General features: G+C 50.8%; 47 protein-coding genes (1 of these 47 cut by a window edge). 8 read left to right on the plus strand and 39 right to left on the minus strand.

Features of this window, described 5'->3' with window-relative positions; genetic code table 11:
* Nucleotides 1-33: 33 nt before the first annotated feature.
* From F7231_RS15055 to F7231_RS15075, 5 genes are all read right to left on the minus strand, one after another.
* Complete coding sequence (locus F7231_RS15055; RefSeq protein ID WP_229369974.1) at nucleotides 34-3,138, minus strand: SusC/RagA family TonB-linked outer membrane protein; 3,105 nt, start codon at nucleotides 3,136-3,138, stop codon at nucleotides 34-36.
* Nucleotides 3,139-4,067: 929 nt separating this feature from the next.
* Nucleotides 4,068-4,487, minus strand: coding sequence for an rRNA maturation RNase YbeY (ybeY, locus tag F7231_RS15060; protein WP_166692492.1), 420 nt, complete (start codon nucleotides 4,485-4,487; stop codon nucleotides 4,068-4,070).
* A gap of 94 nt (nucleotides 4,488-4,581) precedes the next feature.
* Nucleotides 4,582-6,957, minus strand: a complete 2,376-nt coding sequence (locus tag F7231_RS15065; protein ID WP_166692493.1) for a TonB-dependent receptor — start codon at nucleotides 6,955-6,957, stop codon at nucleotides 4,582-4,584.
* A gap of 335 nt (nucleotides 6,958-7,292) precedes the next feature.
* On the minus strand, nucleotides 7,293-8,213 hold the full coding sequence (locus F7231_RS15070) for a PfkB family carbohydrate kinase (RefSeq protein ID WP_166692494.1): 921 nt from the start codon (nucleotides 8,211-8,213) through the stop codon (nucleotides 7,293-7,295).
* Between the two features lie 178 nt (nucleotides 8,214-8,391).
* The gene (locus tag F7231_RS15075; RefSeq protein ID WP_166692495.1) at nucleotides 8,392-9,597 is read right to left on the minus strand and encodes a hypothetical protein; all 1,206 of its coding nucleotides are present in this window, start codon (nucleotides 9,595-9,597) and stop codon (nucleotides 8,392-8,394) included.
* Nucleotides 9,598-9,736: 139 nt separating this feature from the next.
* Here F7231_RS15075 and cysS point away from each other — a divergent pair, with 139 nt between their 5' ends.
* The 4 genes from cysS to F7231_RS15095 all read left to right on the plus strand — a co-directional run bounded on the left by cysS (nucleotide 9,737) and on the right by F7231_RS15095 (nucleotide 14,699).
* Nucleotides 9,737-11,227: a cysteine--tRNA ligase gene (cysS, locus tag F7231_RS15080; RefSeq protein WP_166692496.1), complete on the plus strand. Its 1,491-nt coding sequence runs from the start codon at nucleotides 9,737-9,739 to the stop codon at nucleotides 11,225-11,227.
* Nucleotides 11,228-11,349: 122 nt separating this feature from the next.
* Entirely contained in the window at nucleotides 11,350-12,540 is a 1,191-nt protein-coding gene (locus F7231_RS15085; RefSeq protein WP_166692497.1) for an MFS transporter, read from the plus strand.
* 124 nt (nucleotides 12,541-12,664) lie between these two features.
* On the plus strand, nucleotides 12,665-13,684 hold the full coding sequence (locus tag F7231_RS15090) for a M28 family peptidase (protein ID WP_166692498.1): 1,020 nt from the start codon (nucleotides 12,665-12,667) through the stop codon (nucleotides 13,682-13,684).
* 658 nt (nucleotides 13,685-14,342) lie between these two features.
* Entirely contained in the window at nucleotides 14,343-14,699 is a 357-nt protein-coding gene (locus F7231_RS15095) for a hypothetical protein (protein WP_310589327.1), read from the plus strand.
* A 105-nt stretch (nucleotides 14,700-14,804) separates the two neighbouring features.
* Here the strand turns inward: F7231_RS15095 and nadD are convergent, their stop codons facing one another.
* The 11 genes from nadD to F7231_RS15150 form a co-directional block, all read right to left on the minus strand.
* Nucleotides 14,805-15,392 (minus strand): nicotinate (nicotinamide) nucleotide adenylyltransferase, encoded by a 588-nt coding sequence (gene nadD / locus F7231_RS15100; protein WP_166692500.1) that lies wholly within the window; start codon nucleotides 15,390-15,392, stop codon nucleotides 14,805-14,807.
* A 106-nt stretch (nucleotides 15,393-15,498) separates the two neighbouring features.
* Nucleotides 15,499-16,098 (minus strand): guanylate kinase, encoded by a 600-nt coding sequence (gene gmk / locus F7231_RS15105; RefSeq protein WP_166692501.1) that lies wholly within the window; start codon nucleotides 16,096-16,098, stop codon nucleotides 15,499-15,501.
* A 117-nt stretch (nucleotides 16,099-16,215) separates the two neighbouring features.
* Entirely contained in the window at nucleotides 16,216-16,458 is a 243-nt protein-coding gene (locus F7231_RS15110; protein ID WP_085411383.1) for a hypothetical protein, read from the minus strand.
* 124 nt (nucleotides 16,459-16,582) lie between these two features.
* Nucleotides 16,583-17,200: a sigma-70 family RNA polymerase sigma factor gene (locus F7231_RS15115; protein ID WP_085411381.1), complete on the minus strand. Its 618-nt coding sequence runs from the start codon at nucleotides 17,198-17,200 to the stop codon at nucleotides 16,583-16,585.
* Between the two features lie 255 nt (nucleotides 17,201-17,455).
* Nucleotides 17,456-17,962, minus strand: a complete 507-nt coding sequence (locus F7231_RS15120; RefSeq protein ID WP_166692502.1) for a hypothetical protein — start codon at nucleotides 17,960-17,962, stop codon at nucleotides 17,456-17,458.
* 36 nt (nucleotides 17,963-17,998) lie between these two features.
* The gene (gene mreC / locus F7231_RS15125) at nucleotides 17,999-18,838 is read right to left on the minus strand and encodes a rod shape-determining protein MreC (RefSeq protein ID WP_085411378.1); all 840 of its coding nucleotides are present in this window, start codon (nucleotides 18,836-18,838) and stop codon (nucleotides 17,999-18,001) included.
* 164 nt (nucleotides 18,839-19,002) lie between these two features.
* Nucleotides 19,003-20,028 carry a rod shape-determining protein gene (locus F7231_RS15130; RefSeq protein WP_085411377.1) on the minus strand — a complete coding sequence of 342 codons (1,026 nt, stop codon included), beginning with the start codon at nucleotides 20,026-20,028 and terminating at the stop codon, nucleotides 19,003-19,005.
* Between the two features lie 193 nt (nucleotides 20,029-20,221).
* Nucleotides 20,222-20,404 (minus strand): BF3379 family histone-like protein, encoded by a 183-nt coding sequence (locus F7231_RS15135; RefSeq protein WP_085411376.1) that lies wholly within the window; start codon nucleotides 20,402-20,404, stop codon nucleotides 20,222-20,224.
* Between the two features lie 136 nt (nucleotides 20,405-20,540).
* Nucleotides 20,541-21,845 (minus strand): aminotransferase class I/II-fold pyridoxal phosphate-dependent enzyme, encoded by a 1,305-nt coding sequence (locus tag F7231_RS15140; protein ID WP_085411374.1) that lies wholly within the window; start codon nucleotides 21,843-21,845, stop codon nucleotides 20,541-20,543.
* Nucleotides 21,846-22,054: 209 nt separating this feature from the next.
* Entirely contained in the window at nucleotides 22,055-23,725 is a 1,671-nt protein-coding gene (locus F7231_RS15145) for an amidase (protein ID WP_166692503.1), read from the minus strand.
* Between the two features lie 50 nt (nucleotides 23,726-23,775).
* Nucleotides 23,776-24,363 carry a thioredoxin family protein gene (locus tag F7231_RS15150; protein WP_085411371.1) on the minus strand — a complete coding sequence of 196 codons (588 nt, stop codon included), beginning with the start codon at nucleotides 24,361-24,363 and terminating at the stop codon, nucleotides 23,776-23,778.
* Between the two features lie 167 nt (nucleotides 24,364-24,530).
* Between F7231_RS15150 and F7231_RS15155 the strand changes: the two genes are divergently transcribed.
* Nucleotides 24,531-26,546 (plus strand): sensor histidine kinase, encoded by a 2,016-nt coding sequence (locus F7231_RS15155; protein ID WP_229369976.1) that lies wholly within the window; start codon nucleotides 24,531-24,533, stop codon nucleotides 26,544-26,546.
* Nucleotides 26,547-26,600: 54 nt separating this feature from the next.
* Here the strand turns inward: F7231_RS15155 and F7231_RS15160 are convergent, their stop codons facing one another.
* Nucleotides 26,601-27,551: a DUF2279 domain-containing protein gene (locus F7231_RS15160; RefSeq protein ID WP_085411367.1), complete on the minus strand. Its 951-nt coding sequence runs from the start codon at nucleotides 27,549-27,551 to the stop codon at nucleotides 26,601-26,603.
* 407 nt (nucleotides 27,552-27,958) lie between these two features.
* Between F7231_RS15160 and F7231_RS15165 the strand changes: the two genes are divergently transcribed.
* Both F7231_RS15165 and F7231_RS15170 read left to right on the plus strand, forming a co-directional pair.
* The gene (locus tag F7231_RS15165) at nucleotides 27,959-28,414 is read left to right on the plus strand and encodes a (2Fe-2S)-binding protein (protein WP_085411366.1); all 456 of its coding nucleotides are present in this window, start codon (nucleotides 27,959-27,961) and stop codon (nucleotides 28,412-28,414) included.
* Between the two features lie 36 nt (nucleotides 28,415-28,450).
* Nucleotides 28,451-30,703 carry a xanthine dehydrogenase family protein molybdopterin-binding subunit gene (locus F7231_RS15170; protein WP_166692504.1) on the plus strand — a complete coding sequence of 751 codons (2,253 nt, stop codon included), beginning with the start codon at nucleotides 28,451-28,453 and terminating at the stop codon, nucleotides 30,701-30,703.
* A gap of 427 nt (nucleotides 30,704-31,130) precedes the next feature.
* On the opposite strand, the gene F7231_RS15175 is transcribed toward F7231_RS15170, so the two are convergent.
* The 20 genes from F7231_RS15175 to F7231_RS15270 all read right to left on the minus strand — a co-directional run bounded on the left by F7231_RS15175 (nucleotide 31,131) and on the right by F7231_RS15270 (nucleotide 54,405).
* Complete coding sequence (locus F7231_RS15175; protein WP_166692505.1) at nucleotides 31,131-32,108, minus strand: radical SAM protein; 978 nt, start codon at nucleotides 32,106-32,108, stop codon at nucleotides 31,131-31,133.
* 110 nt (nucleotides 32,109-32,218) lie between these two features.
* On the minus strand, nucleotides 32,219-33,061 hold the full coding sequence (gene accD / locus F7231_RS15180; protein ID WP_166692506.1) for an acetyl-CoA carboxylase, carboxyltransferase subunit beta: 843 nt from the start codon (nucleotides 33,059-33,061) through the stop codon (nucleotides 32,219-32,221).
* 181 nt (nucleotides 33,062-33,242) lie between these two features.
* Complete coding sequence (locus tag F7231_RS15185; protein ID WP_166692507.1) at nucleotides 33,243-33,941, minus strand: DNA alkylation repair protein; 699 nt, start codon at nucleotides 33,939-33,941, stop codon at nucleotides 33,243-33,245.
* Nucleotides 33,942-33,943: 2 nt separating this feature from the next.
* Nucleotides 33,944-35,374: a cell division protein FtsZ gene (ftsZ, locus tag F7231_RS15190; protein ID WP_310589198.1), complete on the minus strand. Its 1,431-nt coding sequence runs from the start codon at nucleotides 35,372-35,374 to the stop codon at nucleotides 33,944-33,946.
* Nucleotides 35,375-35,487: 113 nt separating this feature from the next.
* A complete protein-coding gene (gene ftsA / locus F7231_RS15195; protein ID WP_374757380.1) occupies nucleotides 35,488-36,903 on the minus strand; it encodes a cell division protein FtsA in 1,416 nt (471 codons plus the stop codon).
* Nucleotides 36,900-37,697, minus strand: a complete 798-nt coding sequence (locus tag F7231_RS15200) for a cell division protein FtsQ/DivIB (RefSeq protein WP_310589328.1) — start codon at nucleotides 37,695-37,697, stop codon at nucleotides 36,900-36,902. The genes ftsA and F7231_RS15200 overlap by 4 nt, the downstream gene beginning before the upstream one ends.
* Nucleotides 37,698-37,706: 9 nt before the next feature.
* Nucleotides 37,707-39,041, minus strand: coding sequence for a UDP-N-acetylmuramate--L-alanine ligase (gene murC, locus F7231_RS15205; protein WP_229370007.1), 1,335 nt, complete (start codon nucleotides 39,039-39,041; stop codon nucleotides 37,707-37,709).
* Between the two features lie 122 nt (nucleotides 39,042-39,163).
* Nucleotides 39,164-40,297, minus strand: coding sequence for an undecaprenyldiphospho-muramoylpentapeptide beta-N-acetylglucosaminyltransferase (murG, locus tag F7231_RS15210; protein WP_166692509.1), 1,134 nt, complete (start codon nucleotides 40,295-40,297; stop codon nucleotides 39,164-39,166).
* Nucleotides 40,298-40,392: 95 nt separating this feature from the next.
* The gene (locus F7231_RS15215) at nucleotides 40,393-41,517 is read right to left on the minus strand and encodes an FtsW/RodA/SpoVE family cell cycle protein (protein WP_085411352.1); all 1,125 of its coding nucleotides are present in this window, start codon (nucleotides 41,515-41,517) and stop codon (nucleotides 40,393-40,395) included.
* Between the two features lie 71 nt (nucleotides 41,518-41,588).
* Entirely contained in the window at nucleotides 41,589-42,941 is a 1,353-nt protein-coding gene (murD, locus tag F7231_RS15220) for a UDP-N-acetylmuramoyl-L-alanine--D-glutamate ligase (protein ID WP_166692510.1), read from the minus strand.
* Nucleotides 42,942-43,028: 87 nt separating this feature from the next.
* A complete protein-coding gene (gene mscL, locus F7231_RS15225; protein WP_085411349.1) occupies nucleotides 43,029-43,358 on the minus strand; it encodes a large-conductance mechanosensitive channel protein MscL in 330 nt (109 codons plus the stop codon).
* A gap of 94 nt (nucleotides 43,359-43,452) precedes the next feature.
* On the minus strand, nucleotides 43,453-44,424 hold the full coding sequence (locus tag F7231_RS15230) for a DUF3078 domain-containing protein (RefSeq protein WP_166692511.1): 972 nt from the start codon (nucleotides 44,422-44,424) through the stop codon (nucleotides 43,453-43,455).
* 58 nt (nucleotides 44,425-44,482) lie between these two features.
* Nucleotides 44,483-45,334: a mechanosensitive ion channel family protein gene (locus F7231_RS15235; RefSeq protein WP_166692512.1), complete on the minus strand. Its 852-nt coding sequence runs from the start codon at nucleotides 45,332-45,334 to the stop codon at nucleotides 44,483-44,485.
* Nucleotides 45,335-45,566: 232 nt separating this feature from the next.
* Entirely contained in the window at nucleotides 45,567-46,157 is a 591-nt protein-coding gene (locus F7231_RS15240; RefSeq protein WP_166692513.1) for an RNA polymerase sigma factor, read from the minus strand.
* Nucleotides 46,158-46,264: 107 nt separating this feature from the next.
* The gene (gene tsf / locus F7231_RS15245) at nucleotides 46,265-47,098 is read right to left on the minus strand and encodes a translation elongation factor Ts (RefSeq protein ID WP_166692514.1); all 834 of its coding nucleotides are present in this window, start codon (nucleotides 47,096-47,098) and stop codon (nucleotides 46,265-46,267) included.
* Between the two features lie 160 nt (nucleotides 47,099-47,258).
* Nucleotides 47,259-48,113, minus strand: coding sequence for a 30S ribosomal protein S2 (gene rpsB, locus F7231_RS15250; protein WP_085411341.1), 855 nt, complete (start codon nucleotides 48,111-48,113; stop codon nucleotides 47,259-47,261).
* Between the two features lie 156 nt (nucleotides 48,114-48,269).
* Entirely contained in the window at nucleotides 48,270-48,656 is a 387-nt protein-coding gene (gene rpsI, locus F7231_RS15255) for a 30S ribosomal protein S9 (protein WP_085411339.1), read from the minus strand.
* Nucleotides 48,657-48,659: 3 nt separating this feature from the next.
* The gene (gene rplM / locus F7231_RS15260; RefSeq protein ID WP_085411337.1) at nucleotides 48,660-49,103 is read right to left on the minus strand and encodes a 50S ribosomal protein L13; all 444 of its coding nucleotides are present in this window, start codon (nucleotides 49,101-49,103) and stop codon (nucleotides 48,660-48,662) included.
* A 317-nt stretch (nucleotides 49,104-49,420) separates the two neighbouring features.
* Nucleotides 49,421-50,890, minus strand: a complete 1,470-nt coding sequence (locus F7231_RS15265; RefSeq protein ID WP_166692515.1) for a DUF1501 domain-containing protein — start codon at nucleotides 50,888-50,890, stop codon at nucleotides 49,421-49,423.
* A 14-nt stretch (nucleotides 50,891-50,904) separates the two neighbouring features.
* Nucleotides 50,905-54,405: a DUF1553 domain-containing protein gene (locus F7231_RS15270; RefSeq protein ID WP_166692516.1), complete on the minus strand. Its 3,501-nt coding sequence runs from the start codon at nucleotides 54,403-54,405 to the stop codon at nucleotides 50,905-50,907.
* A gap of 200 nt (nucleotides 54,406-54,605) precedes the next feature.
* On the opposite strand from F7231_RS15270, the gene F7231_RS15275 reads away from it, so the two are divergent.
* Complete coding sequence (locus F7231_RS15275) at nucleotides 54,606-55,235, plus strand: FMN-binding negative transcriptional regulator (protein WP_085411333.1); 630 nt, start codon at nucleotides 54,606-54,608, stop codon at nucleotides 55,233-55,235.
* A gap of 93 nt (nucleotides 55,236-55,328) precedes the next feature.
* On the opposite strand, the gene rimO is transcribed toward F7231_RS15275, so the two are convergent.
* On the minus strand, nucleotides 55,329-56,669 hold the full coding sequence (gene rimO / locus F7231_RS15280) for a 30S ribosomal protein S12 methylthiotransferase RimO (RefSeq protein WP_166692517.1): 1,341 nt from the start codon (nucleotides 56,667-56,669) through the stop codon (nucleotides 55,329-55,331).
* 80 nt (nucleotides 56,670-56,749) lie between these two features.
* Nucleotides 56,750-57,671 carry the 3' portion of a helix-turn-helix domain-containing protein gene (locus F7231_RS15285; RefSeq protein ID WP_166692518.1) on the minus strand. Its footprint extends 587 nt past the window's final position, so only the last 922 of its 1,509 coding nucleotides appear in the window; its start codon lies beyond the right edge, outside the window; it ends in the stop codon at nucleotides 56,750-56,752.

A 57,671-nucleotide genomic window follows, 5' to 3' on the forward strand; every position in this document is an offset into this window, starting at 1 on the left:
AAAAAAGTATGCTTTTGAGTTCGTGAAAATCAGTTAGAATGTAAGCTGAAGGCCAGCCAGGATGGTACGTGCCTGAGGGTAGTTGGCGTAGTCGATACCACTCCGCAGCAGCGTACCATTGCGTGAGCCAATCTCCGGATCATAGCCCGTGTATTTTGTAATCGTCAGTAAGTTCTGGCTTGATACATACACCCGAACTTTGTTTACTGATCCATTGGTCAAACTGCCTAAGGCCTTGGCTGGAATCGAATAGCCGATAGACAGGTTCTTGATACGCATGTACGAGCCGTCTTCAATAAAGCGATCTGACGTCCGGCTGTTGTTGTTTGGGTCACCCGCCACAGCCCGTGGAATATTAGTCTCTGTGTTGGTTGGCGACCAGGCATTTAGAACGGCTGGTCCTGCGTTGAACAAGCGGAGCATACCTTCTGTAACAACCCGGGTACCGTTGTAAATTTTGTTGCCGTAAGTACCCTGCAGATACAAGGTAAAGTCGAAGTTCCGGTACGTTCCGCTAAAGTTGACCCCGTAGTTGAACTTCGGCAGGTAGCTGCCCAGGTACGTCCGGTCGTTGGCGTCAATTTTACCATCGCCATTCAGGTCTTTGAAGCGAATGTCGCCAGCCGAAGTGTTTTTGGCCGGGTTGTCCGCATCGCGTGAAGCGGGCCGGTTTTGAGCAGGCGAGCTGTATACTTGATCGATTGACTTGAAGATACCATCCACTACGTAGCCGTAGAATGACTGGATAGGCTGACCAACTTCGGTCTTGGTAATATCAGCCCCGCCGTAGTCAGCATTTGACCCTGCATAGATCGCTGAGGTTGGCGTAGCCAGACTTAACACCCGGTTGCGGGTGATGCCTACGTTGGCCGACAGATTCCAGCGGAATGCCCCTTTCGCGTAGTTGTAGCCTGCCTGGAATTCGTAGCCCCAGTTTTTCATGCTACCGATGTTAGCCACCGGGGCATTGCTGTAGCCGATTGAGTTCGGAATGGGTACGCCAAGGATGAGCCCGTCTGTGAAACGATTGTAGATTTCGGCCGTAAAGGTGATCTTGTTACTAAACAGACCAACATCAATTCCACCATTGACCATGTCGGTCGTTTCCCATTTCAGCTCCGTGTTGCCCAGAGAGTTGAAGTACGAGCCCAGGCTGTTTGCTGAGCCAAATGGATAGGCCGTCGCATCAGCTGATACAAGTGACTGCCAGGCATAGTTGCCAATTCCATTGAAGCCCGTCTTGCCATAGCTTGCCCGGAGTTTCAGTTCCGAAAGCTGAGGTACACCTTTCATGAACGACTCCTGATCAACACGCCAGCCTACAGATGCTGATGGGAAATTGCCCCATTTGTTGCCCGGAGCAAACAGCGACGAACCGTCCCGACGAATCGAGGCGCTGATCAGATATCTGCCGGCATAATCGTAGTTGACACGGCCGATGTACGAGATGAGGTCCGTTTCAGCACGCGTACTGGTGATGGCGGGGTTACTAACTCCTTGGATTACATCCAGATCGTTGTTTGGCCGGGTACCTGATCCGTTCATGCCCGTCGACAACACCTGTTGCGTTTCAGCAACGGCTAGTGCACTTACAGAATGCTTGCCGAAGCTTTTGTCGAACGAAAGCTGATTGGTGATCGTCTGCGCAATATTCGTGTTCCGCGACTGCGAGACCGTAGCCGAGCTACGCGTTGTGTACCCATCATTGTAGATTGGGTTGAACGTGCTGCCATTCGAGAAGCCTAAATCAACGCCATAGTTAAAGCGGTATTTCAGGAAGCTCGTCAGCCGAACGTCTGCATAGAGCGTGGCAAAAGCTTTTAGGAATTTAGTACGGGTTACATCCATGGAAGGAGCCCGTAGTGGGTTTTCCGGATCTGACCCATCGGCCGCTGTTGGCGCGCTAAAACCACCCACCTTAGTAGGGTCTGTGGTAGGCCAGTAAGGCATCATGCGAAGGGCATGCATCAACTGTGACCGATCGCCGTTGGTTTCATTGCGCTGACCGCTGTAGGCGGCTGTTAATGTCTGGCCGATCGACAGGAACTTGTTTACCTGGTGATCGGAGTTCAACCGCAGCGAGCCCCGCTCGAAATTGGTCCCCTGCATAATACCATCCTGTTTGAAATAACCACCCGAGGCGAAGAAGCGCGAAGCCGCGTTCCCGCCCGACAGGGAAACCTGATGCTGCACAATTGGGGCATCCCGGAAAAGCTCATTCTGCCAGTTCGTTTCCGTTTGGGCGAACGTTTGGGTAGCGCCGGCATAAATCGGCACGTTTAGGTTATTGAGCCGTGAAGGCAGCGCAATGCCTGCGTTAGACGTGAGCGCTTTAGCGTATTGAACATACTGGTCCCGGTTGAGCACGTCTATCTTGTGCGTTGTGCTCTGCAAGCCTGCGTACGAATCCAGCGAAATGCGAACCTTACTGTCACGGCTTCCTTTCTTGGTCGTGATCAGAACGACCCCGTTGGCGGCCCGTGACCCGTAAATAGCGGCCGAACTGGCGTCTTTCAACACTTCCAGCGACTCGATGTCATTCGTATTGAAGCTGTTCAGGTCGCCGGTTGGTACGCCGTCGATTACGTAGAGAGGACCAGAGCCGAAGCTGATCGACCCGACACCCCGAATTTGAACAATAGGTGAGCTACCCGGTCCGCCATTATTAATAACCGATACACCCGGTACGCGTCCCTGAAGTGCAGAAGCAAGGTTTGGTACAGGTAGGGCGGTTATTTCTTTCGGTGTTACTGTAGAAACCGCACCTGTCAGGGATGATCGTTTTTGGGTACCATAACCTACCACAACAACCTCATCCAGTGAACCGGCGTCTGCTACCAACGATATATTGATCGTTGCCTGCGTGCCGACTGTAACTTCTTGCTTTTTGTAACCAATGAAGCTAAACACGAGGATAGAGTTACCAGTAGGTACGTCTATCCGGTAAGCGCCACGGGCATCCGTTGTTGTTCCGCGTGCTGTTCCTCTGATCTGAATGCTTACGCCCACCAGAGGGCTTCCTGTTTCGTCGAGTACAGAACCTATTACGGTTTGATCGACCAGGCGGGCCCAGGTACTTGTCGTTAGGGCGTGAACGAGAATAAGCGTGTACAGTGCAATCCGTACTAGCCTACTCAAAGAAGCATGGATTTGTAATTGTTTTGACATAATTTTAAGGGTTTGTTGGTTTCACAACAGGCAAAAAAAGTCCCTGCATCCGATTTCAGATGTTCTGTCGCAGGAATAAAAGGGAGTTACTGAGTCAGTGATGTTGGCGCATTACTGGCTCTTTTTTTTATGCATATAGCATGTAATCGGGCATAGGCTAAAGCAGGGTTGGGTTTGGTAAAAAAGACTCGATTAAATCGGTTATTGCAGACCGTCAGGAAGTACACTCAATCTATAAAAGGGTAATGATTCTTCTCGGCTATGCTTGTCTAGAATAGAATAAACCTACTACTCTAATCAAGGCTGGTGCAGTCTATTCTACAAAAGGCTACCGTTAATGACAGGCAACTACTCATACTATGTGTCAAAATGACACTTTTTCAACTGTAAAAATGCTCAAACTTTACCGGGAGGCAGTCTTTGGCTGAAATCTGAAGCAAAAGCCTGTCTACTTAATAATGACAATTTTTAAAGTGAAAATACTATTTATATATGGATTGTCAAGGTGTTTTCCAGGTCTAGACGTATATCAGTCACTTTATCACATATATCAGTCATGTTATCACATATACAGCCCTCTTATGGCGTAGAATTACTGCATACGTCAACATTTTCGCCTGATCCAGCAGCCAGCAAAGGGGCTAAATAAAAGCGGAAAAGTCAGCTGATCAGGCTGACTTTATACCGTAAAATACTATATGTTCACAGGTTTATAGAACTCACGGCTTGTATAGCCTAAATGAGTTAATGCTAATTTAATTTATCGGGGCCCATATGTAAATGAATGGCCATAACAGACACAAATTTTGTCTCTAAAGGGAATAAATTCATTCACATTAAGATCGCTCTTTAATTGTCTGAAATTCCTCTACCCACGTATTCATTTGACAAGTTTCGGGCTAACAAAAAGCGGCTAACCATTCGTCTTCCTTGCTCCGCATCGCGGTCTGATCAGCTTCGGTTTTGTCACTATAGCCACAAAGGTGGAGCAGACCGTGGGCCAATACGCGGCGCATTTCCTGTTCGGGCGAGACGCCTAACTGGGCGGCATTGTCGGCTACACGGTCGACGCTGATAAAGATGTCGCCTTCGATTGGATCGTCTTCGAATTCGCGGTTGTCGAACGTGATGATATCGGTATAGTAATCGTGGTCGAGGTGTTCGCGGTTGACCTGCAATACATATTCATCCGAGCAGAATATATAGTTGAGGTCGCCCATGTCGTGCCCTTCGGCCTTAGCCTGCGTCGTGAGCCACTTTTTTGCCGCCAGCTTCTGTGGTAGCTTGTAATCGACGTCTTCGTTGAAAAAGCGAATCAAGGGAGTTTGCTGTTTGTCGTTTAAGGATTGAGGTTGCGCGGCTGACACACTAGTTCTACAGCACAACATCAATCCTCAAACTACAAACGCTATACTAAAATTTCACGCGTACACCGGCGAGTACGTTTCGGGTAGCTTGCGGGTAATAATAGTTGTACGAATCGAGGCGGCCTTCGCTGATGTATCCGTAGGTGTAGCCGTTTGAGACGTATCGTTCACTGAACAGGTTATTGACGAGCAGCGTGAACACGATCTCTTTCGCAAACGTCGGTTTAAGCGTATAAATAAACCGCAGGTCATTCACGAAATAGGCGTTGATTTTACGGCTGTCGCTGCTCGTGTTATCCAGAAACTGCTGACCCACATATTTTGATAACAAACCGATCTCCAGTCCTTTGGCGGCTGTCAGCAGTAGTTGTGAACCGGCAATAACGTTGGGCGAAAAGGCAATATCGGTTTGCGAAAACTGGCGCGACTCCTGACCTGCGTCTGAGTCGAAAAACTGTGTATAGTTTCGAATCTTATTTTGGCTAACCGTTGCGTTCACGTTCCAACGCAATGTCTTTGTCAGCAGTGTAGTAGCCTCAGCCTCAATACCGGCGCGGTAGCTGCTGGGTACGTTGATCCGGTTAAAGGCACCCACATCGTTGATGGCTCCGTTGAGCACCAACTGATTGCGATAATTCATGAAATAGCCATTCAGGCTTAAGGCCACGCGGTCGGTACGGGTTTTTACGCCGGCTTCCCAGTCATACAGCGTTTCAGCTAGCGGTCGGCTGCCGGGTGTCGACTGCGTATAGTCGTCGCGGTTAGGTTCTTTATTACCTACGCCAAACGACGCATAGGCCGACGTGCGGTCGTTGACGGTGTAGGTAACGCCCGCTTTTGGATTAAAGAAAGTTAGCGATGCTTCCTGTTGCACATTCCGCAATTGGCTGTTGAAACCAAGAAACGAGTAGTTGACCGAACGTACCTGCAAATCCAGGAAGGCGTTCAGCTTCGAAGTAAATTGGTAAAAAGCCTTGGCGTACACGTTAACGTCAGTCTTGGTAGCATCGTCTTCGTAATACCGGTAGGGCGTGGTGGGCACAAACTGACCCGAAATGACCTCGCCGAAATGCTTACCCTGATACTTGTTCAGGCCGCCACCGATGTTGGCCGTAAGCCGATTTTTAGTGTCATAATCAAACGAGAACACAGTGCCGTAAAAGTCATTATCGAGCCAACGCCGACGTACCAGATTTGAACGGCTGATCGTTGAATCGCGGATCACAACGTTGGGTAATCCGTACCGGCTCAGGCGGTCATTCTCTTTAAATTCTTCGTAATACCCCCGCCCTTTGGTGTAAAATAGCGATACGTTGGCTCGCCAGTTACGGCTCAGCTCTGTTGACGTAATTAACTGATACTGATCCTGCTGGTAATTATCGGTCTGGTTGGGGTACGTAAACTCATTATAGGTCCGGTTGGTGGCCAGCAGTTCCTCGGGTACGCCGTTCCAGGCCTGGTATGTCTTCTCCTGACCTGAGAAGACGTTCAGCCGCATAAAGCTTTTCTGATTGTAATAGCCGCCCGACAGATAAAACGATTTAAGGTCCGACGACGCCCGGTCGATGTAGCCGTCCGACGCGATCTTCGACAGCCGTGCATCCACCACAAAATGCCCCGACATCAAACCCGTTCCCGCCTGAACCGTAGCCCGGCGCGTGTTGAATGACCCGCCCGACAGGTTCACTTCGGCGTACGGATCTTTCTGGAGCGAATTGGTCTGCACGTTCACGCTGGCCCCAAACGCACCCGCCCCATTGGTCGACGTACCCACGCCCCGCTGAATCTGCACGCTGTTCACCGACGACGCAAAATCGGGCATATTCACCCAGTACGTCCCCTGCGACTCGGCGTCGTTGTACGGAATACCGTTGAGTGTCACATTTACCCGGGTGGCGTCGGAGCCACGAATACGGATACCCGTGTAACCTACTCCTGCGCCCGCATCGGAGGTAGTTACCACCGAAGGCGTGAAGTTGAGTAACAGCGGTAAATCCTGTCCCAGGTTGAGCTTGGTCAGGTCGCGCTTTGTTACGTCTGTATAGGCAATAGCCGATTTCTCACTAGCTCGCGTAGCCAGCACAACGACCTCATCCATAACTACTTCACTCTGCCGCAACTGGATAGAGAGTGGCTCGCTGGTTGGCAGGGTAACAGCCTGTTCGATCGCATTGTAGCCAACGAGCGAAGCACGTACCTGATACGTACCTGGCCGGAGATTGGTAAGCCGGAACGTACCCGAGGCATCAGTGTTGGTGCCTTTAAGCGATCCGTCGATAGTGATAGCGGCACCCGGAAGTGGGCTACCGTCGGCCTCCCGAACAGTGCCGGAGAGGATAAGAGATTGTGCCCAAACGGGCAATTGGAATACGCACCACAACAGTAGTGTGGCAGCAAAACGATAGGTCGTTGCGTTGGTCATCGAGACACAAACGGTTAACGATAAGGCGTAGGGGCCAAGCCTATCTTGAGTGAAAAATGGTTTGTAGTTTGATGTTTGTAGTTGCTTCGCCTGAGGCGGGGAGTCACTCTTTAGCAGCGCAACCACAAACCTCAAACCATAAACTACAAACTCGTTTACATTCCCTGCTGCGGCATTACCCGTGTACAGGTTCTATGGGTATAATCTCAGCCCGTTGTTATAAGGCACCCCTGAAAGATTAATGAGGCAAAGTTAATGCGAAAATGAGTTCAAAGTGCCAGTTCCCGAGTTCAAAGCGACTTTGAACTCGGGAACTGGCACTTTGAACTCATTTTTTACATCTCTACGCTGAACGCCGACAGTTTCACGAACTGATCAACGCGGTCTTGAATCTCCTCAGGCGAGAGGTTCAGGATGCGCTCGGCCCCGAATTTCTCGACGCAGAACGACGCCATGGCTGATCCATAAATGACGGCCCGCTTCATGTTATCGAACGAAATGTCGTCGGTTTTGGCAAGGTAGCCGATGAAGCCGCCTGCGAAGGTGTCGCCTGCACCGGTTGGGTCGAATACCGACTCCAATGGCAGGGCAGGAGCGGCAAAAATGCGGTCTTCCTGAAACAGCAGCGCACCATGTTCGCCTTTCTTGATGATTACCGTTTTAGGACCCATGCCCATGATGGTACGGGCAGCACGCACGAGCGAATAGTCGTTGGTGAGTTGACGGGCCTCTTCGTCGTTCAATACCAGCACGTCAACGTCCTGCAACAGGGTTTTCAGGTCGGCATTCGCAATCTCGATCCAGAGGTTCATCGTGTCGAGCACAATCAGCTTGGGGCGGTTGGCCATGCGCTTGATCACCAGGTGCTGAATGGCTGGTGCCGTATTGCCCAGCATCAGGTACGTGCAACCCTGGTATGACTCAGGAATGACGGGGTCGAAATTTTCCATCACGTTGAGCTGCACATCGACCGTGTCGCGCGAGTTCATGTCGTTATGGTACTTACCCGACCAGAAAAACGTTTTCTCGCCTTTACGAATCTCCAGCCCGTCCACGTTCACGCCATGACTCACCAGCGTGTCGATCATGGTTTGCGGAAAATCGTCGCCCACAACGGCAACCAAGTTATTTTCGTTGGTGAAGTACGACGCCGACAGGGTAATATAGGTGGCGGCACCGCCGATGATTTTGTCGGTCTTGCCGAAGGGGGTTTCCAGGGCGTCGAACGCGACCGAACCCACGGTGAGTAAACTCATGCTGTTTCTAGTGTCAATTGATGCCCGCAAAGGTAAGCGTGAGCGGGTTATGTAAGGTGAAGGCTACGTGTGATCAGTCTTGTTGCCCGTGTGGCTTTTGCTCTTTGCTTTACGCCTGTCGGAGACGCTTAATCGAAGAGACAGGCGAGAGCAATATAGTATAGGGCACCCCCCCTCACTAAATCACTTTATGCCGTTTGAACTCCTTTTCGCGGTCGAAGAGGAAGCGGTAGGTGATGTGGCGTTTGACGACTTTGCCCCCGAGCATTTTTGAGAAACGGATCATGCGCACGTTGAAATCGCCGATCCAGTTTAATTCCAGTTGGCTGAACTGGTGCTTCTTGCCGCCCCAGGCTTCGCGCGTCGGGTAGGCAATGGCAATGGCTGATTCAATGCCTTTCCCCTGGAAATCAGGTACCACGCCGAAAATGACGCCGAAGGCCTTGTTCGTTGGCTTGAACAGTTTGTGGTACAAAAATGTCAGCTTGCCGCGCAAATCCATCTTGCCGTTCACGTGCTTGAAGTACTGGTTTAGCTCGGGCAGCATGATGAAAAAAGCTACCGGTTGCCGCTCGGGTCCACTGCCGTGATAGCCGAACCAGACCAGATTTTCTTCCATCACCGGCTTCATTTTCTGCATCAGCACCAGCGCCTTCTCGGTGGTCATATCGGGCGTACCCAAAATTTTAGCCCAGGCTTTGGTGTAGATCTCGGCGAAATCGGCGGCGTATTGGGGCAGTTTATTTTTCTGAATATGCTCGAAGGTGTATTCTGGGTTATCCAGAATTGCCTTTGCCCGATCAAATACCTTCTGTTGCATGCCGTTCGCAATCAGCTCATCATAGGCAATGGGCAGGTAGAACGTATGCTGCTGGAAATAATCCTTAAACCCGTAATTCTCGAAAAACGGCACGTAATATGGCTTCGTGTAGGGCATGCCGTAGTTCGGTTCTTTGTCATAACCTTCGACAAGGAGGCCCCACCACCGGTCGCGATCGCCGAAATTAATTGGACCGTCCATGGCTTCCATGCCCCGTGCGGCCAGCCATTCGCGGCAGGTGTCGAGCAGTTTGAACGCAGCCGTTTGGTTGTCGATACACTCGAAAAAGCCCATTCCGCCCGTTGGTTGATCTTTTTCAGCCTTCAGCGTCTTCTGATTGATAAAAACCGCTACCCGTCCGATGGTCTCGCCCGCCTCGTTTTTCAAAACCCAACGCGTGCATTCGCCATCGTCGAACAATTTGTTGCGCTTTGGGTCGAACACGCTTTCCAGATCATCATCGAGTGGACGAATCCAGCAGGGGTCGTTTTTGTAGAGGCGGACCGGCAACTGGAGGAATTCGGTACGGAGGGCGGCGTTCTGGCCTACTTCGAGTAATTGCATGCTGTAAAAATAAGCGTAAACACAGAGCCACAGAGGGCATAGAGGAAATTGTGTACTGCATATCCGCTCTCTCTGTTCTCCGTGACTCTGTGTTTAATGACCCTCTTCGTAACTTCGTACCCTATTTACCGAATACAGCATGCAACCGCTCTCGCTCTATAATACGCTTTCCCGCCAGAAAGAATCGTTCGAACCCATCAGCGCGCCCAATGTGGGTCTCTACGTCTGTGGACCAACGGTCTATAATTACGTTCACCTCGGCAACCTGCGTACCTTCCTGACTTTCGATAATCTGTTTCGGTACCTGACGTTCATTGGCTATAAGGTTAGGTACGTTCGGAACATCACCGACGTGGGTCACCTCGTTGGCGATGGCGACGAAGGCGAAGACAAGATCGGACGGATGGCCAAGCTGGAGCAGATCGAGCCGATGGAGATCGTGCAGCGTTACACCAACGATTTCCACGATGTATTGCTTCAGTTCAACATGCGTCCGCCGAGTATCGAGCCAACAGCAACCGGGCACATGATCGAGCAGATCGAAGCCGTGAAACTGCTGATCGACAAAGGATTGGCTTATGAATCGAACGGGTCGGTGTATTTCGATATCGAGCAGTACAACAAGAACGGCGGCGACTACGGTAAACTGTCGGGCCGTATTCTGGACGACCTGCTCAACGAAACCCGCGAGCTTGACGGGCAGAGCGAAAAGCGGAACCCGCTGGATTTTGCGCTCTGGAAAAATGCCTCGCCCGAACACCTCATGCGCTGGCCATCACCCTGGGGCATTGGTTTTCCGGGTTGGCACCTTGAGTGTACCTGCATGAGTACCAAATATTTAGGCACGCAATTCGATATTCACGGCGGTGGTATGGACCTGAAATTCCCGCACCACGAATGCGAAATTGCGCAGGGAAATGGCCTGAACGACCGCGCCCCGGTTCGGTACTGGATGCACTCGAACATGCTGACGGTCAATGGCCAGAAGATGAGCAAATCGCTGGGTAATTCGTTCCTGCCGTCGCAGCTCTTCGCCGGTGATCACCCGCTGCTCGACCAGGCCTATTCGCCCATGACGGTCCGGTTCTTTATGTTGCAGTCGCACTACCGCAGCACGCTCGATTTCTCGAACGACGCCCTAAAAGCGGCTCAGAAAGGCTACAAACGGCTTGTGAATGGCTACCGGCTTATCAAGTCGATGACGTACCTGGCCGACGAAGGGGTGGAGGTAGATCTAAAACAGGGCGAAGAAATTGCCAAATACAAGCAGGCCCTTTTCGACGCTATGAACGATGACCTGAACACGGCCGTAACGATTGGTCATTTGTTCAGCCTGCTGAAAAAAGTGAACCAGCTCGACACGCGGCAGGTGTCGATGGGGCAACTAGGCGAAGAAGCGTTCAATCAGTTGAAAACGACATTCATCCAATTCTTCGAAGAGGTGCTAGGTTTACAGGAAGAAATAACGCGCGACCAGTCGGCTATGGTCGGTGGCATGCTCGATCTTTATCGTGAATACAAAACGCAACGCCTTTACGACAAAGTAGATCAAGTACGTACCTACTTCAAATCGCAGGGCCTCGTCATCCGCGACATGAAACACCGTATCGACTGGGCATACGAGGAGTAATGAAGTAGATCCGTAAATCCTGACGCTGATCTATTGCAGACGTCTAGTCGAAGGAGTAGACGTCTGCAATACATACAAGCGCAAAACTGCATAGCGCTTACATTGCCTTGTCCAAACGTACCTTGACTCAAGCACGTACTGAAACCCTGAGCAACGCCCACTTACTGGTTATCGTGCTGGCGCAGTTTGCCGGCACGTCGTTGTGGTTTGCGGGGAACGCCATTCTACCTAATCTACAACCGTTGCTGGGTACAACAGCGCTGAGTGGCTGGATCACTTCGGCGGTTCAACTGGGCTTCATTGCAGGTACGTTGGTCTACACCCTGTATCGAATCCCGGACACGTACCCAGCCCCGCGTGTTTTTTTGGTGTCGGTAATTGCAGCGGCGGTGTTCAACCTGCTTATTCTGCTATTGCCACTCCGGTCGGGATGGGTGCTACTGAGTCGGTTTGGAACGGGCTTCTTTCTGGCGGGCGTTTATCCCGTCGGTATGAAAATCGCGGCCGACTGGTTTAAACCGGTGCTTGGACGGGCTATGGGCTTTCTGGTTGGTGCGCTGGTACTAGGCACCGCCCTACCACACCTGATACGCGGTGTGGGCCAATCGTTACCGTATGAAACTGTGTTGCTTACCGTAAGCGCCTTGGCCGGAGCAGGTGGTGTGTTGCTGTTCTGGGCAATTCCGGCAGCGCCAGTGGTGCGTCGGTCGGGTACGTTTAGTCTGTCTGTTTTCCCGATGCTGTTTCGCCCCGGTCCATTGCGGGCAGGCATTATAGGTTATTTTGGGCATATGTGGGAGCTCTATGCACTCTGGGCTTTTCTGCCCGCCTTGCTTACCATTTATAGCCAGCTGCATCCGACGTTTTTCTTCAACAAATCTATCTGGGCGTTTTGGGGAATTGCTGCTGGTTTTTTGGGTTGTGCTGGTGGAGGGTTACTGGCACTTCGTTTTGGGAGCCGCCGGGTTGCCACTGCCAACCTGGCAATTTCTGGCCTATGTACCGCGTTGATTCCGCTGATGGTGTTCGTATCGCCGGTACTATTTATGGGCTTCCTGTTAATTTATGGCATCACCCTTGCCGGTGACTCGCCGCAGTTAACGACCATCGTCTCAACCAACGTACCTGACAGTATCCGCGGCAGTTTGTTAACGCTCGTAACCTGCATTGGCTTCTCTATCACAATCATTTCTATTCAGGCACTAGCGTGGTTATTGCCGTATACGGGTGGCTCCGTGTGGGCGTTTTGGCTACTGGCACCTGGCCCGGTGTTGGGCCTTTGGGGGCTGCTAAACAAGCGAACCACTGCCTAGTTGTTTTATAAAGCCATCTGTTTTGTAACACGATCGCCAGTTCTCACTCGTCGAACCACACAGAAGGCGTACTTTTGAGCGTTCTGATAACAAACTGATCCTGTTGGTTTGATAACTTTTACTCATGAAAAAAACCTTCCTGGCCCTTATGGCCTGTGCGCTGGTTACTGCAGCCTGCGACGATAAAAAAAGTAGTTCGTCGGAAACGACTCAGACCCAGACAAAAATGGCGGCTGCCCCAACTTTCTCTGGTGATTCGGCGTATGTATTTGTTGAAAAGCAACTTGCTATCGGGCCACGCGTGCCGAATACGCCTGCTCACGTGCGGGGTGGTGACTACATCGTAGCTACGCTTAAGTCGTATGGCGTAGAAGTTATTGAACAGCCGTTTTCCGTTAAAGGGTGGGATGGTATCACGGTCAATGGGCGTAACATCATCGGTGTGATCAACCCAAAAGCTGAGAAGCGACTTATATTCTCCTCACATTGGGACTCGCGCCGTTTTTCGGATCAGGACAGTCTGGAAGTAAATCATAAAAAACCGGTGCCTGCGGCTAACGATGGCGCAAGTGGCGTAGCCGTTTTGCTTGAAATGGCCAGAGTCATTCAGCAGGCTAAAGACAAACCTACTGTAGGTGTCGACCTCATTTTCTTCGATGCTGAAGATTGGGGAAATGGCGAGAAGGCCGTAGGTGACAAAGAGGCAGGCCATCCCGACATAGATTATGTTGGTTTCTGCCTTGGCTCGCGTTACTGGGCCAAAAATCCGCACAAACCGGGCTATACTGCTTATTATGGCGTGTTGCTTGATATGGTTGGAGCAAAAGGCGCCACGTTCCTCAAAGAGGGGTATTCCATGCAATTTGCTCCTAGTGTGGCGCAGACAATCTGGAGCACCGCTAGTCAACTGGGTTACAGCCAGTATTTCGTTGATAAAAACGGCGGGCCAATCACAGATGATCATCTAGCCCCCAACACCATTGCTAAAATTCCGATGATCGACATTATTCACCTGAATGCCATGAGTGGTGGGTTTTTCCCTGACTGGCATACGGCCGAAGACGACATGCGGAACATTGACTCAAACACGCTTAAGGCGGTAGGGCAAACGCTGGTTCAGGCAGTATACAACGAAAAGCCGTAATCGGTATGACAGTCAGGCACTGCGTTTGCTTCTGTTTATGCTTGTGCCTGATTGTTGGTCATTTAAAGGCCCAACAACGGGATTCAGCATGGGTCGCACCGGTTGATTCATCTATGGCTATGCAGCAGTTTCTGGCAGCGACAGGCCCCGCAGAGGAAGTGTTTTCGTTCTTCTCGCCACCCCATTTGCGGTTCAGGTCAGGCGTTTATACGGTATCAAACCGGCTGTTTCCGTTGCTATCTTCACCTGACTCGTTGGTGCAATTGCCGATTGAGCGGGCTCATAAACAGAGTCGTCGGGCACGTATATCGGCGATCGCTACGGCCGTACCATTAGCCGTCTTTACCTACTCGGTAACGCGCCTTGTCTTTTCGCTGGGAAGTGTTGTCACCGGGCGTCAATCATCGTACGGTTCGCCAAACGGAGATGTACTCAAGGTTTCAGGAATAGGCGTAGCTACGGGAATCACTGTTACTAGCCTATTCAACATTGCTTCATTAATAAACCTCCACAAGGGCGTAAAAAGGCACAATAAACGCTTCGGACGTAAGCTACCGACATTGTTTAATCCAAAAGGGTTATGAGCTTAGTTGTTCTTTAGTTAGTTAACCTATACCACCACCTGATGATTGCTATAAAACCAATAATCCTCCTGGGAGTGATACCGCTAGTGCTTTCCTGTGCTGGCCCCGATAAGCTGGGTACGTTGGACCTGAAAACATGGCGCAACGACCGGGGTGGTTGCAAAGGCGACCGGCAGGGATTGCTGGCCAATTTTATGACTGTGCGTGACCAGTTCAAAGGTATTCATGTCAATGACTTGGGTAAAATGCTGGGCCGTCCTGATGTGAATGAAATCACTGATCGGAATGGCAAAATTTACGTATATTATGTAGAGAAAGGCCCGCATTGTGGTAATAATACCGGTGCCAAATCAGGAGCGAAAAGCGTAGCCTTACGCGTCAACTCGGTTGGCATGGTAACAGAAGTGTCAGCCCAGAACGGGACGCCATAAGTGCATCGTACAAGTCGCCTGGTTTAACGATCAAAGCCGCTTCGCGAGTACACAAATGGTACTCGCGAAGCGGCTTTGATCGTTAAACCAGGCGACTTGTAATTATTACAGATAAAACTTCTTCCGCTCAATCATCTCTTCAACCACATCGGGTACCATGTATCTGATCGAGCGATTGGCGCGGATGGCCTCACGGATGTACGTAGCCGAAATATCGAGTAAGGGCGACGCAATCAGTCGCACGTTTGGGTGGTCGCGGAAAGGTGAAAGCGTAGCCAGTTCGCCAGGACGGGCCGGTCGCGGATAAACGTACAGCCCAAACTCGGTTAGTAACCGCTCATATTGCTTCCAATTAGCGAACTGCTCCAGGTTATCCTCGCCCATTAACAGCTTAAACGTGTGCTGCGGAAACTTAGCGCTCAACACATCCAGCGTATCGATGGTGTAGCTGGGCTTGGGCATTGAGAATTCAACATCGGTGGCTTTCAAGCGGCTATTGTCGGCAATGGCGCGTTCTACCATATCAAGCCGATCAAACTCATGGAGCAGGCTCTTTGTCTTCTTGAATGGATTCTGTGGGGATACTACAAACCAAACTTGCTCCAGGTCGGCGCTGGTAGCCATTGTATTGGCTACGATCAGATGCCCAACATGAATCGGATTAAATGACCCAAAAAAAAGACCGATTTTCAATTTAGTTCGTGGTTAGTTTTTTGAGGTTTGTACCGGTTCGTTGCTGAAGTTAAAATTGGTCACTGATCGGCGCACCGCAATGGCAGACTGTCACAAACACCATAAATTAAATCACCGTTGCTTTCGCTGGAACAACGCCTTCATTAATGAAATTGTCGATTAGTTTTTGTGCTTTGGCGTATGACTCTTCCAAATCATCGTTCACCAGTATTACATCGAATTGATCCTGAAACGACATCTCGAAGTGGACTTTGAAGAGGCGCTTCGATAGACTGTCTTCTGTTTCTGTACCCCGGCCGACAAGTCGTTGCCGGAGAGTTTCTTCGTCGGGTACTTTCACGAAAACAGCCAGTGCACGGTCGCCGTAATACTGCTTTAGTTTCAGGCCGCCCTTTACATCTACATCAAAAAGCACATGTTTACCGCTATCCCACACACGTTGGATTTCTGATTTCAGAGTGCCATAGAAGGCGCCAACGTACACTTCTTCCCACTCTACAAATTCTTCGGCGTCGATTTTGTGTTTAAACTCGTCGGGAGTAAGAAAATAGTAATCTTGTCCATTTTGTTCGGCACGACCCCGACGATCGCGGGTACAGGCTGAAATTGAGAAGCCTAGATTTGTATTTTCATTGAGCAGATGCCGGACAATGGTTGTTTTGCCAGAGCCAGAAGGGGCCGAGAAGATGATGAGTTTACCGTCCAAGTGGGGAAGTGTTTAATGGAATGACATTCCTTCCGTAAAGGTACAAAAAACGAATCGGGGTAAATGAGTAGCCAATTGGCTTACTCATTTACCCCGAATGTATTAAATCTAAGTTGCTTAATTGAAGGTAGCAATGCGGCTGCGGATATCGTCAATGATCCGCTCGGGACAGCACCTTTTCTCCATCTTATTCTGAAGAAGAGCTTTCATCTCTTTTTCAAGGTGGTACATTTTAATGCAGGGCTGGCACGACTCCAGATTACGCTTCAATTTCTCAAGATCTTGTTCAGTCGCTGCTCCGTCGAGTACCGATTGAATAAACTTCAGACAGTCGCTTTGGTGTTCACACGATTCTTTCATACTCCTCGGTACCTCTTGCGACGATGTTGGCAAAGACGTTTGCATTGGAAAAATTTTATTTATTCCAAAATTAGTTATATTGTTGCTATTTGTCTAACCAAAGTCTGTATCGTAAAAGTTCGGTTTAATCGTCAATATTTTCGTTATAACCCATTGACGCCGCATAATCACGCAGCTTTTCCTTCAGAAGGTTACGTGCCCGGTGTAAACGAGATCGTACCGTACCAATCGGAATGTCAAGAATCTTAGCCATTTCTTCATATGTGAATCCTTCGATATCACAGAGAATAATGACCGTTCGAAAATCGACGGGTAATGAATTAAGCGCAGTGGCAACTTCATCACCGATCAGATCCGACACCGTCTCGGCCCTCAGGTCGACTGTGTGTTCAGTTTCCGAATCTTCTGAATTGTAAGTGGTCTCAACGTCTTGGTAATCAACCTTAGCTGGTTCCTTACTTTTCTTCCGATAATCGTTAATGAAGCTATTCTTCAGGATTCTGAACAGCCATGCTTTAGCGTTGGTTCCTTGTTCAAATGACGAAATAAACCGGAATGCTTTCAAATACGTATCCTGTACAAGATCGTTGGCATCGTCTTCATCCATGGTGAGGCGGAAGGCGAAGTTGTACATGGAGTCAATATGAGGCATAAACTCCTTATTGAAGATCCGGTATTTTTGGTCGTCGGTATATCCGCGAGTGGGCGTCGTATCTGACATAGTTTCGGGCATTGTCGACATAAAAGTAGGCGTTAAAGTCGGTTTGCCTCGACAGCCGCCAGATTTTACGCAGATCTTAAAGAGATGTTGCGCTGGCAGAAGCCGGTACATAAGCTACTGCAAAAACCAAACCTTTGTTTAACTAAAAGGTTTACCGGCCAAAATGGCAGAACCAAATGAATGATGCCTGCGTTTCCTGCCTTATTTTACGCAATGGTACTATAAGGATCAAAATAGGTAAGTCTAATGGATTACGGAGTTTAGCAGAAGGCAGTTTTATCGACGCGCGAAGAACTGAATCAGCGTAATGCTTAGTGTAGTAAACAGTGCGCTGGCGATTGTGCGCAGCGCGGTGGGTAATAGCAGCGAAATACTGCCAGCCTCGATCAGAAATAAGGCGCTGTGATGGATGAAGACCAGCACGAACACATATTTGAAAAAATCGGCGAAGCCCAACTCTTGTAACGTAAAGACCAGCCTGGCTTCCTGAATACGCTGATTCATCTGTACACGAATAACTAAAGGACGCACATAAGCCATTAAAACGGTGGCGGCTGCATGGATACCCAGTGTATTGTAAAACGTATCGACGATAACGCCCGTGGCAAATGCGAGCAGTAACAACCAAGTCTGGCTGAAATCGTTGGGCATCAGTAGAATACAGGCTACGTACAAAAAACAGAAGCCGTAATCGAATACTACCAGATTTCTAACAATGAGAATCTGTAGAACCAGGTAGAGGAAAAAGAGGGAAACTAAAATCAGAATTTCGCGCAGGGTCATGTAATCGGTGGTAGATCGTTACGTACGTAGGTACCGCTATTTTTCGTTTTCAACCTGTTTTTCAAGCTGGCTCTGTTCGGCAGCCAGGTTGTTTTGCACGATGTAAACGTACGACAGGTTCCCGAAATTGGTCGAGAGGTCGATTGTCAGATCATGAAAGGTCTGGTTGGCCTGCACGCCAATAGAACGTACCCGCCCGATAAGGATACCCGGCGGAAACACCGAATTTTGATCTGATGTAACTACCGAATCGCCCTTACTGACGGGCTTATAACGCGAAATGTCAAGCAAATCCATACGGGTGGGGTCACTACCCATCCAGCGGGCGGTACCAATCTCATTGGATCTGACAAGTCGGGCAGATACCCGAAATTCGGAATGCAGGATCGACGTGATGACGGAGAAATGTTCATTGCAGAAACGGACCCGACCCACAACTCCGGTTGGCGAAATCACGCCCATACCAGGCTTTACTCCGTCGGCAGTCCCCTTGTCGATGGTTAAGTAATTATTGGCCAGCGTGGTCGTGTTATTGATCACTTTACCAACGGTGAATTCGAAACGGGTAGCGAAAATGGAGTCAGCTTTGTACAGCGGTGGACTCAGCAAGCTTCGTTCCTGTTGTCGTGCTGTCAGTTGGGTACGTAGGCGTAGGTTTTCGGCTGCTAGGTCAGAGTTGACCTGCCTGAGGTTCGTATACTCGTGGGCGGTATTCGACCAGGCGAGCATTTGCGCCGCATATCGGTTCGACGTGTTGAAGAAACTCGCGCTCCAGTAATTATTTGTGTTGATAATGAAGTAAAAGCACAGCACTTCCAGCAACACAAACAGAATGAAGTTGCGGCTTTGAGCAATAAAGGCAAAGAGTTGTTCCAACGGGGAAGAATGGTTGTCTTGGCGGGGGCTTTTACTCAGTAAAGAAAGTAATGATGTTGCTTAATGAAGGCTCCGCGAGGCAGGCCCTTCGACAGGCTCGCGGAGCCTGTCGAAGGGCCTGCCTCGCGGAGCCTTCATTAAGCAATACAACTAGTGCAAATAGACTACGAAATCAGTACTGACTTGTAAAGATCGAGGTTTTTGATTACTTCACCAGTTCCCTTCACAACCGCTTTGAGTGGATCGTCGGCCACATGGATGGGCAACTTGGTTTTGCTGGCTAGCCGTTTGTCAAGGCCGTGGAGCAACGCACCACCACCGGTCAGGTGAATACCATTGGTGTAGATATCGGCCGACAGTTCGGGTGGTGATACCTCCAGGGCTTTCATGACAGCCTCCTCAATCTTCGAAATCGATTTGTCGAGGGCGTAAGCGATCTCGCTATAGGTAACCTTAATTTCTTTCGGAATACCCGTCATCAAATCGCGACCCCGGATTTCGTAATCGGCAGGTGGGTTATCGAGTTCGGGCAGGGCCGAGCCAACTTCCATTTTGATCTGTTCGGCCGAGCGCTCACCAATCAGCAGGTTGTGCTCGCGACGCATGTAATCCACGATGTCGCGGGTAAATACGTCGCCGGCAATACGGATCGATTGTTCGCATACGATACCCGACAGGGCGATGACGGCAATTTCGGTAGTACCACCGCCGATATCGACGATCATGGTACCGTTAGGCTGGGTGATGTCGATACCGATGCCAATGGCGGCCGCGATAGGTTCATGCACCATGTAGACCTCCTTGGCACCTGCGTGTTCGGCGGAGTCTTTCACGGCCCGTTTTTCTACTTCTGTAATGCCCGAGGGGATGCAGATGACCATACGATGTGAGGGGGAGAATAGCCGGTTGCCCGACTCAATCATTTTAATCAACCCCCGAATCATCAACTCCGCTGCTGTAAAGTCAGCAATTACCCCGTCTTTCAGCGGGCGGATCGTCTTAATGTTTTCGTTTGTCTTTTCGTGCATCTGCATCGCCTTATGGCCTATCGCCAGCACTTTACCGCTGACTTTATCCATGGCGATGATCGACGGCTCATCAACTACAATACGGTCTTTATGAATAATAAGGGTGTTCGCCGTACCCAAATCAATGGCAATGTCGCTGGTCAAAAAATTAAAAAGTCCCATTTCAGGCTGGTTACGTATAGATGCTATGCTGAAGTTCTAAACAATACACAAAAGTAGGGATAATAAAAGGAAACTTTAGCCCACTACTTGTGTGGACTTTTCTTTTTACATGTGATTGTCAGCCTATAAACGCCAAACCCGCCCGAACTGAGGTGTGCGGGCGGGTTTGGTTAATGAGAGCAAGAAAAACTAACTATTTTGCAGCAGCGTTTTTCTGGTCCTGAACTTCTGAACGGATCTGCTGGGCCATTGTTTTCAGGTCCTGCATACCTTTCCGTACACGAGTTCCGGCAGCCTGATTCTTCTTGTCATAGAACTTATCGAAGTCGCCTTCTAGTGACATAATCAGGTTTTTTACTTCCTCAAAGCGTGTCATACGATTGGGGTTTAAGTGTGAAAAGTGCTTAAATGCGCTGAAAACGCGTATTTGAGCGAAATATAGTTATTCTGACATACACCGCAAGAGCGCAGTCAAAAAAATAACCGAATAATACAACTTAAACCCCTATCCCTTACTCAGCGGCTGACTCAGTGACAGCCGTCTGTGCCAATTCGTCCACTCCGGCCGGATTTTGCTGTGTATAGTAGCCGTTTTTCAGTTTTTCGACTATTTCGCTGAAAACGGTCAACGTATACGCTACATCGTCGAGCGAATGGGCCGCTGTTGGAATAACCCGAAGCATAATTACTTCCTTCGGAACAACCGGGTACGTAACAATTGAGCAGAAAATACCATAGCTCTCACGGAGTTCGCGTACCATGGCTGTTGCCGCTACAATGCCACCATCATTTTGCAACAGGACAGGCGTAACCGGTGAGGTTGTTTCGCCAATATCGAAACCACGTTCACGCAGACCGCTTTGCAGCGCCCGAACGTTTTCCCACAATTTCTCCCGCAGTTCAGGATGCTTCTTGATCATCTCCAGCCGCTTCATGGCGCCAACAACGAGTGGCATCGGCAGTGCTTTGGCGTAAATCTGCGACCGCATGTTGTACTTCAGGTACATGATCACGTCGGCATCAGCGGCTACAAAAGCGCCGATTGACGCCATCGACTTAGCGAAGGTTGAGAAGTATACATCGATACCGTCCTGGCAACCGAAATGCTCACCAACACCAGCGCCCGTAGCCCCCATAGTACCGAACCCGTGTGCGTCATCGACGAAAAGCCGGAAATTGTATTTTTCCTTCAGGGCAACGATTTTGTCCAGGCTACCTACTTTACCCGACATGCCAAAAACGCCTTCGCTGATTACGAGGATTCCGCCGCCAGTCTCTTCCACTTTCTTTGTAGCCCGCTTCAGGTTAGTTTCCAGGCTGGCCATGTCGTTATGGTTGAACTTGTAGTAGTCACCCATCTTGGCTTTATGCAGCCGGATACCGTCGATAATACAGGCATGGCACTCGGCATCGTATACAATAATGTCGCGGCGATCAACCAACGATTCGATAGCGGACATAACGCCCTGGTACCCGAAATTGAGCAGGAATGCGTCTTGTTTGCTAACGAACTGGGCTAGCTGCTGCTCCAATTCTTCGTGCATGTCGCTATTACCAGACATCAGGCGCGCACCCATTGGGTAGGCTAGACCCCAGTCGGCAGCGGCCTTTGCATCGGCTTCGCGCACCTCGGGGTGGTTGGCAAGGCCTAAATAGTTATTCAGGCTCCAGTTGAGCATCTTCTTGCCGAAGAAGGTCATATGGGGGCCAAGTTCACCTGTCAGTTTAGGAAAAGCGAAGTAGTGATGCCCGTTAAATAACTTAGAATTCGAGCCGATGGGGCCGAGATTACTGCGGAGTTTCTCAAATAAATCCACTTTATGATGCCGTTTTTGGGCCTAAAGCCCTGTTTTCGATCTATTTAGTGCAAAAATAGAAAAAAGAGTTAAGAGTCAAGAATTAAGATAAAAGAGATGAGAGACAAGCGTTGAAAAGCAAGCGGTAAGAAGTGATATAAGGAGGCGATCCTCCTGCATAAAGCAAAGAGATGCTTATCCGCTGCTTCTCAGTTCTTGTCGTCCAGGTTTTAATTCAAAACAGGGTGTTTTTTATGCCACTCTGTCGCATCCTGATACGCTTTTGCCACGGCCAGCACAGACCCTTCGGCGAAAAGTTGGCCATTGATCGTAATGCTGGTAAGCGTCTGCTGCGCGTTGAAACCATTTGGTAACACCACGCAGGGGTGACCCGTCAGGTTGGTCAATTGCAGGTTGCCCCCCGCATAAGCAGGCGTGATGTACACGTCGACCTGCGCCTTCTTCAGCACATCGTACATTTGGTTGATGAGCTGGGTACGTATGCGGTTGGCCTGTAGGTATTCAACGGCCGGAATGTAACGCGACGACCGGAACTCGTTGGGCCAGGCCGATTTGCCCTGTCGTACCATCAGACTGTCCCGGTCTGAGCGCGTGAGTTCATCAAAGGCGGCGGCGCCTTCAACCCCGATGATCATGGTCAGTGCAGCGTAACGGAAGGGGGGAAGCTCAATCGGAACGAGCGTGGCGCCAAGCTTTTTCAGCATATCGAGCGTAGCCTGGTCGTTGGCTTTGTTGGGGTACGTGCTGTCGAATGCTTTCTGCACGACGCCAATCCGAACCCCTTTCAGCGAGGCCATTGGTGCGTAGCGAAACGGTGCGTTCATAACCGTGGGGTCGAGGTGGTCAGGGCCCTGTATAGCGTTGAATACCAAGGCGCAATCTTCAACGGTGCGGGCCATTGGGCCAATCTTGTCCATCGACCACGACAGGGCCATAGCACCGTAGCGGCTCACCCGTCCGTAGGTTGGGCGCAAACCGGTGATGCCGCAAACCGTTGACGGTGACACAATGGAACCGAGTGTTTCGGTGCCGATAGCGAACGGTAGTAGCCCCGCTGATACCGTACTGCCCGAACCCGCCGATGAACCGCTGGAGCCCAGCTCCGATTTCCAGGGGTTACGGCTTTTGCCGCCGAACCACACATCGCCCATGGCCAGTTCGCCCATGGCTAGCTTGGCGCAAAGCACAGCGCCGGCATCTTCCAACTTCTTAATAACGGTAGCGTCGTAATCAAGCACCTGATCTTTGTAAGGCACCGATCCCCAGGTTGTTTTGTATCCCCGGCGGGCCAGTAGGTCTTTAGCGCCATAAGGAATACCGTGCAGCGGCCCCCGGTACTTGCCCGCTTTGAGTTCCGCATCGGCGCGGCGTGCCTGTTCAAGGGCTAGTTCCTCCGTAAGGGTAATGACATTGAACAGCGTTGGCCCGTAGGTCTTCAGCCGGGTCAGGAAAAACTGCGTGAGCGCTTCCGACGAAATCTGTTTCGTGCGGATCAATTCGCCCAATTGTGCTACGGTGTAGAAAGCCAGATCGTCGCGGTTGGCGGGCATACGTACCTGACCTGGCAGGGTTGACGCCTTGAACGAGCTCGCGCCTGTAGGCATGACAAAGCCTGTAGGCAGGGGGTTGAAGTAGAGGGCGGGGGCTACATCGTTGGTTAACTTAACCGTGCGGATGGTTTCGAAGTCGCGGCGCTGATCGTTCAGGTTATCGACCATCGAATCGCACTCGGCTTTGGTAAACGACAGGCCGAATAGTTTGGCCCCCACATCGGCCATCTCGGCAGTGATAGGCTGCTTGGGGTCGTCGTAGCGGGTAATGAACGCACCCGCGGCGAAACTAACGGCGCAGATGAGCAGAAGACGTACTTGTTTGTGCATGAAGTTGACTGGTTGTCTGGACCTTAAATATAGGTCAACAAAGCCAGAAACTACTTCCCGCTCGCTGGCGTAGGCATGGCAGGCTGGAACTCTTTCACGTATGTACCTGCCTTGAATGAGTCGAAGGGCTCTTTAGCCTGGTAGTTACCGCCGAAATACGTAATGATCTGGTGAAACATCCGCGGCTCCAGATACCCGGCGATGGGCTGAATCATCGCCATTTTTTCGTCAAGAAACACCGTTGAAGGGTAGCTCATTTTACCCTGTAGCAGGTTGATGGCTAGTTGATGCGCACTGCCCTGCTTGCGGAATGTCTGTCCGCCAACGGTGATGTCGGCCTCCTGTTCGGCATCGAGCTTTACGGCGTAGAAGTGGGCGTTCACGTAGTCGATGATGGCAGGTTGGGTGAACGTTTTCTGGTCCATCACCTTGCACCAGCCGCACCAGCCTGTATAGACGTCGATAATGATTTTGCGCGGCGCTTTCTGGTTTAGTTCAAACGCTTCCCTGAAGCTGATCCAGTTTATTTTTTTGCCCTCTCTAACAGCCAGAGGTGTTACCGTGGGCTCGGCTGACGGACGAAAGGAGGGAAGTAGGCCAACGAGCAATAAGACGAAGAATAAAGCAGGCAGACGCATGAGTTGAGTTAGGGGAGGATGATCTGTATACGCTACTTAACGGCAAAAAGCGGGCCGGAATTGTTAGGCTAACCCGTCACCAGCCCAATGCATAATTACCTTTACCTCAGTAGTTTGTTGCACCATAGGTACGTCCGTTTATTTTTGGAAATAACCTGATGTGAGTCATGCGGATCTGGTGGCTGACCGGTCTTCTCCTTTTTTTCTGCTTGTGTATGCCGATTCGGGCTTACGCCCAGAGAGCTGATGCCGTGGTTCTGACCGACACAGACGATCTAAGGGCACCTGTGTCTACTGATGGAACAATAGAATTCTTTATTGACTCAACCAGACAGCAAACGTTGGCAGCCGTGGTGCATCAGGCCTTTTTGCCCATAGGTCGGATGATCCCTAATGCGGGTTATACTGGGGCGACGGCCCACCCCAACCCCATCTGGATTCGCTTCAGGCTGCAGAACGCCACGCACCAGCAGAAACGGCTTTATGCCCGGATCAGTTTTTGGTGCTTCGACTCGCTTCAACTGATCACCGTTGATCCGGTCCGCGATTCTGTGCTTACAATATCACCCATACTCGGCTGGCGAACTCCCGTTGGTGCCCGCCCTATTCTGGACCGCTATTTTTCCTTCCCGATCAACGTACCTGCCGGGGCAGACTACTTTGTGTATCTGCGGGTGTTTAAGCTGCGCGGTACGCAGGTAATTCCCCTGGTGCTGTGGCAAGAAGCCGGGTATGCCGCTAACATGCCGCGTGAATACCTTTTTTGGGGCGGTGTTCTGTTATCGTTACTCTTCGTTGGTGTGATGAGCCTGTTCTTTTTCATCACAACCCGCGACTCTATTTATTGGAGCTATATGTTCTGCGTATTGTGCCTGATCGGGTTCTTCTTCATTAACGATGGATTCATGAACCAGTTTGCCTTTAACGCTCAATTCTGGTTGCCCCGGCAAAATATCTACTTTCTGTTCCCACTGTTGCTGTTCTATTCACAGCTGGTTTTCATTCGCATATTCTTATCCCTGAAACGAACGCCCGCTCGCTGGTTGCATCAACTAAGTTCGATCTGCTTACTAGCGGGCCTGGGATGCCTGCTGATGCTTACCGCCGAAATATGGGGTGCGTACTCAGAAGCGTTGGAGATAACATTTTCTCGTCTTTTTGTTCTGCTCTATTGGTTGCCCATGCCGCTGATTGGCGCTTTTGTGTTGGTCAGTATCAGAAAGCGCTATTACGTGAGTGCGGGGTGGTTGTATTTAGTAGCAGTATCGCCTTTTTACCTGCTCAATTTTGGACAGGTGCTGGCCAATTTTGGGCTGATACCTACCTACGGGCCTGTTGTCGATTTTCAGTGGTATGCTGTGGCAGCACTTTTTGAAGTGCTTGCTTTAACGTTCGGGCTGGCGTATCGCTATAAGTTGATGCGCGACAGGAACGATCGGCTGCTTCGAAGTCAGCGCGAAAAAGAACGTACCTCGTATGCCAGCGAAGTGCAGTCGTTGGCCCTCAGGAATACTATGTTGGAGGAAAAGGAGCGCATTGCCCGCGATCTGCATGATAATGTAGGTGCGCAACTGGCTCTGATGATCACCAGTCTATTGCACATTAGCCACCAAGCTGAGCAGGTGCCGGTAAGTACTGGTCAAGAAAACAGGCAGGATAACGGTGCTCAACCACTTCGCCTTGCCGATGAACTGCGGACGGTAGTAGGTTACGCCCGGGAGGCTATCCGCACGCTTCGGGAAACAATCTGGGCAATCAACCAGGAGAGTTTCACAATTGATGAATTCGAAGAACGACTCAATCAGTATGTTAACAGGTACGTTCAGCAACTCAACGGACTTGAAGTTGATGTACGAATTGAGGGTGATCCTGGTGAGCCGCTTTCATCAGTTCAGGTGCTCAATTTTTTTCGGATTGTGCAGGAGGCACTCAGCAATGTGGTCAAGCATGCTCAGGCGACACACGCTGATGTCTGGCTGACCATTCGGTCTAATGGTGCTTTTCACCTCACAATTCACGATAATGGCCGTGGCTTAAATGAAGTCGTTGCTGAAGGTGGCGATCGGCATTATGGCATTCATAACATGAAGCGGCGTGCCGAAGAGTTGGGCGCTCAGTTTAGGGTCTACGCCCACAACGGTACTGTTGTGGATGTAGTGCGGAGAAGTGCTGATAAAGGATAACCACTCGGACACAAGCATATTGATTCTTGTTGAAGGTATTCTTTATGTACGTAATCAGTCGTTTGGCAGCAGGAGTGGATGAAACCGAAGTCCTTTTTCAGGATTGAATTCAAGGGAGGGGGCGGCTATTTTAAAAAACTGGACTGTACCAACCAGCCTCTGCCAGGGTAGCGGATGCAACGGATTGGGCTGATTAATGCGGGATAGATCCACGTCTGGTGAGATAAAAAACTGCCGGTAGCGTTTGAATTCGATGGAGTTTCCGGCCTTGTCGGTCATGGGTGGGTTTTCGTGCCCCCCCGTCATGCCACTACCGCTGTAGCCGATGTCCATATTCAGCCAACGCGGAAAATCAGAGCCGACCGGCAGCACCGAGGCCAGATTGACCGACAACCAATATTGTTGTCCATTGTAGTCTTTCAGCATTTGTTGACCAACAGTTTTCCCTAATAAATTGGGTCGAAAGGGGGGGTAGATTGTTTTGCGAAACCCATATTTCAGGCTCACTGCCTGTTGCCCGGTCCCAATTTGTTGCCCCATAAACAAAGCGGTTCCGGCCACGTTGGCAACCATATCGCCTTTCGAAAACCCCCATCCGTCGGCATGTCCATCGTATACTTCGAGTGTAGTTTGAAACAGCAAAGCCAGTAAACCGCCGGTCAGAATGCTGGCTCGTTCATCGACACCACTCCATCGCATCAGTTCGTAACCACCCCGACTCATGCAATAGGCAGTAGCCATGTGGCCTACCTTATCCATCTGAAGCCACTCGCGGTTGTCATTGAACATGTGAAAAGGCATTTTTTTCTTATACCACTGTTTCCGTAATAGCAGCAGTGTTACGGTGTAAAAGGCTGCTGTGCCAACTGCCACCCCAATGAAACGCCCTTTGTTTATACCCGATTCGCCAGGTGGGGTTATGGAAGGTATCGGCTGGGCCCAAGCGGGCTGACCAAGGGTGAGAAGCAGGTCAATGAGCAGGACTAATCGAATTGAAGCAACCATGAGCCAAACCTACTGAATAGAAGTGATGGGCGAGCGACAGTTGATAAGAAAGCAGGATGCTGGGTGATTCATAAATAACTCCACAGCGAAATACTGGCACTCACTGATAGCTAAAGCGTCTTTAGATGAATAACTTAGCTTTTCGTTCTGGCAAATAGGGTTTGCCAGGATAAGTCAGTGAAAATGGTAGTGAAATCCGTAATTTATATACCAATTGGTACTAAAGTGAAGAGGACCTTTGTAGGTAACCACCCGACGCTCACACCTGAATAGGGGAGTCTGCTCGTGGTTAATTCGTTAGTTTTCAATGGCCAGTTCGTCTCGACGCAGGCAGTATAAAATGTGAGGCGTAGCAGTAGCGTACTGACTACGTCTCTATTCAGTATAAATCCTTAAATTTTTACACCTTGGCAAAGTATAACTTAAAAATCAACGGAAAAAGCAGGCTCGTGGACGTCGATCCATCAACGCCGATGCTTTGGGTGCTGCGCGACCATCTTGACCTAACCGGTACCAAATACGGTTGTGGCATGGCTCAATGCGGAGCTTGTACGGTTCACCTGGGTGGAACGGCGGTTCGCTCCTGTCAGTTGCCTGTGTCGGCCGTTGGCAAGGAAGCCATTACCACTATCGAAGGGTTGTCGGCCAACGGTGACCACCCGGTGCAGAAAGCGTGGCTTGAACATGATGTGGCTCAGTGTGGCTACTGTCAGGCAGGGCAGATCATGAGTGCCGCTTCGTTGCTGAAAACTAATCCGAAGCCCAGCGATGCCGACATCGACGCTGCCATGAGTGGCAATATCTGCCGGTGCGGGACGTACCTACGCATTAAAGACGCCATTAAATCAGCGGCTAAGAAGTAATCATCCTGTTGTCAATTCGGAAACAGAACCTTGACCATGAAAACAAGCAGAACAACGTATAACAGGCGTTCCTTCTTAAAAACGTCGCTCCTATCGGGCGGCGGTATGCTACTCAGCGTGAGCTGGTTATCTAAGGCCGTAGCCGCTGATAAGCTGGAGGCATTGAACCTGCCGGAGCAGTGGGCGCAACTCAACGGCTACATTCAGATCACGCCCGACAACGTCATTAAGCTCATTTGCCCCAACCCGGAATTTGGCCAGAACGTGATGACGGCGCTGCCGATGATGGTGGCAGAAGAGTTGGATGCCGATTGGAAAAACGTGATCGTTGAAATGGGGCCCCACGACAATGCGAAACTAGGGCCACAGTTTACAGGCGGCAGCAATTCGATTCGGATGTACTGGAAACCGCTCCGGGAAGCTGGTGCCGCTGCTCGCCAGATGTTGTGCGAAGCCGCTGCCCAAACCTGGAACGTACCTGTTGCTGAAGTGACGACCAAAGCTGGCGTGCTGCATCATGCCAGCGGAAAATCGGCGAAATATGGCGAGATGGCCAGCAAGGCCGCTACCCTGCCTGTACCCAAGGGCATGAAGCTAAAAGCTCCGAAAGACTTCACCATTGTCAGTAATTCAAAGAAGAACGTCGAAGGCAAAAAGATAGTAACGGGCAAACCACTATTCGGTTTAGACTACCGGGCCAGCGGGATGATGATCGCCATGATCCAGCATCCACCCGCTTTCGGTATGAAACTGAAATCGTTCGATGCAGCGCAGGCTCTTAAAATGCCGGGTATTAAAGATGTGTTCACCCTAAAACTGTATCCCGACGGTTTTGAGCAGGGCGGTTTTGATACGCGCACGTTCAACGATTTGCTGGTTGTGGTGGGCAAGACTACCTGGGAGGTGATGAATGCCCGCAAGAAACTAGTGGCCCAGTGGGAGCCTGCCGGCGACGTGAAAGATACCATGATGGGTCGGGGCGGAAAGCGCGAGGTTACCGTACCGGGTAACCTGGAGACAACCAGTGCTCAGCTCGAAAAAATGCAGGAACTAGCCAGTAAATCGGCTCAGCAACTACGGAAAGACGGCGACCCCGAAGCGGCATTCAAAAATGCGGCGCAGGTGATCGAACGTACCTACAATGCCCCGTTTTTGGCTCATAACTGTATGGAGCCGATGAATTTCTTTGCCCATGTAACAGATGAAAAAGCGCTGGTTGCCGGGCCTTTGCAAGCACCGGGCTGGGCGGAACCGACGCTGGCTAAACTCATCAACCTACCTGCTGATAAGATCGAAATTCAGATGACGCGTATGGGTGGGGGCTTTGGTCGCCGGGCGTATGGTCAGTATCTGTATGAGGCGGCTATGATCTCGAAACAGGTCAAAGCCCCTATCAAACTAATGTACACCCGCGAAGACGACATGACCTATGGCATCTACCGCCCGATGTACACAGCTACGTATCGTGCGGCGCTGGATGCTAACAAAAATCTGATTGGCTTCCATGTGAAAGGGGGGGGCATACCGGAACACGCGATTCATGCCAACCGTTTTCCGGCCGGAGCTGTGGACAACTATCTGGCCGAAGGCTGGGAGGTTCCGTCCAACATCACCATTGGTGCGTTCCGGGCGCCGCGTTCCAACTTCAATGCCGCCGCCGAGCAATCCTTTCTGGACGAGGTGGCCGAGGCTATGGGTAAAGACCCGATCGAATTCCGTCTTGACCTTCTGAAACGGGCTAAAGAAAGCCCGGTCGGCAAAAACAATGAATATGATGCCGATCGATATGCCAGTGTGCTTAAACTAGTCCGTGATAAATCGGGCTGGAATAAGCCGGGTGCCGAGAAGTATAATCGGGGCGTGGCCGCTTATTTCTGTCACAACTCCTACGCGGCACACGTGGTCGATATGGTCACCCGTGATGGCGAACCTTACGTAGAACGGGTGTTTAGTGCAATGGATTGCGGTATTGTCGTAAACCCCGATGCGGCTAAGAACATGGTGCAGGGAGCAGTCGTGGACGGTATTGGTAACGCATTTTACGGCGCTTTAACCCTTAAAAATGGCGCCGCTGAGCAAAGCAACTTCCACAATTACCGAATGATCAGGCATAACGAGGCTCCTAAACAAATTGAGGTGCACTTCGTTGACAATGACCTTGATCCAACTGGCTTGGGTGAGCCACCGTTCCCGCCGGTTTTTGGTGCCGTGGCCAACGCCTTGTACAAAAACAAGGGAAAGCGTTTTTATAACCAGCCCTTTAAACCTGAGCTGGACAAGCGGATTTAAGCCAACTAGCCATAAGCTACAGCGCCGGAACTGATCAGTTCCGGCGCTGTAGCTTATGGCTAGTTGATTATTATGTTCCGGCCCGAGCCGACTTCGCTGTCTGCTGCCTTTATCGCTTACTACTCGATCTTCATGTCGGAGCTAATAAATGCGTTCGATAAATTCAGTTATCCCGCGCAGTACACTACTGATGGTAAATCAATGATCTGAGATTGGTTGGTTTGACGTACTCATTCCGCACGATTTTGAGCCGCTCTAAAATTCCCTGATGACCTGTAGCGCGGGTTATATACTGTCGATCATAGAAAGAGGTACAGGTATTCAATTCTGAATACAGGCGACTGGCTATACAGGCACACCATGCGCGTCTGGTGCATTCATGAAAAACTGTAGTCAGATTGGCAACTTGTTCTGCTTCTGGAGCAGCCTAAAACAACTGCTTCCAGGTGCCTTTCATGTAGTTATATTTCAAAGTACTGGGTAGGGCTTTCCACCAATATTTCGAGATCTCAACGGCAAACGAAGGTTGCATATAACAATTGATTGCACAGCCTTCGCAAGCCGGAAGTCGCCCTTCCAGGGCTACTAGCTTTTGCACCTCCTCCGATTGATACAATGACTGCAACTGTCCGTCGATCGGGAAACGTTTAAGACCCAGATGATAACAGGGAAGAACCAGTTCATTATGGGGGGAAATGACAAGCGTCGTGCTCGCTGCTCTACACACAGGCTTCGTAACGCGATTGCCACCATCACGCCGAAGCTGCACAAATCCATCATTGAGATATACGCCCGGCCGCTTTCCCCAATCGCTGAGTTCCTGTAGAGCCGTTTCTGACAATGCGCCTCCTGTATCGACAGTATTGTAGGAAAATACCGGATTAAGAATCAAGACCAGTTCGTTGGGTTGGCAGATGGCGCTGTACATCGCCTCTATCTGGTCGATGTTGTGTTCGAACACCGTGAACAGGATGTCGGGCCGCTCACCGAATGTTTTGGCGATGGCAATCGATTCCATCACTTTATCGAAGCAACGTACCCCACGCCCTTTATCATGTTCATCCGCGTTGGGCGAATCGAGCGAAAAGTGAAGCATATCTACCAGGCCGCGTAGGCTTTCTGCCTGTTTTGGGTAGAGGAGCCCGTTCGTGGTAACAGTAGTAATAAAGCCCTGTTGCTTTGCTTCGGCCAGCAGTGCGGGCAATTGGCGGTGTAGGAGGGGTTCACCCCCCGTAAAGTCGATGACCCGCACGCCAAGCCGTTTCAGATCACGGAAGTTCTCGCGCGCATTCTCGATTGTTACATACGGCGATGGCCGTTCCCAGATGTCACAAAAACTACAGGTCGCATTGCAGCGATACGTCACGTAGTAGTTGCACAGAACCGGATGTCGAACGAGGCGCATAACACTAGTTTTCTGGTTGCAGTTTGCCGTTTTCTGTTGCGTTGCCAGGGGGCGAAGCTGACTGGGCCAGTAACGCAACAGAAAACGGCAAACTGTGAAACAGAAACGGTTTAGCTGATCATCTTCAGCAAACTCGCCAGTTTGTCTTTCAGGTCTTTGCGGTCGACAATGAAGTCGAGGAAGCCATGCTCGAGGACAAACTCAGCGCTTTGGAAGCCTTTAGGCAGGTCTTTTCCGATTGTCTCACGAATAACACGTGGCCCGGCAAAGCCGATTAGGGCGTTTGGTTCAGCGATATTGAAATCACCCAACATTGCGTAAGAAGCCGTGACACCGCCTGTAGTGGGGTCGGTCAGCAGCGAGATGTATGGGATTTTAGCTTCTGACAACCGCGCTAGTTTGGCCGATGTCTTAGCCATCTGCATCAGTGAGAAGCCAGCCTCCATCATTCGAGCTCCACCAGAACGCGAGATCATCAGAAAGGGCGTCTTGTTTGCTAAAGAGTGATCAATGGCGCGGGCAATTTTCTCACCTACCACCGAGCCCATTGAACCGCCAATGAAGTTGAAATCCATACAGGCAATGGTGATATCAACGCCGTACATTGGCCCATACGCCGTTCTAACAGCGTCTTTCAGCCCTGTCTTACTCACCGTGGCCCGGATGCGATCGGGGTACTTCTTAGTATCGGTGAAGGAGAGTGGATCGGCCGAAATCATGTTAATGTCCAGTTCGGTGAACGTGTTATCATCGAACAGGAGCGAGAAATAAGCGTCAGAGCCAATTTTCTCGTGGAAGTTGCAGTGTACACAAGTGTAGGCGTTCATCTTGTGTTCGCGGGTGTGCATCACCTGCTTGCAACTTGGGCACTGATACCACAACCCATCGGGAGCCTCCCGTTTCATTTCGGTTGGGGTTTGGATACCCTTATCTTTACGTATAAACCAGGACATATTGTTTGTCTTTGCAATACCCCTTTTTCAGGAAACCTGTTGACTCAACGAGCGGCATTGGCTGTTTCTGATAAATGGAGGAGTAAAGATACAAAGGAAATGAGGAGCTTACTCGCAGTTACCGCTGAGTTGGTTAGTTCAACTAAAATGAAAGGTGGTCTTCAGAGGGCTTGATCCAGCCTTATAAGGTCATAAAATACTGCCGTTGAGTTGGTTCATGGCGTTCAATGGCAGAACGAAGTGCGGTGCGGGGAAGCTGTCTAATATGGTCGCGCAAAAATTCATTGAGTGCCTCTTTATCTCTTTTCCCCACTTCGCGCAACATCCAGCCAATGGCTTTGTGGATTAGATCATGTTGATGGCTCAGCAGTTTCTCGGCCAGCGCAAACGTATCACTAAACACATTGTGTCGAATAAATTGCCAGGTGGTTACGATTGCAATACGCTGGCTCCAGAGGTGGTTCTCCTCTGCCAACTCATACAGAATCGATCGATCGTTGGTTAGCAATAGTAAGCCAAGGATAGTTGGACAGGAAGAATCGACGAGATCCCAATTGTTGATGTAGCTGCGATTGGCAACGTACCTGGCAGCCAATTCCTGCCTGACCAGATTCCCGCCTTGTTTAGCTTGTAATGTCCAGATGAGCAGTCCAACCATGCGGCACTCGTGATACGAATCACGAACCAACTGCTCTACTTCTACAGTGGGCATCGTGCTGAACTGACGCGACAGGGCATGTTGTTGTGGCATTGACAGGCCTAAAAAAACATCACCCTCGCCATACTGGCCAGGGTGTGTTTTAAAATAACGGGAGACAAAAGAAGCTCGTTCGGGCTGTTCAAGAGCCATAATGGCTGTCCGGACGGCATCGTAAGTCATGGTTAGTCAAATAAGCGCGTTCTGATAATCTCGTGGTCAGGCAGCAAAGGCATCTCGTGCAGCACAACCCGGTGGCGACTAAACGCAGGTGCCTCCAATTCACGTTCGCTGAACCGATTATTCAGGAAATCGTTGATCAGCTGTCGAATTTCCTCTGGGTCTTCCTGCCGGGTTGGATTTAAGCTTATACCGTTGTGACTGCCGTAGCCTACGCCTGACAAGCCATTGGCATAGCTACCTGTTGGTGGTACCGTGGTGGGGCCGCCGTGAGTGAACGTAGGTGTGCGTACGTCGGCATCATCTGTGATCAGCTCTAGCGACGCCAGTACGTTTTCGGCAGGTTGTTGCTTCGTTTCTTCAACGACCAATTCAGCAGACGTACCCAGGTCTTCTGCTGGCGCTTCGGCAATAGGCACGTTCTCGATAAAGCTCGTTGTTTCAAAGCCTGCCGCAATAATAGTTACCCGCATGCGTGCGCCCAGGGTATCATCGAAAATAGCACCAATTTTAAATAGCCGGGCCTCCTCGCCGATTTTCTCAACGATGTAATTAGAAATAACCGTCTGTTCTTCTAATGTGGCTTCATATTCCGAACTTGATGAAATTGTCAGCAAAATCCGTTTAGCGCCTACAATGTCGCTATCATTTAGCAAAGGCGAATTGAGTGCTTCCTGAATGGCTTTCAGGGCACGGTCATCGCCTTCTGCATCTGCCGAACCCATTACAGAAGGACCAGCCTCCTGCAACACCTTCTTCACATCCATGAAGTCGGTGTTTACATCACCTCGTGTTGTAATTACTTCAGCAATACTCTTTACGGCTGTAGCTAATACGTTGTCAGCGTGGGCAAAGGCTTTTCGAATGCTGAGTTTCCCATACAGATCGGCTAGCTTGTCATTCATGACAACCAGTACCGTATCACAGCTTTTCTTTAGTAACTCAATACCCTCGGTAGCCTGTTGTCGCTTGTCTATCCCTTCATATTTGTAGGGCGCAGTAACTACGGCTACAGTAAGCAGACCCATTTCGCGCGCTACTTCGGCTACCACAGGAGCAGCTCCAGTACCCGTGCCTCCGCCCATGCCAGCGGTAATGAACACCATTTTAATGGAACCACCCAGTAAATTGCGAAGCTCGTCGATACTTTCGAGTGCAGCTTTACGCCCCACTTCAACGTCCATGCCAGCCCCTTCGAGTCCCGTACCAAGTTTGAGTTTCGTTTGCACATTGCTGCTAACCAACGCTTGCCGGTCGGTATTGCAAATAGCAAACTCAACATCTTTCACTCCCATGGTTACCATGTGCTGTACGGCATTGCTGCCGCCACCGCCCACGCCAATTACTTTAATAATGGGGGCGTTACCGTCGGGCAATTCGTAGGTAAATCCGTGGTCCAGCATAGCCTGATTGCGGAGTGGGGTTCGACTTGTCATGATAACAGTGGGTAAAGCAAATGGGCACTTTTATTGTAAAACTTATAACTTGGCTATGTAACTGATGGTCAGCTGGAAACTAGTTATTTAAACCAGCTGATGTTACTTTACTACTAATCCCGATACGAGTCGTTTACATCACCTAATTTGGGATTAAACAAACTTTTTAACCAATCGAAAACACCAGTAACAGGCTTCTCTACAGGCTGTTCGGGCGTAGTTCGTTGGGCTGCCTGACCTGCATTACTCTTCTGCGTTGGCCGGGTCTGATCAGCTGAACGTACCTGACTAGTCTGCGTATTGGCAGGCTGGCCTGGATCACTAATAAATGAAATACGATCGTCTACATTTCTAAATCCCGCCCAGACCAAACCAACGGCTGTAGCATAGGCCGGATCACTAACCAGATCTGCTCGCAAATTGTATTCCAACTGTTCGGGATAGCCAACTCGAACGTCCATGTCAGCCACTGTTCTGAAAATCTCGTCAATTCCATCGATGAGTGCTGAACCGCCGGTTAACACAATACCGCCGAGCAACTTGTCTTTGTAACCAGACCGGATAATCTCGGCCTGTACCAGAGCAGCAATTTCCTTTAGTCGTTCGGCAATAATGATCGATACGTTTCGTAGCAACACATCTTTTGGTTGTCGTCCAGGTAAGCCCGGCACTGAAACCACTTCGTTGAGGCGGTAAGTCGACGGATTGGCATTGCCAAACTTGGTCTTTAACACCTCAGCTTGCTGAGGTAACACCTTGCAGCCATCCTGGATGTCATTGGTCAGGCAATTACCTGCCCATGGAAACACGGCTACGTGGCGTAGTACGTTGCGATGGTAGATAGCCAAATCAGTCGTGCCTCCACCAATGTCAACAAGGGCCACACCTGCTTCACGCTCTTCTGGCGTAAGTACAGCCATAGCCGATGCCAGCGGAGAGAGCAGTACCTGATCACGTTGTAGGTGGCTGGCCGTACGCTCAATGCACCGACGGACGTTTACTGCCGCGTCAGACTGCGTAGTGATGATCTGGAAATCGGCTCCCAGTTTGACACCATTCCGGCCAACAGGGTCTTCCACGCCCGATTCGCTATCGACGGTAAAATCCATCGGCAGGACATGTACAATTTCTTTACCGGCCAGCAGAGGTGTCCGGTACATGTCGCGCAACAGATGATCAATATCAGCGGGTGTTACTTCATCGCCCGGTGAGAGGCGAGTGATGCTACCCGGTTGTTTCTGAGAATTAATATTATGGTTACTGAAGCTGACGTTCACTAATCCAATATCAACATTGGATTGGTTCGACACTTCCTCAATAGCCCGGTTGATGGCGTCGACCGTTCGGGTAATATTCATGACTTTACCTTTCGTCACGCCTTCCGAGTTGGCCCGGCTCACGCCCAGTACTTCCAGCATAGGCTGGTTGTTGCTGCTTCGAGACAACCGACCCGCTACGGCACACACTTTCGTGCTACCGATATCGAGTCCTACCACAATCTTGTCATCCATTTGATGATGGGTCATCATTCGCAAACTAACTGGTTACGATACTGTACGCTTACCCGGTGATAGCGGTCCCACCCTTTTTGGGGGGCTATCTGGGTATAAAACAGTTTCACTTTTCTAAACTTCGTTTCCACAGCATCGGGCTTGCCAAATTCAATCTGGTAATTTCCGACTTGTGGCCACAGGGTTACATTTCCTGACTTATCAACACTCACTTCCGCAATCTGCGCCCGCCATAGATCCGACTCGTGGATATACTGAAGCAGGGCCAGTAACGGCTGGCCTGTACTGTTGGCCAGGGTTCGGTGGGTAGTAAACCATTCTCCCGAGAGAATGGGTACCCGAGCTGAATAATTCATCGACAGAGGGAAAAAACGCCCTCCATCGCTAATATACTGCCCCCCCACTGCTCGCAATTCATCGCCACCAGTGATTAATCGAGCCAACGGTTTAGGTTGCTCAATCTGGACGAGTAGATTACCAGCTAAGTCACTGGACACGTGCGCCTGTTTTATTAAACTGTATTTCTTAAGCCGTTGCTCAAGACTACTCAAATCAATCTCATCGAATAATTGCCCCACAATGGGATCAGCCCCATTATTGGTTAAAAATCCGGTAACGTCTCTACGCGTCAGAAACCGTTGCCCAGCCACCTCATCAATGTCAACGACGATGGCTTTGCAATAGCGTTGGTGCAGGCGTTTTTCTGTAAACGCAAGCAGACCAAAAAGGGTTAAGCACCCAATTGATCGCCAAAGCCATTTTTTTCGGTTACTAAAAGTAGAAAACATCTGTAGATAAGCTAATTCAGCCAATTAATTATTTTATCCATTGGTGTTAAATAAAATCTTAAGGGCTGAAAGCTGCTGATCAATGTCTCCTGCGCCAACAGTAACCAGTAACGATGGCTTTATTTTCCGCAGAACGCCAGGTAAGCCTTCTTTGGTACTGATTTGTTTCGATTGTGAGGTAACGCGCTGCAAAATCAGGTCAGACGTCACGCCGTCAATCGGTAATTCACGTGCAGGATAAATGTCCAGCAGAATTAAATGGTCGGCCAGCGACAGACTTTCGGCAAAACCCTCGGCAAAGTCACGAGTTCGGCTAAAGAGGTGTGGCTGGAAAATTACTGTCAACTCGCGATCTGGATATAGCGCTTTTACCGATGACAAAAATGCCTGCACTTCAGCAGGGTGATGAGCATAGTCATCAATAAATACGATTTCTTCAGTATCCAGAACATACTCGAATCGCCGCTTCACGCCCCGGTAGGTGTTTAGGCCTTCACGAATGGCATCGGATGAAACACCTACTTCGAGCGCTACAGCTGCTGCAGCCACGGCATTCTCTACATTGTGAAAGCCTGGAATAACCATCCGGATATCAGTTATGGTGCCGCCAGGATGGGTAAGATCAAAAACGAAGCGTGCTTTCTCGATGCGAAGGTTATCAGCATGGTACGCGCCATCGCTCAGCGAGTAGGTACGTACCTCGGCCGACGTCTTGTCAGCAAGGGCCAACCCCTGCCGTTGAAACAATATGCCCGCCGGCTTGATCTGACTGACATAAGCCGCGAATGACTCCAGTACCGAGGAGTGATCGCCGTAAATGTCGAGATGATCGGCATCTGTAGACGTAACTATGGCGTACTGCGGAAAGAGGGTTAGAAAAGACCGGTCAAATTCATCGGCTTCTACCACGCAAATGACAGTCGATAGATCGTCAGCAGGTTCATTGAGCAGAAAGTTTGTCCCATAATTCTGCGTAATACCGCCCAGGAATGCCGCACAGTTCACGCCTGCCTGGCGTAGTAAATGCGCCACCATTGATGATGTGGTGGTTTTGCCATGGGTGCCCGCAACGCCGATGGTTGTCATGCGTCCGGCCAGCAGGCCCAACACTTGCGATCGCTTTTGTAAGCTGAACCCGTTTTCAGTCAGGTAAATATATTCAGCATGCGTTTTCGGTACGGCCGGTGTATAGACGACCAGCGTCCGAGCCGGGTCGGCTCGGAATTCAGCGGGTATCTGCTCAATGTCTTCTTCGAAATGGATGGTCATTCCCTCCGCCTCCAGGGCGCTTGTCAATGGGGTCGACGTGCGGTCGTATCCTGCCACATTATAGCCGTTGACTAGGAACCAGCGCGCCAATGCACTCATGCCTATCCCGCCTATGCCGAGGAAGTAAACATTACGAATAGTGGATAATGATGTAGGTGTCAAGGAGACGTAGCGTGTAGTTTAACAAAAGTAACTAGGTGATTTACAATTCCGCAACTAGCTTATACTACTTTCCTGCTTGAGGTAAGGAGAATCACCTCTTGAGCAATATCGATCGCTGCAGTTGGGAAGGCAAATTGCTTAATGCGTTCACTCAATGTTTTCTGTTGCTCATTATCAGACAACAGGCGCAGCGCTTCCTGTACAAGGATTTGCCGTGCATCGCGGTCATTAACCAGCAAAGCCGCCTGGCGGTTTACCAATGCCATAGCATTGTGGGTCTGGTGATCTTCAGCGGCAGTTGGCAACGGAACCAGAATGGCCGGACGGCCAACAATACACAATTCAGACACCGATAAAGCACCTGCCCGTGACACCACTGCGTCGGCCACGGCATACGCTTTCGCCATGTCGTAAATGAACTCGTGTGGATGAATCAGGGTGGCACCAGCTTGCTCTACCGCCTTACGGGCGCGTTCGATAAACGCCGTTCCGGTTTGCCAGATTACCTGAACGCCTGCTTGCTTAAGTTGTGGTAAACCAGCCTCAATACTCTCGTTTAGCGTTCGGGCTCCCTGACTGCCTCCAATGACAAGCAGCGTTGGTATACCATCGGTTTTGCCCCTGGCCGACAGGTTGGGTAAGAGACCAAACTGTGCCCAGCCGGCTTCCACCTGCTGGTCGGCCAGTTGAATATCGCTTCGCACAGGGTTGCCAGTTAATTTAATTTTAGCCTCCGGGAAAAAGCTATCCATGCCGGGATAGGCTACACAAATGCGCTTTGCCCAGCGCGACAAGACCTTGTTGGTTAGACCCGCAAAGGAATTCTGTTCCTGAATCAGGATAGGTACGTTAGCTAATGCGGCCGCTAGTAAGGTAGGGCCACTGGCGTATCCTCCCACCCCAACGGCTACATCGGGGTTGAAATCGCGAACGATCTGCCGGGCACGCAATAAACTCCGACCTAACTTGAGCGGGAAGGCCAGATTGGTTAGGGTTAATTCGCGCTTAATGCCCACAACCGGCAAGCCTTCAATGCGGTAGCCTGCGCGGGGCACTTTCTCCATTTCCATCTTGCCCTCCGCCCCCACAAAGAGAATCTCCGTAGTGGGGTCTAGTCGCTTTAACTCGTTGGCAATGGCAATAGCCGGGTAGATGTGCCCGCCTGTTCCCCCGCCAGATATGATTACGTTCATAGAAGGATAGTTACAGTTTGCCGTTTACTGTGCTCTGCCAGCATAGGTACGTTCAACCAGCTAGAGCAAGCGTAAACGGAAAGCGATAAACGTTTTTAGAGTTTGCTCTCGTCGGCTTCGTCCCGGCTTACGCCGATTACAATGCCAATAGCCGCTCCGGTAAACAGGAGCGAAGTGCCCCCCATGCTCAAAAGAGGCAAGGGCAGGCCTGTAACGGGCACCAGGCCTACAGCGACAGCCATGTTGATCATGGCCTGAATAACAATACTAAACGTAAGTCCGGCTGACAGTAACCCCCCAAACGGTCGGCTACTGCTCTGAATAGCACGCATACCTCGCATAAGTAGCCAGAGGTAGGCAACCAGTACCGCAATACCGCCCAGCAGGCCATATTCCTCAACAATAATGGCAAAAATAAAGTCAGAATAAGGGTGAGGCAGGAAGTTACGCTGGTGACTATTGCCGGGGCCTTGCCCGGTAATACCGCCATTGGCCAGGGCTATGTAAGACTGCTCAACCTGATAATCGATCTTCTCGGTGTCTTGAAAACGGTTCAGCCGACCCAGCACGGTCTCGTACCGCTGTCCCAGCACGAGTGCAAACCCGCCTACCACGATGCAAAAAACAACCATGCCTGCCAGGTAACTGCGTGGTACCCGCCCGATGTACATGAGCAAAAAGCAGGTAAGGCCTAGCAAAAGGGCCGTAGAAGTGTTGGAGATAACAATAAGCGCGCAGATGACCCCAATCCAGCCAATCATATTCACCAGTACCTGAGGCTCGTAAGCCACCCGCTGCCGTTTGGCCAACATGGCGGCCAAGTTAGAGATTAAGGCCAGTTTAGCCAGGTCAGACGGTTGGAAGGTCTGGTTGATGATGGGTATGGTAATCCAGCGGGAAGCATCGTTGAGGTTTGTGCCTTTGAAGTAAGCCCACAATAGCAATGGAACCGACAGCCAAAGCCCAAATTTCGATAGCCTGGCGTAGTGAATGTAGTTGATCCGATGGGCCAGAAACATGCAGGCCAGACCGAGTACAACCAGCGCCCCGTGTTTAAACAGGTACGCTTCCGTGTTGCCGCCCATTTTCTGATAGGCAATTGTCCCGGTGGCGCTGTATACTACCAGTACGCTTAAAATGGACAAGAATAACACGATCCACCAGATTTGCCGGTCGCCTTTCAGGTTTTCGCGCGTCCAGTCGCGGATAGAATAGGTCATATGGAGCAATGGTCAATTAATGGTGAACAAGTAGCGCTGACTCGTGCAAATGGGTGAGGGGCGTTGTCGGCTCAGTAACTATTGCGTTTGGCTATCTGCTCGGCAACGCACGCTTTGAACTGATTTCCCCGGTCTTCGTAGTTCTTAAATAAGTCGAAACTGGCGCAGGCGGGCGACAGGATGGCAATGTCGCCGGGTTGTCCCAACTCGAGGGCCAGTTGAACGGCTTCCCGGACATCCTGTGTCTCCCGAATAGTTACCAACTTATCGCTGAAATAATCAACTAGTTTCTTGTTGTCTTTACCAAGGCAAATCAATGCTTTCACATGTTGCCCAACAACTTCATCGAGCTGGCTATATTCGTTGCCCTTATCTTGTCCGCCCGCAATCCAGATCGTTGGAGCATCCATGCTCGAGAGTGCGTAAAAAACCGAATCAACGTTAGTTGCCTTCGAATCGTTGATAAACCGGATTCCATTGATCGTGCCTGCAGGCTCCATGCGATGAGCCGCGTTTTTGAAGCTGCGTAGCCCTTCGAGAATGGCGTTGTCAGGTACGTTCATCGACTGTGCAGCCAGGATAGCGGCCAGCATATTCAAAGCGTTGTGCGGACCTTTAAGGGGTAAATCAACGGTTTCGGCAGAAAAATGACGTTCGCGAAACTGAGCTACCAATCGGCCTTCCTGAACGTACCCACCCGGCGTTACGGATGTTTTCAGAGAAATCGGAATAGTATATACGTTTGGACTTCGAAGAGCTAATTCCTGTTGTGTTGGTGCGTTTTCCCGAAAATAGATAAAGGTATCTTCGGGACGCAGGTTTTGCAGCACACGAAATTTGCTGGCTACATAGTTCTTGAAATCATAGGCATACCGGTCCAGGTGGTCGGGGGTAATATTGAGCAAAACAGCCGTATCGAGCCTGGTATTATACATGCTATCGAGCTGAAAGCTACTAAGCTCCAACACGAAGTAATCGAACGTATCGTTGATAACCTGCTTAGCAAAACTATCGCCGACATTACCTGCCAGACCAACGTTCAGTCCTGCTGTTTTCAAGAGGTGGTAGGTGAGGAGCGTGGTTGTGGTTTTACCATTACTGCCAGTGATACCAATGAGTTTAGCGGTAGTGTACCGGGCTGCAAACTCAATTTCTGAAATGACGGGTATGCCCAACTCCTTCAACTTCAATATCAATGGTACCGTATCGGGAATGCCCGGGCTTTTAACCACTTCTGTAGCGTTCAGAATCAGGCTTTCGGTATGCTGCCCTTCCTCAAATGGAATATCAGCTTCCCGCAGCGTGTCCAGGTACGTTGCCTTCAGTGGGCTTCGATCCGACAAAAAGACATCGTATCCCTTGGCTTGCCCCAGCAGAGCAGCACCAACGCCTGATTCACCACCACCCAGAATTACTAATCGCATAAATGCCTTTTTTTATCAAAAGTAGCGAATACGAAAAAGCCCCGACTGGTAGGAAGGGGCTTTTTATTCATCGATGAGCAGCTACAACTAGTTAGTTACCTCTGGCTCAGTCCTCCGCAGTTTATTCGCGGCTTTTACAATTAGGAAGATGACCCAGGCAATCATGATAAATTGGATCAGCACATTCAGGAAGTTTCCGTAGCGAATGGCTACTTCTGGCGTGTCGCCTACCGCTTCTTTCAGTACTACCTTCAACTGGCTGAAATCGACGCCCCCCGTAATTAGTCCCAGAATTGGGTTAAGGATATCCTCGACCAGTGAGGTGGTGATTTTGCCAAAGGCCGCACCAATAATGACACCTACGGCAAGGTCAAGTACATTGCCCTGGACAACAAATGTCCGAAATTCCTTCATCATACGAATTGTTGGTTTGAGAGAGTGGTTAATAAAATGGAAGTTGTAAAAATGTAGGTTGGATAAGCGCTTGTTGATCAAAGTAATAAGGGGCACCCTACTTCTTTCTGAACGTACTGGCGTTATAAATCAAGCCAATGCCCAGCGTTTGCTGAATCTGGAAACCATCGTAGAAGTCTTTATCGTAGAGGCCAATGATGCCGAACGTAGTACTTAGGTATCGGTTTAGCTTGGCAGCGATCAGCAAGTCGATCCGATGATCGATCGCATTAAGTGTCTGGTAATTGGCATATAGTTGGTAGCGAGCGTTCAGGCTTACGTTTTCGCTTAACTTCTTATTCCAAACGGCTTGCAACTGCAATGCTAGCCATTCAGCCCGTACGGTTTTGCCGGCATCTACCCCATATGCCTTAGCTGTAGGATCACGCACAATCACTTTACTGCCGCCAACTACATCTTCCCTGAAGCGAACGGCATCGTCGAGTAGAAAGGTAAAACGGGGCGCAAACGGGCTGATCCGCAACGAGAACTCATCGTTTGGTTTGTAGGCCAGACCCCAGGCCAGCGCAAATTGAGCGGGCGAGAAGAAGCTTGATGCTTTGAAGTCGGTTACGCCGGCTGGTAGGTTATCGTACCGAAATCCGGGAGCAAAATAGGTGTTGAACGTACCTGAGGCGAAGAGATCCCACTTGGGTTTGATCTTATGGCCCAGTACAGAAATGAAAATCAGCTGGTCAGAAGCCTTACGGGTTATGCCCCGCTGGGTAATGTAGCCCAACTGGAAGTCGGCCGTGTTGTCCCAGGATGTTTTGCCTTTTTCGTAGAGTGCACGGGCTGCCACAACGCCACCAATAGCAATTGAGTTAACACCCCCGCCCACCCAGTTGCTGAAACTAGCCTGGTTAAAATTGATACCGCCAGTAATCGATTTTTGCCAATATGTAGTGTCTGGCTTTATCGATACCGTGTCTTTGAAATTGGTTGTTACCTGCTGCGGTGTTGTATCCTGTGCAGCGGCCGAAAAAGCACAACAAGTGGCTATCAGCGAGTATAGTACTGTTTTCTTCATAGGTGGGATGGGTAGCCATCAGGCTTTTTACGGTGGTATGAACGGGTACGCCGAGCAGTTACTTGTCTAAAAACTCGATCGTTTTTGTCTGCAGCATCTGCATCGGAATGGTTGTCGTCGATTCACCCGTGCGTAGGGTCAGCGAAGTATTGTCGACCTGAAGAACTTGCCCTGTAATGCCCTCGATCCGGATGGTCTGTCCTTCTTTGAATTTATTTTTTGCGTAGAAAGAAGACAGGATGTTAGCCATCACATCGCGGGATGCAAGGCCATAGCCAACGGCGAAAGCCAAAAAAACGGCGCCAATAAGTAGGTTAAAACTCGATTCGAGCAACTCAGTGTTGATGCCCGCCTGCCCAAGTGCCGAAATAATGGTAATGATGAGGAAGAAAAAAAAGACAACCATGCCGAGAAGCCGCCCCGACGAGATGCCGAACGAAGCGCATAAGCTGACAACACCCTGTTTCAGCACGTCGGCAACCAGCACCCCTACTTGAAGCATAATCGCCGCTGCAATAAGCTTCGGAATAAAGTTGACCAGCGAGGTAACCATGCCGGTTATGGCGGCAATGCCCAGTGTTTCGGTAGCGGCCGTGATGAAGACCAGCAGGATGAAATAGTAGAGAACTTTAGAGACTATTTCACTCAGCTTGATCTCGGTCTGTAACTGCCTGATCAGATCAATTTCGTTCAGCTTCTCGCCGAACCGGTCGAATCCTGCTCCCTTCAAAACCCGTTGCACAACAGCAGACAGCATTTTGGCCACCAATATGCCAATGGCCAGTACAACACCAGCCCCAATAAATTTGGGAACGAAGTTGATGAACTGCGCAATCAGCGTTTGAAATGTGTTAATAAGTATTTGGGTAATATTTGGCAGTTGAGTGACGGTGGGTACGTTAGGATCCATAAGTGCTGGAGTAGAATTAAGCGGTGGGATTTTGTGAATCAGACTGGGGTGATAGCAGAGCAGATAAGGATCCGAATAAATCGCCTGAATAGAGTTCTACCACGTTGAGCGCATTCCGAATCAGATCGATTTCGGATACAATCTGTTCTTTCAGATGTGGCGGACAATCTGCATGTGGCTCTATCAGTTTAAAGGGATTTTCCATGTTGGTTACGAAAAAAAGGTAGGCTATTTACTTCCAGAATGACAATGCTTTGATGCCAATGAGCACCCAGAAAATTAGGGCTTCGACGTAACGGCGTCTTAGTTTTTCCTTCGCGCGCATGAGGCGCATTTTTACGGCACTTTCGGTTAGCTGTTGCCCATCAGCAATCTCCCGAATGCTGATCTCATCCTGGTATTTCATCATCAGCAATCCCCGCTCGTCAGGAGTTAGATAATCCAGCGCCTGATTGAGCCGCTGGGCTTCCATCTCAGCAATATCAGCGTCTTCCCCATCCGTGTAGTCGGATAGTGTCTCATAGAAGTCGTCTGAATAAACTTCTTTGTGCTTCGGGCTACGAAGCTGATCCATGCAATAATTATAGGTAACTGAGTATAGCCAAGTCGAAAATTTAGCCTGCTCCCGGAAACTACCTAGTTTTGTGACGACTCGAATAAAAATATCGTGCGTGAAGTCTTCAGCTCGCTCTCTGTTTTTCGTAAACGATAAGCACTTACGGAAAACTTTGTCGCAGTACCGTGTGTAAAGCGCTTCAAAATAACTGTTACGCTGCGTCGAGAGATACAACTGTACTAACTCTTCGTCTGTTAGGTGTTTCATGCTGGATGGTAGTGAGACAAGTAGCGTGCCGGAAAGTAACAAAAAACACAAAAAAAAGCCCGACTTTCTAGTCGGGCTTTTTCAAGAGAACACTGAATGCTGTCCGATTATCCGATCGAAACACGCTTGAATGAAGAGACTGTCAGACCTTTACTCGTCTTATCTAACAGTTGAGCAATTGTTACTGAGCTATCTTTCACAAACTCCTGGTTCAGTAGCGTGTTATCTTTGTAGAATTTGTTCAGTTTACCCATTGCGATTTTCTCGAGCATCGCTTCAGGTTTGCCTTCCTGACGAGCCTGATCTTTACCAATCTCAATTTCGCGTTCGATCACGCTGGCATCGATACCATCTTTGTCAAGAGCAAGTGGTTTCATAGCAGCAATCTGCATCGCAACGTCTTTACCTACTTCTGTTACGTCGGTTCCGCTCGTATTGCTCAAACCTACCAGAACGCCCAGTTTGCCGTTCGAGTGGATGTACGACACTACTCTGTCAGCCGTAACAGTTTCAAATGAAACTACGTCGATTTTCTCGCCGATTTTACCCATCAGGTCCGTGATGTGATCCTGCAGTGTGCGGCCGTCGGCCTGTACTTCAGCAAGCAATGCTTCTTTGCTGGTTACATGATCAGCTACGGCGTTGCTTAGGATGCTCATCGCCAGGTTTTGGAAGTCAGCTACCTTCGATACAGGCTCTGTTTCGCAGGCTACGGCCACTACTTTGCCTGATTTGCCATCTTCGCTTACGTGCGCCAGCACTACACCTTCGGCAGTAGCGTTGTCGGCCCGTTTGTCGGCGATTTTCTGGCCCTGCTTACGCAGAATAGCTTTGGCTTCTTCAAAATTGCCATCGGCTTCAACAAGGGCTTTTTTGCAATCCATCATACCGGCACCTGTTTCCTGCCGGAGTTTATTTACGTCTGCTGCGGTAATTGCCATTTTATTAGTTTGATGTTTGGCGTTTGATGTTCGACGTTGCGCTGCCTGACGAACGTCAAACATCAAACGCCAAACATCAAACTGTTTTTTCAAAAAATAGCCCATAGCCGTGTTGGGGCTACGGGCTATCCGGTCAATCGTCTGTGTCTGTTAATTAATACTAATCGGTGTTGCCTTCTGGCGTTGCGTCGATCGGAGCTTCTTCAGCTACAGGCGCTTCTTCCACGGCTACAGGTGCATCGGCACCTTCAGCAGCAGCAGCGCGGGTTTCTTCCTGGCGCTTAGCATCTTCCTCTTCCTGCGCGGCCTGGCTGTCTTTGTCCTGCTTGCGCTCCATCAAACCTTCTTCAATGGCCTTACCAATCGCCAGCGTAATCAGCGAGATCGATTTGTAGGCATCGTCGTTGGCTGGAATAGCGAAGTCAACAAGGTTTGGGTTCGAGTTTGTATCGCACATAGCGAATACAGGAATTCCCAAACGAATGGCTTCCAGAACAGCAATGTTTTCCCGCTTCACGTCCACTACGAACAAAGCCGCAGGCAGACGGGTCAGGTCAGCAACACCACCCAATACACGCTCCAGTTTTTCTTTTTCGCGTGTCAGTGTCAGCCGTTCCCGCTTGGCGATGTTCTTGATGGTTGTTTCATCTTTGAGCATCTTCTCCAGCGTTTGCAGCTTTTTCAGCGACTTGCGGATCGTAGCGAAGTTGGTCATCATACCACCGAGCCAGCGGTCAGTCACGTATGGCATTTTCAACCGGCGTGCTTCTTCCGAAACGATTTCCTGAGCCTGCTTCTTCGTTGCCACGAACATCACCTTGCGGCCTGAGCGAACAATGCCTTTGATAGCATTGCAGGCTTCATCAAGCGAAGCAAGTGTTTTATTCAGGTCAATGATGTGGATGCCGTTCTTCTCCATGAAGATATACGGAGCCATCCGGGGGTCCCACTTGCGCGTAAGGTGGCCAAAGTGCACACCAGCGTCAAGGAGATCTTTATATTCGACTTGTGCCATTTTCTTTAAGGAACAAATACTACTAAAAAGTGAGAAATACGCAGCACCGCGCGTCGGCATCTTCTAAGCGCAGTCTGGACTAAAAATGCTGAGAGCGAGGGGAATTGGGCGGAGCGGGTTAATACCCTACACCCTACGCCCCATGCACTTAACTGGTTAACGTTTCGAGAACTGGAACCGGCGACGGGCTTTTTTCCGGCCTGGCTTCTTCCGTTCTACCATACGTGAATCCCGTGTCAGGAAGCCTTCTTTCTTGAGGGCTGGACGGTTTTCGGCGTTAGCTTCAACCAGTGCGCGGCTGATGGCCATGCGCGTAGCCTCTGCCTGACCCGTTACACCGCCACCGCGTACGTTTACTTTCACGTCATACGTCGTGTCAGCTTTAACCGTAGCAAATGGCTGGCGGGTGATAATTTGCAGTACTTCGGTCGGGAAGTATGCGTTCAGTTCTTTTCCGTTAACCGTGATGGTTCCGTTACCTGGCTGCATGTAAATGCGGGCAACAGCGGTTTTCCGGCGACCGATGGTGTTAATACGCTCCATTGGTTAGAATTTAATTTCTTTCGGTTGCTGCGCCGCGTGGGGGTGGCTGTCACCCGTGTACACGTACAGATTGGTGAATAAACGGCGGCCCAGACGGTTCTTGGGCAGCATACCACGAATGGCATGCTCGAGCACACGCTCAGGGTGTTTCTCAAGCCATAAGCGCGGCGAAGCAAAACGCTGACCACCGGGATAACCCGTGTGACGAACGTATACTTTGTCGGCCATTTTACGACCGGTGAAACGAATTTTTTCGGCGTTGATGATGATGACATTGTCACCGGTATCAACGTGGGGAGTGAAGTTGGGCTTGTGTTTGCCACGAATGCGGGACGCTACCTGAGAAGCGAACCGACCAACAATGGCATCCTTAGCGTCAACGACGATCCACTCCTTGTTTGCGGTCCCTTTGTTGGCCGAAACAGTTTTGTAGCTTAACGTATCCACTGGATTGTGAGCGGTATTTATTGATTAACAGACGATTGCACAGAACAAAAAGATTCCCGCCCTAAAACGGGAGTGCAAATGTACGGTGTATTTAGCTGAATAGCAAGGGTTAACCCGTCTGCTGCTCAGCAAATAAGCCAATTCGTTAGCGGATTAATAAAGTGGAGGAATACTGGCTCTCTAGCCGATAAGCCAGCACAACAGGGTTCAACACATGCAGAATCTTGATATGTAGGGGTGGTCCCTCACCGAATCGCGCCATAGCTGCCATTTTCGGACGGAGAGGGCTGCATAAGTAACCCATTCGAAACACTGTTCTACGCCAGCAACGGCTTAATTACCTTTCCATGAACGTCCGTCAACCGATAACGTCGGCCTTGATGTTTGAACGTTAGTTTTTCGTGATCGACGCCCATTAGGTGCATAATTGTGGCCTGGAAATCGTGAACATGGACGGGGTCTTTCGCTACGTTATAACCGAAGTCATCTGTTTCGCCGTAAACAAGGCCTTTCTTCACGCCAGCGCCAGCCATCCAGATGGTGTAGGCACGCGGGTGATGGTCGCGACCGTAATTGTCGCGGGTAAGTTTGCCCTGCGAGTAAGGACCCCGGCCAAATTCGCCGCCCCAGATCACAAGCGTATCATCGAGCAGACCGCGCTGGCGAAGATCATTCACCAGTGCCGCCGAGGCCTGATCGACGCTCTTTGTCTGGATCTGAATATCATTGGGCAGGTTGCCGTGCTGATCCCAGCCCTGATGGTAGAGCTGCACGAACTTTACGTCTTTTTCAATTAGCTTGCGGGCCAGCAGGCAGTTAGCCGCGAACGTACCTGGCTTGCGACTCTCGGGGCCGTACATGTCAAAAATATAGTTAGGCTCTTTGTCCAGGTTCAGCGTTTCGGGTACAGATGCCTGCATGCGGTACGCCATTTCGTACTGCTGCATTCGGTTATTGATCTCCGGGTCGAGTACATATTTGCTTTGCTCGGCGTGCAGCTTGGTCAGGTAATCGAGCATGCGGCGGCGGCTGGTGCGGTCGATACCCGGCGGATTGTTGAGATAAAATACCGGGTCGGGGCCAGACCGGAACACCACGCCCTGATGCACCGACGGCAGAAACCCGTTGCTCCAGAGTTTGGCATATAATGGCTGGTCGCCATCCCGGCCTTTCGAAAGCAACACGACAAATGAGGGCATGTTCTGATTGTCGGAGCCCAGCCCGTAGCTTACCCACGAACCGAAACTAGGTCGCCCGCCCTGCTGACTACCCGTCTGAATAAACGTAATGGCCGGGTCGTGGTTGATAGCATCCGTGTTGAGCGTTCGGATGAAGGTGGCGTCACCGGCGATCTTCGCGATGTTCGGTAACAGTTCGCTGACCCACATTTGCCCCGGTCCGTGCTGCGCGAATTTGAAGGTCGATGCTGCCAGTGGGAATTTGCTTTGGCCCGCGCTCATGCCCGTGAGTCGTTGCCCGTTCCGCACTGAAGCGGGCAGGTCTTGCCCCCACATCGCCTCCAGTTTCGGTTTGTAGTCGAAGAGGTCAAGTTGCGACGGGGCCCCGCTTTGAAATAGGTAAATCACCCGTTTCACTTTCGGCGGAAAATGCGGTTTTCCCAGCGCAGGCACGTCACCCGGCTTCGGCCCATTACCGGCAAAAAGCTGGCCAGGGTTCAGCAGGGAAGCCAACGCCAACGTACCCAGCCCAGCGCCGGTTTGCCCCAGGAAATTCCGGCGGCTAAGGGTGTCGTGGATATTATCGAATATTTCGTCCTGGATGTCCATGTTCGTTGACTAGTTCACCTCTTCACAATTGCTTCATCGAAATTCATGATCGTGCTGGCTACAACGGTCCAGGCGGCGAGTTCGGCGGGGTTTTGTTGCTTATCGATCGGGTATTCGCCGACTGTCAACAACTCCTGTGCCCGCTTGGGGTTTCGCTTGAAATCGGCTAGCTCTTCATCGTATAGTTGCTGCATCAACGCCACTTCCTGGGTACGTGCCGGGCGACTGATGACGCGACGGAAAAAGGCGTCGACGATCGCTTTGTTTCTGTTTTCATTAATGGGTCTGCTGGTAACCCTTTGCGCCATGACGCGGGCGGCTTCGATAAACTGCGGGTCGTTGAGCGTTACGAGCGCCTGTAGAGGTGTGGCCGTTTTCTGGCGTTTCACGGTACATACATGACGCTCGGCAGCGTCGAAGTTGAGCATCATAGGTGGTGGTGACGACCGTTTCCAGATCGTGTATAGACTACGGCGGTACAAGGTGTCGCCATGATTCTGATTGTAGACAACGGCGTTTCGCGTGGCCAAGGCTTCCCAGATACCGGCTGGCTGGTAGGGTAACACGCTTGGTCCACCCAGTTTTTGTGTCAGTAAACCACTAGCCGCCAGTGCGTTGTCACGTACCTGCTCGGCCGAGAGACGATAGCTCGGTCCGCGACTCAGGTACGTGTTGTCGAAATCAGCTTCACGTGCGGCCGGGCTTACCGATGACGACTGCCGGTAGGTGGCCGACGTAACAATCAACCGGTGCATGGCTTTCACATCCCACGGCTTGGCCTCTGCACCAGACTCCTGGTCGCCACCTTCCCGGAAGCGAACGGCCAGGTAATCGAGCAGTTCGGGATGGGAGGGGAGCGCACCCTGATTACCGAAATCGTCGGGGTTTTTAGCGAGTCCCTGCCCGAAATATTGCTGCCAGATCCGGTTCACCATCACCCGGCTGAGGAGCGGGTTTTCGGCGCTGGTGAGCCAGTTGGCCAGTCCGAGGCGGTTGCGGGGCTGGTCGCTGTCGAGGGCGGGTAGGAAGTGGGGCGTTTCGGGCGTTACGGCCTCACCGGGGGCATCGTAAGCACCGCGTTTCAGTAGGTACGTTGGTCGGGGTTGGCTCATTTCCTGCATCACCATCACCTGCTTGGCGTCGGTGAGGGTCATGAATTGTTTGCCCCGATACACCATCGCGCTATCGAAGGCGGCGCGGTAGCCAGCATCCTGGGTACGTATGTAATAGGTGTATAGCCCGGCGCGCTGCTCAGGCGTACGGGTATCGGCGGGGGTACGCACGGCGGTCGTGATTGCATCGGGTTTCCCAGCCAGTCGGGGCAGTTCCAGCGGCGTAAGGCAGCGATTGTAGATGCGTAGTTCATCCACGGCGAAATCCTTGTAGAAATTGTCGTGCATGCGCCCCACGTAAAACGGGTGTTGCGCCCAGTGTGATTTCTTCATACCCCAAACAATGCTGTGAATCAGGTGATCGTTGACTACCCGCGTAGCTATCGGCAGACCGTTTAGGTACAGAGAAATGCCCTTCGCCTTGCCCATCCCGTCGTAGGTAAACGCGACTTGGAACCACTGGTTGGCAGGTACTTTTTCGACCGATTCAATATCGATGGCGTTGGCGGGCCAAACGTGGCTCATCATCACCTTCAAGCGACCGTCGGCCAGTAAGTCGAGTTGGTAGCCGCGCTGCCCATCCATTGGCCCGGTTGTACGGCCAACCAGGGTCATGGCGGTGCCGAGTTTATTCAGCCTGAACCAACTGCTGACAGTAAACGGCTGGTTCTGATCGAAGGCGGCCAATTCAGACGGCAGCACAATGAAGCTATCGCCGGGAAGAAAACGGGCTTTGCCGAACCGGCCCGCTACCTGTTTCGGTAAGTTATCGACGTCGCCGCCCAGGTAAGCGTGCAGGGTATCATTGGCGGTGTTCAGAAAGAGGTTACGTGGATTTTCTTCTACCGATAGGCGGGTTTTGGGCTTGCGCGGCTCCTTCTTTTCTTCAGGTGCTGGCTTGCCCTTTGCCAGTGCTTTGGCTTCGGCCAACTTCCGCTGTTCGTCTCGGCGATTCCGTTCGTCAGACTTCTTGGCTTCATACGCCTTTACATCGCCCCGATTGGCTTCATCAAAAGTGTAGCGAGCCACCAAACCAGTTTCGTTGGGCGCAATAGACCGCCGTTCGACCTGCGTCAGCCATTGACCAAACCGTTGTTGGTAAACCGTCCGGTTCGGGTTCAATTGCTGTTGGATCGGCGTCAACTTCTGGTGAATATACGCCAGTTGAGCCTGTTCCTCAGCCGTAGTCAATGTTATGGTTGGCGCTGCTTCGCCGTTGTAGGGAATCTGGCCGCGCTCGTTGTTCGAGTTGAAAAAGGCGAACAGCGAGAAGTAATCTTTCTGCGAAATGGGGTCGTATTTATGGTCGTGGCAACGGGCGCATTCGGTGGTCAGGCCCAGAAACGCTTTGCCAAACGTGGCTACCCGGTCGGCCACGTATTCCACGCGGTATTCCTCATCCACAATGCCGCCTTCCTGCGACTGCTGATGATTTCGGTTGAAGGCCGTTGCCAGTAGCTGATCGCGGCGATCGTTCATGTTGGCTGGTTTGGGCAGCAAATCGCCCGCTAGTTGCCAAGTGACAAACTGGTTGAATGGCTGATTTTTGTTGAACGACCGAATGACCCAATCGCGGTAGGGCCACATCGTGCGCAGGCCATCGTCCTGATAGCCGTGCGTATCGGCGTAGCGGGCCACGTCGAGCCACTCCACCGCCTGCCGTTCGCCATAATGCGGACTAGCCAGCAACCGATCCACCACTTTTTCATAGGCATTCGGCGATTTGTCGGCCAGAAACGCGTCAATCTCGGCCAGGGTTGGGGGCAAACCAGTCAGGTCGAGCGTAACCCGGCGAAGGAGCGTCGTTTTGTCGGCCTCCCGAGCATGTCGCAACTTCTTATCACCCAATTTCGCCAGCACAAACCGGTCGATGTCGTTACGTACCCAGGAATCGTTTTTGATCTCGGGTACGTCGGGCATGGTCGGGGCCACTAGCGACCAATGTTCCTTGTATTCGGCACCCTGTTCAACCCACCGGATCAGCATGGCTTTCTCCTCCGCGCTTAACGTCAGATTCGACTTCGGCGTGGGCATCATCTCGTCGGGATCGGTGCTGGTGATGCGGTGGAACAGCTCGCTGCTGGCCAGATCGCCGGGAACGATGGCTTTTTTGCCACTCTTTTCCAGTGCCGCGTAAGCGCCTTCGGGTGTATCGAGCCGGAGGCCAGCTTGTTGCTTGTTCTTATCCGGTCCGTGGCAAGCAAAGCAGCGATCAGACAGAATTGGCTTGATGTGCAGGTTATAATCGACCTTTTCAGGTACGTTCAACTCCGCCGCCACCACATCGGCAGGTTTGGTTACGCTGCTGAACTGGCTACACGATGACCAGATCACGCCGCTAAACAGGCCAACGGCTAGTGAAACAAGGCTATACTGAATTCGATTCGATGCCCGGCGTATCATGCGATTGGTAGAGCTACGTTACAGAAGTCAAACTTATAGCAGAATAATGCTAAAAACAGATTTTTCTACCCGTTATAACATGTGTCGCTTAAACAGCATCGGTGATTGCCTTAAATTCGCCAGTTCTTAGAACTGGCTGACTGCCTTTCCATACCGTACTGTTTCCGGAAATTTTCTGTCAACAGCCCACTCAGTTGCTTATGTACGTACCTAAACATTTTCAGGAAAACGATCGTGATCAACTTTTCCAGTTTATCCGGGAGTATTCATTCGCGCTGCTTGTGCTGACAAACGAAGCAGGTGTTCCTATCGCCACCCATTTGCCAATTGAGCTTCAGGTTGATGCTGACGGCACGGCGCGGCTGATCGGTCATGTCTCGAAGGTAAATCCGCAGGCAATCCTGTTCGGCAGCACAACGCCTGCGCTGGCCGTTTTTTCGGGACCGCACGCCTATATCTCTTCGTCGTGGTACGATCATGTGAACGTACCTACCTGGAACTACCTGTCGGTGCACGTGTATGGACGTACCCGCGTGTTGACCGATGAGGAAACGCTTGCGTTGCTACGTACCCAAGTGGATAAATACGAAGCCGCCTCGGCCTGTCCCGTGTCGATCGAGAGCATGACTGAGGCGTATGTTCGTCAGCAAATGAAAGGCTTGGTGGCGTTTGAACTGGCAATCGAAACGATGCAGGGAGCCGCCAAACTAAGTCAGAACCGGGATGATACTAACCATGCCGCCATCGTCGATCAACTTCACCAGCGCGATGATATTGAGTCGCACCGCGTTGCCGATGAAATGCAAAAGCGGCGGCTGGAGAAAGTCTAAGTCGTTGTATAAATACCGGAGTTGCTTCGCTAGTCATAGGGAACGACCAGCGAAGCAATAGTATACTGCACAAAGCAGTACGCGAAGCCATTTTTACGCCAGTGTAGGTACACTGACCTCACTGGCCACTTCGCCGTAAAGATCGAACGGTTGGGCGTCGGTGATACGTACCTGGGCGAAGTCACCCAGGCGGACGTATGTGTTCTTGGTAGCTGGTACCAGCACTTCGTTGTCTACTTCCGGCGAGTCGAATTCGGTACGGCCGATGAAGTAACCGCCCTCTTTCCGGTCGAACAACACTTTGTGGGTCTGGCCTACTTTCTTCAGGTTATTCTCGTGTGAAATGCCTTCCTGAATCTCCATAATGGCGTCGGCGCGTTCCTGCTTTACGTCGTCAGGTACGTTGTCGGGCATCGAGTAGGAGTGTGTCTGATCTTCGTGCGAGTAGGTGAACGTACCCAGTCGGTCGAAGCGCATCCGGTTCACGAAGTCGAGCGTCTCCTCAAACAGCGCATCAGTTTCGCCCGGGTGCCCCACAATCAGTGTGGTGCGCAGGTGGATCCCCGGCACTTTCGCGCGAATCGTGTGTACCAACTCTTCGGTTTTTTCACGGGTAATACCCCGTCGCATCAGCTTCAGCAATTCCGTCGAGCCAGTTTGCAACGGCATATCCAGGTAATTGCAAACATTCGGCCGTTCGCGCATGACGTCGAGCACGTCGAGTGGGAAGCCGGACGGGTAGGCATATTGCAGGCGAATCCAGTCGATGCCTTCTACGTCGGCCAGGCGGTCGACGAGTTCGGCAAGGTTGCGCTTTTTGGCTAGGTCAAGGCCGTAATAGGTCAGGTCCTGAGCAATCAGAATGAGTTCTTTGGTGCCGCGACGGGCCAGCGATTTTGCTTCCATCACCAGTTCGTCCATCGGGCGCGACACGTGGTGACCGCGCATGATCGGAATGGCGCAGAACGAGCAGGGCCGGTCGCAACCTTCGGCAATTTTCAGGTACGCGTAATGGGCGGGGGTCGTCAGCAGGCGTTCGCCAACGAGTTCGTGCTTATAATCGGCACGCAATGTTTTCAGCAGACGGGGTAGTTCGTTAGTGCCAAACCACGCATCGACGGTCGGCATTTCAACTTCCAGCTCATCTTTATAGCGGTGTGACAAACAACCCGTTACGTATACTTTATCCACAACACCCGCTTCTTTGGCGTCGACGTACCTGAGAATGGTGTTGATGCTCTCTTCTTTGGCGTTATCGATGAATCCGCAGGTGTTGATCACCACAATGTTGGCGTCGTCCTTTTTCGATTCATGCGTCACGGCCATGCCGTTGCCTTTCAATTGCGTGTACAGCGTCTCTGAATCGACCAGGTTTTTTGAGCAACCCAGCGTGACGATGTTGATTTTATTGGTAAGTAAGCCTTTGGTTTTCAAAACAAAATTGGATTGACCCTATCGTGGTTAGGGTAACGCCTGAATAGAGTTTCAAGTTTCAGGTAGTAGACGATGAAGAGTTATAACTCGTTTACCTTTCTCAATTCCTCAATTGCCGCCTGCACCCGCTCTGTCTGTTCATTTCGCGCCAATACAACCGGTGCTGCCGCACGGACAGCGCAGTCGGGGATAGGGCAACGCTCGCAGGTTTCGCCTACGTCGGTACGCGGAATGGTGGGGTCGTCGAGGAAAGCGAAGACGGAACGGAGTTGGTCGGTGATAGGCAGCCCGATGTTGATGCTGCTATTGGTGGTAGATGGCGGCGACGATTTGGCGATCGACAGCACGAAATAGGCGTTCCCATCGCTGGGGTAGGTCGTGATCTGCGCCTGACAAATGGGCTGGCCGTTCCAGTTTCCCTGTGCCTGTTCGGTGCGTAGGTCGTTCAACAGCGTTAAGGCCACCTGGCGACGGCAGTAGTGTTCGTCGCGTGCCACGCCGTGAGGGGTATGCAAACGGCTCAGATGCAACTCTTTCGATAAAACGAATCGGTCGTTGTCGTTGCGTCCGCCTGGCTGGTCGAAACGGAGAAAGAACAGATCATTAAGGCCAAACCCACTTGTAAGCAGGCTCATCGTCCGAAGCAGAAACATTTCGGGCGTAACGCCAAAATGGGTCAAGGCCTGTAGCAACCGGTCGGGCTGCCAGGTACGTTGTGCAACAAAGGCAGTCAGAATAGGCATTAGCCCGGTTCGTGGCATTAGCACTGCCCGCGAGAAGTACGACGCACGAAAATTGTTCAGCACTTCATCGAACGAACGGGCCGCCAGCATCGATGATTCAAGTGGTCGGTTGACCAGTTGTAAGTGTCGGTAGCCCACCTCGCGCGCCAGTGTGAACGCCGTTTGCTCGGAGGATAACCGGCTATTGATCAGTAGCGTGTTCGATTCCGGAATATAAACAGACCGTAGCGATGTGAGCGCAGGGTGCGTAGTGTCGTCG

It is taken from the genome of Fibrivirga algicola (genome assembly GCF_011742925.1).
GTDB lineage: Bacteria > Bacteroidota > Bacteroidia > Cytophagales > Spirosomataceae > Fibrella > Fibrella algicola.

Bases quoted from the DNA above. Each gene is read 5' to 3' on its own strand.
- F7231_RS15065 (WP_166692493.1), bottom strand. From the start codon at position 6,957: ATGACCAACGCAACGACCTATCGTTTTGCTGCCACACTACTGTTGTGG.
- F7231_RS15070 (WP_166692494.1), bottom strand. From the start codon at position 8,213: ATGAGTTTACTCACCGTGGGTTCGGTCGCGTTCGACGCCCTGGAAACC.
- F7231_RS15075 (WP_166692495.1), bottom strand. From the start codon at position 9,597: ATGCAATTACTCGAAGTAGGCCAGAACGCCGCCCTCCGTACCGAATTC.
- cysS (WP_166692496.1), top strand. From the start codon at position 9,737: ATGCAACCGCTCTCGCTCTATAATACGCTTTCCCGCCAGAAAGAATCG.
- F7231_RS15090 (WP_166692498.1), top strand. From the start codon at position 12,665: ATGAAAAAAACCTTCCTGGCCCTTATGGCCTGTGCGCTGGTTACTGCA.
- F7231_RS15110 (WP_085411383.1), bottom strand. From the start codon at position 16,458: ATGAAAGAATCGTGTGAACACCAAAGCGACTGTCTGAAGTTTATTCAA.
- F7231_RS15115 (WP_085411381.1), bottom strand. From the start codon at position 17,200: ATGTCGACAATGCCCGAAACTATGTCAGATACGACGCCCACTCGCGGA.
- F7231_RS15120 (WP_166692502.1), bottom strand. From the start codon at position 17,962: ATGACCCTGCGCGAAATTCTGATTTTAGTTTCCCTCTTTTTCCTCTAC.
- F7231_RS15130 (WP_085411377.1), bottom strand. From the start codon at position 20,028: ATGGGACTTTTTAATTTTTTGACCAGCGACATTGCCATTGATTTGGGT.
- F7231_RS15135 (WP_085411376.1), bottom strand. From the start codon at position 20,404: ATGACACGCTTTGAGGAAGTAAAAAACCTGATTATGTCACTAGAAGGC.
- F7231_RS15145 (WP_166692503.1), bottom strand. From the start codon at position 23,725: ATGCACAAACAAGTACGTCTTCTGCTCATCTGCGCCGTTAGTTTCGCC.
- F7231_RS15150 (WP_085411371.1), bottom strand. From the start codon at position 24,363: ATGCGTCTGCCTGCTTTATTCTTCGTCTTATTGCTCGTTGGCCTACTT.
- F7231_RS15155 (WP_229369976.1), top strand. From the start codon at position 24,531: ATGCGGATCTGGTGGCTGACCGGTCTTCTCCTTTTTTTCTGCTTGTGT.
- F7231_RS15160 (WP_085411367.1), bottom strand. From the start codon at position 27,551: ATGGTTGCTTCAATTCGATTAGTCCTGCTCATTGACCTGCTTCTCACC.
- F7231_RS15170 (WP_166692504.1), top strand. From the start codon at position 28,451: ATGAAAACAAGCAGAACAACGTATAACAGGCGTTCCTTCTTAAAAACG.
- F7231_RS15175 (WP_166692505.1), bottom strand. From the start codon at position 32,108: ATGCGCCTCGTTCGACATCCGGTTCTGTGCAACTACTACGTGACGTAT.
- accD (WP_166692506.1), bottom strand. From the start codon at position 33,061: ATGTCCTGGTTTATACGTAAAGATAAGGGTATCCAAACCCCAACCGAA.
- F7231_RS15185 (WP_166692507.1), bottom strand. From the start codon at position 33,941: ATGACTTACGATGCCGTCCGGACAGCCATTATGGCTCTTGAACAGCCC.
- ftsZ (WP_310589198.1), bottom strand. From the start codon at position 35,374: ATGACAAGTCGAACCCCACTCCGCAATCAGGCTATGCTGGACCACGGA.
- ftsA (WP_374757380.1), bottom strand. From the start codon at position 36,903: ATGATGACCCATCATCAAATGGATGACAAGATTGTGGTAGGACTCGAT.
- murC (WP_229370007.1), bottom strand. From the start codon at position 39,041: ATGAGTGCATTGGCGCGCTGGTTCCTAGTCAACGGCTATAATGTGGCA.
- murG (WP_166692509.1), bottom strand. From the start codon at position 40,297: ATGAACGTAATCATATCTGGCGGGGGAACAGGCGGGCACATCTACCCG.
- F7231_RS15215 (WP_085411352.1), bottom strand. From the start codon at position 41,517: ATGACCTATTCTATCCGCGACTGGACGCGCGAAAACCTGAAAGGCGAC.
- murD (WP_166692510.1), bottom strand. From the start codon at position 42,941: ATGCGATTAGTAATTCTGGGTGGTGGTGAATCAGGCGTTGGTGCTGCT.
- mscL (WP_085411349.1), bottom strand. From the start codon at position 43,358: ATGATGAAGGAATTTCGGACATTTGTTGTCCAGGGCAATGTACTTGAC.
- F7231_RS15230 (WP_166692511.1), bottom strand. From the start codon at position 44,424: ATGAAGAAAACAGTACTATACTCGCTGATAGCCACTTGTTGTGCTTTT.
- F7231_RS15235 (WP_166692512.1), bottom strand. From the start codon at position 45,334: ATGGATCCTAACGTACCCACCGTCACTCAACTGCCAAATATTACCCAA.
- F7231_RS15240 (WP_166692513.1), bottom strand. From the start codon at position 46,157: ATGAAACACCTAACAGACGAAGAGTTAGTACAGTTGTATCTCTCGACG.
- tsf (WP_166692514.1), bottom strand. From the start codon at position 47,098: ATGGCAATTACCGCAGCAGACGTAAATAAACTCCGGCAGGAAACAGGT.
- rpsB (WP_085411341.1), bottom strand. From the start codon at position 48,113: ATGGCACAAGTCGAATATAAAGATCTCCTTGACGCTGGTGTGCACTTT.
- rpsI (WP_085411339.1), bottom strand. From the start codon at position 48,656: ATGGAGCGTATTAACACCATCGGTCGCCGGAAAACCGCTGTTGCCCGC.
- F7231_RS15265 (WP_166692515.1), bottom strand. From the start codon at position 50,890: ATGGACATCCAGGACGAAATATTCGATAATATCCACGACACCCTTAGC.
- F7231_RS15270 (WP_166692516.1), bottom strand. From the start codon at position 54,405: ATGATACGCCGGGCATCGAATCGAATTCAGTATAGCCTTGTTTCACTA.
- F7231_RS15275 (WP_085411333.1), top strand. From the start codon at position 54,606: ATGTACGTACCTAAACATTTTCAGGAAAACGATCGTGATCAACTTTTC.